The sequence below is a fragment of the Ectobacillus funiculus genome (assembly GCF_004138295.1).
In the GTDB taxonomy this organism is placed as follows: Bacteria; Bacillota; Bacilli; order Bacillales; family Bacillaceae_G; genus Ectobacillus; species Ectobacillus funiculus.
This window is the reverse complement of the sequence record NZ_SCFM01000023.1, coordinates 1-57,671: the sequence shown is the minus strand read 5'-3', so window position 1 is coordinate 57,671 and position 57,671 is coordinate 1. Positions and strand designations below refer to the sequence as shown.

45 protein-coding genes, 3 pseudogenes and 1 riboswitch (1 of these 49 running past the window's edge) are annotated in these 57,671 nt (G+C 37.9%); of the genes and pseudogenes, 14 read left to right on the top strand and 34 right to left on the bottom strand.

The features are described from left to right. The 4 genes from EP737_RS15565 to EP737_RS15550 all read right to left on the bottom strand — a co-directional run. Window positions 1-279 carry the 5' portion of an ABC transporter substrate-binding protein gene (locus EP737_RS15565; RefSeq protein ID WP_129728908.1) on the bottom strand. The gene continues 1,356 nt to the left of window position 1, outside the view, so the window shows 279 of its 1,635 coding nt (coding positions 1-279); the start codon lies at window positions 277-279; the stop codon falls past the left edge of the window. 69 nt (window positions 280-348) lie between these two features. Next, window positions 349-1,374, bottom strand: a complete 1,026-nt coding sequence (locus EP737_RS15560) for an LLM class flavin-dependent oxidoreductase (protein ID WP_129728887.1) — start codon at window positions 1,372-1,374, stop codon at window positions 349-351. A gap of 334 nt (window positions 1,375-1,708) precedes the next feature. Continuing rightward, the gene (locus EP737_RS15555; RefSeq protein ID WP_129728886.1) at window positions 1,709-2,611 is read right to left on the bottom strand and encodes a LysR family transcriptional regulator; all 903 of its coding nucleotides are present in this window, start codon (window positions 2,609-2,611) and stop codon (window positions 1,709-1,711) included. Between the two features lie 296 nt (window positions 2,612-2,907). Next, complete coding sequence (locus EP737_RS15550) at window positions 2,908-3,090, bottom strand: YezD family protein (RefSeq protein ID WP_129728885.1); 183 nt, start codon at window positions 3,088-3,090, stop codon at window positions 2,908-2,910. 391 nt (window positions 3,091-3,481) lie between these two features. On the opposite strand from EP737_RS15550, the gene EP737_RS15545 reads away from it, so the two are divergent. The 3 genes from EP737_RS15545 to EP737_RS15535 all read left to right on the top strand — a co-directional run bounded on the left by EP737_RS15545 (window position 3,482) and on the right by EP737_RS15535 (window position 5,698). Further along, the gene (locus EP737_RS15545; RefSeq protein WP_129728884.1) at window positions 3,482-4,255 is read left to right on the top strand and encodes an alpha/beta hydrolase; all 774 of its coding nucleotides are present in this window, start codon (window positions 3,482-3,484) and stop codon (window positions 4,253-4,255) included. Between the two features lie 476 nt (window positions 4,256-4,731). Next, window positions 4,732-4,905, top strand: coding sequence for a Fur-regulated basic protein FbpA (locus EP737_RS15540; protein WP_129728883.1), 174 nt, complete (start codon window positions 4,732-4,734; stop codon window positions 4,903-4,905). 346 nt (window positions 4,906-5,251) lie between these two features. Further along, complete coding sequence (locus tag EP737_RS15535) at window positions 5,252-5,698, top strand: hypothetical protein (protein WP_129728882.1); 447 nt, start codon at window positions 5,252-5,254, stop codon at window positions 5,696-5,698. A 309-nt stretch (window positions 5,699-6,007) separates the two neighbouring features. On the opposite strand, the gene EP737_RS15530 is transcribed toward EP737_RS15535, so the two are convergent. Together EP737_RS15530 and EP737_RS15525 are read right to left on the bottom strand one after the other, a co-directional pair. After that, window positions 6,008-7,408, bottom strand: a complete 1,401-nt coding sequence (locus EP737_RS15530) for a sensor histidine kinase (protein WP_129728881.1) — start codon at window positions 7,406-7,408, stop codon at window positions 6,008-6,010. A 6-nt stretch (window positions 7,409-7,414) separates the two neighbouring features. Continuing rightward, a complete protein-coding gene (locus EP737_RS15525; RefSeq protein WP_129728880.1) occupies window positions 7,415-8,089 on the bottom strand; it encodes a response regulator in 675 nt (224 codons plus the stop codon). Window positions 8,090-8,845: 756 nt separating this feature from the next. Here EP737_RS15525 and EP737_RS15520 point away from each other — a divergent pair. Next, window positions 8,846-9,586, top strand: a complete 741-nt coding sequence (locus EP737_RS15520) for a hypothetical protein (protein ID WP_246040276.1) — start codon at window positions 8,846-8,848, stop codon at window positions 9,584-9,586. Between the two features lie 145 nt (window positions 9,587-9,731). Further along, on the top strand, window positions 9,732-10,268 hold the full coding sequence (locus EP737_RS15515; RefSeq protein WP_205650947.1) for an iron transporter: 537 nt from the start codon (window positions 9,732-9,734) through the stop codon (window positions 10,266-10,268). Window positions 10,269-10,542: 274 nt separating this feature from the next. Here the strand turns inward: EP737_RS15515 and EP737_RS15510 are convergent, their stop codons facing one another. After that, window positions 10,543-11,334 (bottom strand): APH(3') family aminoglycoside O-phosphotransferase, encoded by a 792-nt coding sequence (locus EP737_RS15510; RefSeq protein ID WP_129728879.1) that lies wholly within the window; start codon window positions 11,332-11,334, stop codon window positions 10,543-10,545. Window positions 11,335-11,545: 211 nt separating this feature from the next. After that, window positions 11,546-12,136 (bottom strand): CBO0543 family protein, encoded by a 591-nt coding sequence (locus tag EP737_RS15505; RefSeq protein ID WP_129728878.1) that lies wholly within the window; start codon window positions 12,134-12,136, stop codon window positions 11,546-11,548. Between the two features lie 282 nt (window positions 12,137-12,418). Between EP737_RS15505 and EP737_RS15500 the strand changes: the two genes are divergently transcribed. Continuing rightward, a complete protein-coding gene (locus EP737_RS15500; RefSeq protein ID WP_129728877.1) occupies window positions 12,419-13,570 on the top strand; it encodes a type II asparaginase in 1,152 nt (383 codons plus the stop codon). Between the two features lie 433 nt (window positions 13,571-14,003). Here the strand turns inward: EP737_RS15500 and EP737_RS15495 are convergent, their stop codons facing one another. The 3 genes from EP737_RS15495 to EP737_RS15485 all read right to left on the bottom strand — a co-directional run bounded on the left by EP737_RS15495 (window position 14,004) and on the right by EP737_RS15485 (window position 16,517). Then, on the bottom strand, window positions 14,004-14,213 hold the full coding sequence (locus EP737_RS15495; protein ID WP_129728876.1) for an alpha/beta-type small acid-soluble spore protein: 210 nt from the start codon (window positions 14,211-14,213) through the stop codon (window positions 14,004-14,006). Between the two features lie 217 nt (window positions 14,214-14,430). Continuing rightward, window positions 14,431-15,636: a replication initiation protein gene (locus EP737_RS15490; protein ID WP_246040275.1), complete on the bottom strand. Its 1,206-nt coding sequence runs from the start codon at window positions 15,634-15,636 to the stop codon at window positions 14,431-14,433. Window positions 15,637-16,280: 644 nt separating this feature from the next. Then, a complete protein-coding gene (locus EP737_RS15485; protein WP_129728875.1) occupies window positions 16,281-16,517 on the bottom strand; it encodes a hypothetical protein in 237 nt (78 codons plus the stop codon). A 357-nt stretch (window positions 16,518-16,874) separates the two neighbouring features. On the opposite strand from EP737_RS15485, the gene EP737_RS25670 reads away from it, so the two are divergent. Further along, window positions 16,875-17,042 (top strand): hypothetical protein, encoded by a 168-nt coding sequence (locus EP737_RS25670; RefSeq protein WP_165350819.1) that lies wholly within the window; start codon window positions 16,875-16,877, stop codon window positions 17,040-17,042. Between the two features lie 401 nt (window positions 17,043-17,443). After that, window positions 17,444-17,902, top strand: coding sequence for an N-acetyltransferase (locus tag EP737_RS15480; RefSeq protein WP_129728874.1), 459 nt, complete (start codon window positions 17,444-17,446; stop codon window positions 17,900-17,902). 237 nt (window positions 17,903-18,139) lie between these two features. Here the strand turns inward: EP737_RS15480 and EP737_RS15475 are convergent, their stop codons facing one another. After that, a complete protein-coding gene (locus EP737_RS15475) occupies window positions 18,140-18,517 on the bottom strand; it encodes a peptide-methionine (S)-S-oxide reductase (RefSeq protein ID WP_129728873.1) in 378 nt (125 codons plus the stop codon). A 91-nt stretch (window positions 18,518-18,608) separates the two neighbouring features. Continuing rightward, a riboswitch (SAM riboswitch) is annotated at window positions 18,609-18,722 on the bottom strand. 577 nt (window positions 18,723-19,299) lie between these two features. Here EP737_RS15475 and EP737_RS15470 point away from each other — a divergent pair. Further along, window positions 19,300-19,701, top strand: coding sequence for a hypothetical protein (locus tag EP737_RS15470; protein ID WP_129728872.1), 402 nt, complete (start codon window positions 19,300-19,302; stop codon window positions 19,699-19,701). Window positions 19,702-20,030: 329 nt separating this feature from the next. Here EP737_RS15470 and EP737_RS15465 read toward each other — a convergent pair whose 3' ends face one another. Then, window positions 20,031-20,306, bottom strand: coding sequence for an ArsR/SmtB family transcription factor (locus EP737_RS15465; protein ID WP_129728871.1), 276 nt, complete (start codon window positions 20,304-20,306; stop codon window positions 20,031-20,033). 130 nt (window positions 20,307-20,436) lie between these two features. Then, complete coding sequence (locus EP737_RS26925) at window positions 20,437-20,532, bottom strand: hypothetical protein (RefSeq protein WP_425455916.1); 96 nt, start codon at window positions 20,530-20,532, stop codon at window positions 20,437-20,439. A 356-nt stretch (window positions 20,533-20,888) separates the two neighbouring features. Here EP737_RS26925 and EP737_RS26280 point away from each other — a divergent pair, with 356 nt between their 5' ends. Beyond that, window positions 20,889-21,269 (top strand): hypothetical protein, encoded by a 381-nt coding sequence (locus EP737_RS26280; RefSeq protein WP_246040274.1) that lies wholly within the window; start codon window positions 20,889-20,891, stop codon window positions 21,267-21,269. Between the two features lie 282 nt (window positions 21,270-21,551). Here the strand turns inward: EP737_RS26280 and EP737_RS15450 are convergent. Beyond that, a pseudogene (locus tag EP737_RS15450) lies at window positions 21,552-21,758 on the bottom strand (transposase); the annotation flags it as partial. Window positions 21,759-21,789: 31 nt separating this feature from the next. Here EP737_RS15450 and EP737_RS15445 point away from each other — a divergent pair. Further along, window positions 21,790-22,632, top strand: a complete 843-nt coding sequence (locus EP737_RS15445) for an ABC transporter ATP-binding protein (protein WP_246040273.1) — start codon at window positions 21,790-21,792, stop codon at window positions 22,630-22,632. Between the two features lie 111 nt (window positions 22,633-22,743). Here the strand turns inward: EP737_RS15445 and hprK are convergent, their stop codons facing one another. The 11 genes from hprK to EP737_RS15390 form a co-directional block, all read right to left on the bottom strand. Further along, window positions 22,744-23,667, bottom strand: a complete 924-nt coding sequence (gene hprK, locus EP737_RS15440) for an HPr(Ser) kinase/phosphatase (RefSeq protein ID WP_129728870.1) — start codon at window positions 23,665-23,667, stop codon at window positions 22,744-22,746. Window positions 23,668-24,080: 413 nt separating this feature from the next. Continuing rightward, window positions 24,081-25,355, bottom strand: a complete 1,275-nt coding sequence (locus tag EP737_RS15435) for an RNA-guided endonuclease InsQ/TnpB family protein (RefSeq protein WP_129728869.1) — start codon at window positions 25,353-25,355, stop codon at window positions 24,081-24,083. Between the two features lie 18 nt (window positions 25,356-25,373). Then, a complete protein-coding gene (locus EP737_RS26580) occupies window positions 25,374-25,502 on the bottom strand; it encodes a hypothetical protein (RefSeq protein ID WP_281278901.1) in 129 nt (42 codons plus the stop codon). A gap of 671 nt (window positions 25,503-26,173) precedes the next feature. After that, window positions 26,174-27,319, bottom strand: coding sequence for a multiple monosaccharide ABC transporter permease (mmsB, locus tag EP737_RS15425; RefSeq protein WP_246040277.1), 1,146 nt, complete (start codon window positions 27,317-27,319; stop codon window positions 26,174-26,176). Between the two features lie 85 nt (window positions 27,320-27,404). Continuing rightward, window positions 27,405-28,940, bottom strand: coding sequence for a multiple monosaccharide ABC transporter ATP-binding protein (mmsA, locus tag EP737_RS15420; RefSeq protein WP_129728866.1), 1,536 nt, complete (start codon window positions 28,938-28,940; stop codon window positions 27,405-27,407). A gap of 90 nt (window positions 28,941-29,030) precedes the next feature. Continuing rightward, entirely contained in the window at window positions 29,031-30,110 is a 1,080-nt protein-coding gene (chvE, locus tag EP737_RS15415; protein WP_129728865.1) for a multiple monosaccharide ABC transporter substrate-binding protein, read from the bottom strand. Between the two features lie 352 nt (window positions 30,111-30,462). Beyond that, complete coding sequence (locus tag EP737_RS15410) at window positions 30,463-31,740, bottom strand: response regulator transcription factor (protein WP_129728864.1); 1,278 nt, start codon at window positions 31,738-31,740, stop codon at window positions 30,463-30,465. Between the two features lie 32 nt (window positions 31,741-31,772). After that, window positions 31,773-33,548, bottom strand: coding sequence for a cache domain-containing sensor histidine kinase (locus tag EP737_RS15405; protein WP_129728904.1), 1,776 nt, complete (start codon window positions 33,546-33,548; stop codon window positions 31,773-31,775). 50 nt (window positions 33,549-33,598) lie between these two features. Then, a complete protein-coding gene (locus EP737_RS15400; RefSeq protein WP_129728863.1) occupies window positions 33,599-34,612 on the bottom strand; it encodes a substrate-binding domain-containing protein in 1,014 nt (337 codons plus the stop codon). A 783-nt stretch (window positions 34,613-35,395) separates the two neighbouring features. After that, window positions 35,396-39,112 carry an S-layer protein gene (locus tag EP737_RS15395; RefSeq protein ID WP_246040272.1) on the bottom strand — a complete coding sequence of 1,239 codons (3,717 nt, stop codon included), beginning with the start codon at window positions 39,110-39,112 and terminating at the stop codon, window positions 35,396-35,398. An 833-nt stretch (window positions 39,113-39,945) separates the two neighbouring features. After that, window positions 39,946-41,313: an MATE family efflux transporter gene (locus EP737_RS15390; protein ID WP_129728861.1), complete on the bottom strand. Its 1,368-nt coding sequence runs from the start codon at window positions 41,311-41,313 to the stop codon at window positions 39,946-39,948. 260 nt (window positions 41,314-41,573) lie between these two features. Between EP737_RS15390 and EP737_RS15385 the strand changes: the two genes are divergently transcribed. Next, window positions 41,574-42,338, top strand: a complete 765-nt coding sequence (locus EP737_RS15385; protein WP_342046269.1) for a helix-turn-helix transcriptional regulator — start codon at window positions 41,574-41,576, stop codon at window positions 42,336-42,338. A 229-nt stretch (window positions 42,339-42,567) separates the two neighbouring features. On the opposite strand, the gene EP737_RS15380 is transcribed toward EP737_RS15385, so the two are convergent. Then, a complete protein-coding gene (locus tag EP737_RS15380) occupies window positions 42,568-44,349 on the bottom strand; it encodes an ABC transporter ATP-binding protein (protein ID WP_129728859.1) in 1,782 nt (593 codons plus the stop codon). Further along, window positions 44,336-46,105, bottom strand: a complete 1,770-nt coding sequence (locus tag EP737_RS15375; RefSeq protein WP_129728858.1) for an ABC transporter ATP-binding protein — start codon at window positions 46,103-46,105, stop codon at window positions 44,336-44,338. The genes EP737_RS15380 and EP737_RS15375 overlap by 14 nt, the downstream gene beginning before the upstream one ends. A 151-nt stretch (window positions 46,106-46,256) precedes the next feature. Here EP737_RS15375 and EP737_RS15370 point away from each other — a divergent pair, with 151 nt between their 5' ends. Continuing rightward, a complete protein-coding gene (locus tag EP737_RS15370) occupies window positions 46,257-47,144 on the top strand; it encodes a helix-turn-helix domain-containing protein (protein WP_129728857.1) in 888 nt (295 codons plus the stop codon). Between the two features lie 243 nt (window positions 47,145-47,387). Here the strand turns inward: EP737_RS15370 and EP737_RS15365 are convergent, their stop codons facing one another. The 4 genes and pseudogenes from EP737_RS15365 to EP737_RS15350 form a co-directional block, all read right to left on the bottom strand. Continuing rightward, a complete protein-coding gene (locus tag EP737_RS15365) occupies window positions 47,388-47,594 on the bottom strand; it encodes an aspartyl-phosphate phosphatase Spo0E family protein (protein WP_129728856.1) in 207 nt (68 codons plus the stop codon). 104 nt (window positions 47,595-47,698) lie between these two features. Then, complete coding sequence (locus tag EP737_RS15360) at window positions 47,699-49,510, bottom strand: heparinase II/III domain-containing protein (protein ID WP_129728855.1); 1,812 nt, start codon at window positions 49,508-49,510, stop codon at window positions 47,699-47,701. Window positions 49,511-50,223: 713 nt separating this feature from the next. Further along, window positions 50,224-53,256 (bottom strand): beta-galactosidase, LacZ type, encoded by a 3,033-nt coding sequence (gene lacZ / locus EP737_RS15355; RefSeq protein WP_129728854.1) that lies wholly within the window; start codon window positions 53,254-53,256, stop codon window positions 50,224-50,226. Window positions 53,257-53,537: 281 nt separating this feature from the next. Then, a pseudogene (locus tag EP737_RS15350) lies at window positions 53,538-53,933 on the bottom strand (transposase); the annotation flags it as partial. A 4-nt stretch (window positions 53,934-53,937) separates the two neighbouring features. Between EP737_RS15350 and EP737_RS15345 the strand changes: the two are divergent. Then, window positions 53,938-54,288: pseudogene (locus EP737_RS15345) on the top strand (transposase); the annotation flags it as partial. Window positions 54,289-54,427: 139 nt separating this feature from the next. Here EP737_RS15345 and EP737_RS15340 read toward each other — a convergent pair. Continuing rightward, on the bottom strand, window positions 54,428-55,999 hold the full coding sequence (locus tag EP737_RS15340) for an alpha-amylase family glycosyl hydrolase (RefSeq protein WP_129728853.1): 1,572 nt from the start codon (window positions 55,997-55,999) through the stop codon (window positions 54,428-54,430). A gap of 827 nt (window positions 56,000-56,826) precedes the next feature. Beyond that, window positions 56,827-57,671, bottom strand: an 845-nt coding sequence (locus EP737_RS15335) for a GerAB/ArcD/ProY family transporter (RefSeq protein ID WP_129728852.1), incomplete at its 5' end; no start/stop codon positions are given.

Sequence of the window (57,671 nt, the reverse complement as noted above, 5' to 3'; positions counted from 1 at the left end):
TGTAGCGAGCCACGGCTTTATTGAGTTATCCGGCGCTTGAACTACTAAGCTGTCAAAAATCGTTCTGAACGCACGGACCGCTACTGCTAAACCGCTTCGATGCGGATCAAGCGAATCAGGAGATGTGGCGAGCGCATAGGTTAATTCTCCCCCCTGCTTTGCAGCCTTTCCGTTTGTTTCTTCTGAACTATTTTTTGTACTCGTACTATTTGCGCAACCTGATAACAGCAGCAAAAATGCTATGGAAATGGCTAATAACTTTTTCCAATTTACGAACATCACACCAAGTACCCCCTTATCCGTTTTTCACTATTCTCTTCATATAACGATTTTTTGGAAACGAAAGTCCTAGATTGCCTCGTAATTCATCTTATTTCTCGTATCCCGATTAGAATAAAGTGGGCTTAATAGCTTAAATGACTGAAATCTCTCTGCTTCTGTTTCAATCGGTGTATGTAAAATAAATTCATCCACTTGATAAGTTTTTTGAAGTTGCTCTAAAACTTCTTTTACATACATCGGGGTTCCTGAAATAATATCTGCTTCCTGTTCTGAGACTTCATATGGTTCACCTGCTTGCTTTCCAAACTCCTCTGCTTTCTCAAGTGATGGTAAAGTCACGGATCGCCCGCTTTGGAGGTGTACTTTTATTATTTTTCTATCTCCTACAAGCTGCTCTGCTTCTGCCTGAGTAGGAGCCGCAATAACGGCCAATGAGAGGATAAAGCGTCCACTAGGAAAATTGGTCCGATACACATGTGCCGCTTCTTCTAGCACCCTATCATCGCTGTTAATGAATTTAGCAAACACAAATGATATTCCTAGATTGGCAGCAAGCTGAGCGCTTTTTGCGCTTGCACCAAGTAAAAAAACTTCAGGTTTTTCTTGAGGAATCGGCGTTGCTTGGATACCTGCCAGAGGGTGACTATTATCAACAGAATTTCTGATTAATTCCAACAAAAAAGATAACCGTTCTGAAAAATCTTTTCCATTATTGACGGTACCATACTGTAGTGCCCTTGTTGATAACGGCAGACCGCCTGGGGCTTTCCCAATCCCAAGATCAACTCTCCCAGGAGCGAGAGCTGATAAAACATGAAAGTTTTCAGCTACCTTATAAGGACTGTAATGCTGAAGCATCACACCGCCCGAGCCTACTTGAATTGTGTTAGTTCGTGCCAGTAAATATGAAATTAATACCTCAGGCGAAGATCCTGCCAATTGATCTGTATGATGATGCTCAGATACCCAAAAACGTGAATAGCCCCATTCTTCTGCTTTTTGAGCCAGCAGGACGGTGCTTTGTAACGCCTGAGAAGCAGTGCTTTCAGGGAAAATGGGGCTCTGATCTAAAATACTTAGCTTATAACTCATTGATTTTCTCCTCCACTCTTATTCCTACTTAACATATAATAAAAGTATGTTTTATTTGTTGATTTTTATCCTATCACTGTAAATATTGAACTAGCAATACTTTCACTGATAGGAAAATATATAATATTGATTAAAAAAGCCTATCAATAAGAAAGGCTTTCTAAACCAAATTAACTATTGTTCATATTTTCATTGTAAATTGGATCAATAAAGAAAATTCGCCGATTGACGAGCCCTGCCTTTGAGCGAAGACAGAGGCATAGTTGCACTTATACTTTATTCCTAAAATTTCTTCCTACGTCGAATGATCTCCCAGCCCGAAATTTATACCCTCTTAAAGTGTGGACATAAAACTTTGCTTCTCAAACTCTTTAACCGATAAAAGAATATCATTCCATAGCAAGGGATGTACAAAACCATTATTTAAGTGTGTCGCAAAAATATGCTGGTCTATTTTAATAATATGGGAAACATCTATTTCAATCAGATCTCCTCGGTCAAGCTCCTCCTTAATGCATAGGTATGGTAAAAACCCTATGCCCTGTTTGCTAAGAATAATAGATTTCGCTACTTCAAGATGGTCAACTAAAAATTCTATCCGTGGATCAACATTTGCCACTTCAAATAATTTATGGACCCGATTCCAGGTAAAAGCGCCGCATTCAAAAAACACCATGGGTTCACTGGCTAATTGCTGAACAGATAAATTCTCTTGAAATTGAAATGGATGTCCAGGATAAACAACCAATCGGACAGAATTGTCTAGAAGCTCATGCTGTTGAACTTCAGGATGAGAAACATCTTTCATAAAGGCAATATCCACTTTCTTCTGAAGAAGTTTATCAATCAATACATCGTTTGGCGCTGAAATAAATTTAAATCGCAGTTGAGGGTTTGCTTGCTTCCAAAAAGGAAGGGCAAATGGAATATAATATTGTGATGTAATAGTATTAGCCCCAATGACAATTTCCTCCGGATTATCCCCTTTTTTCAATAGTTTTTTTCCCTGCTGATATGTCCGTATAATTTGCTCTGCGTAAGGGATAAAAGCTTTCCCTTCCTCGGTTAACGTCACACTTCTCGCCTTTCGCAAAAATAATTCGATGCCAAGATCACGTTCTAACGTTTTAATTCTCGCTGTAACGGTTGGCTGAGATAAATATAAAGCTTCAGCTGCTTTATGGATACTTTCCAAATGAACCACATACATGAAAGCCTCAAGATGATCAATATTCATTTTCCCAACCCCTCCTTGATGTACATATAAGATTCTGTTATCCATTTAAAAATCGAAAGGATATCCTTCAATTTCTTTTTGCAAGTTTAAATCAATCTTTCACACCGGACTCTCCATCTTTCCTTTTCAGTTCTTTACAAACAAAAAGGCCCTCAGTTTCAGATGAAATTCACCTTGAAAATTGAGAGCCTCTAGTGATCCAGTTGGCATATTTTTTTCTAAAACATGTATCTCGCATATACTACAATCCCCCTTTAGTATATAACGAAAAATGTCAGTAACCCTCGATGAAGCATTCATCTTGAAGCTTGTACGACCCTTGTACTTGTTGGTTTACTTTTAGGAGCAAAGCGTTTCTTTTCTGTACTATCAACTTGTATAACCTGGCCTTCATGGATAGTTATGACCAACGAACCATATTTAATATCCTGTAACATCCCTACAATATAATCAATCTTTTCTTGGTCTATAGTCGCCATTTATAAATTCCCCCTCCTCAGTACCCAAGAAGTTAAATTCTACTCGAATACTTGGTTTTAAATTTTAAAAAAGATTTTACTACATCAAATTGCTTTGAGACCCTATCCAAATAAACTAGGTTATATTTTCTTACTTTACCTACTTGTTTACTATACATTAAAGCTATTGATTAACAATATATATCTTAATAAAACAGTTGTCAATGATCTTTTGGAAATATTTTGTTAAATTCATCCATTAAAACATACTTGACTCATCGGAATAGTTAGTATATTATTATGTTACTTTATAGCTGATTGGTCTACCAAAGGCGCCTAACTCTTTTGAGAATAGGTGCCTTATTTATTTACTAAAAAGTAGGGAATGAAAAGAACTGAAAGGAGATTTTATATGTTAGAAAGATATCCTATATTATCAGGGGCAGAATCTTTTTTCTTTAAAGGCAATCATATTGGTATCTTGATTTCTCACGGATTTATTGGAACCCCCCAAAGTGTCCAGTTTTTAGGAGAGTATATTGCATCTCAAGGTTACACCGTATATGCAGTAAGATTAAAGGGGCATGGCACGCATTATGAAGATATGGAAAGATGCACCTACCATGATTGGATTCAAAGTCTAGAAGAAGGATATCGTTTTTTACAACAGCATTGCCAAGACATCTTCATCCTCGGTCAATCTATGGGTGGCACATTAACTATGCAGCTTGCTAGTAAATACCCTAAGCTCAAAGGCGTTATGCTAATCAATGCAGCAATGACAACAATTCCTGTAATGGAAGAATTTAAACATAAACAAGAACCCCGGTTTATCGATGAAGGGGCGCCAGATATTAAAGCAGATGATGTATTTGAAATCACATATACAAAAGCACCCATCCGATCTATTCAGCAATTATTAGCTTTAATGGATGATACACGCAGAAAGCTTACAAGCGTTACATGCCCGACACTGGCGTTTCGATCAGAGGATGACCATGTGGTTCCCCCTGAAAACACGGATTATATACTAGCTCATATTCACTCTGGCATTAAAGAAACCATTACACTATATAATTCCTATCATGTTGCTTCGATGGATTATGAAAAGAAATTCATTGCCGAACAATGCTGCTTATTTATTGAAAAATATGCTAGAAAGCAAAGAAGAGCGGAAATATCCTAATCTTGACTCGTTCATAAGGAAAACTCGCCGACTAGCGAGCCCTGCACTTGGGCGAAGACAGAGACGTAGCCCTACTTATACTGTATTCCTAAAATTTCCGACTACGTCGAATCTACTTCTAGCTGGAAATTTATACGTTCTTACAGTGTAAAAATTACTCCCTTTTATATGAGTTTGTTTGAACAACACTGACATTATTAACGTTTAGATAAACACCACTCATACATCAAATGAAGTTATGAATGTGCTTAAAAATAAGTAGCGTAAAATCAATAAGATAATAAAACCTTGTACCTCTAATTCACAGTTAATCCATATGAATAATTTGCATTATGATAGTTAATTAGTTATTGCGGTTAATCATTTACAATCTATCCAATATTACTTTGTATCTCAATATGCCCAATTTGATAGGAGCCGTTTGCTGTTTCTAGGTAACTCCCAAAAATGAATACGGAGATTGGAGGTGCTATAGAATGGGAAATTTACTTCGACATGCTGTTGAGAAGAAAAAACAATACTTAATTGATCAGTTGATCTCACTAGGTTTTTATCAAAAAGATAGCCAATATCTTTTTGAGTGGACATTAAGTGATCTTGAAAAGGAATATAGGCTTTTAAAAATTAAGATAAAGCATCCTTCCTCCTAAAATTACAACTATACGACTATAACAATCCGAGTTTTAGAGACAAAAAGACTGCAAAGCGATTCTTCAAGAAGGCTTTGCAGTCTTTTTGTCTCTTGTTTTGTTTAGATAAAAATCAATGTGGTATTCCCTTCAGAATCCACTGCACAATACAGCTACATCTATTGAGCTGTTACTTTGATTAGAGTAGTAATATGGGTTTGTCCAAGTTTAAGAGATTTTTTGTACCAAAATCTAATTGAGTGTTATTAAAGGTAAGAGCCTATTCAATAGATTTACACGACTATCTATGGCAGGATTGCTTATATACCATATACTATAATGAATTCATTAAAAAGGAGTGAAAATAATGCTACCTAAAGTAGCTGCAAATGTACATTTAGCCTTGATAAATACAAGGCAGGCCATTCGCTTTGCCAAGAGTGCCTTAAATATCTTTCAACAACTTGACCCATCTAATCCAGTTAAAATAGCACTATATGAAGCGGCTGTTGATAGCCTCACAACTGCTTTTATTACCCTTCAAACCTTCCCGACTGATCCTACTCTTCCTAACGATCCTACCATTCCCCCTAATGCTGTCTTTCCCCCTCTTGAAGAGAACCAACTGATTATTAAATTATCAGAAAGCCAAATCGTACTGGCCATGGAAAAAACAAACGATGCCATCAAATACCTTGAAGTAGCCCTATTGCTACTTCGTGTTAGAGAAAGTGATATTCTCCATCCCCTTTCTTTAGCTAGACACGATTTAGCAGCCACACAAGACGTACTCATTACAGTTCTAGAACCTTAAGAGTCAATACATGTATCAGCTCATTATCTTTATATCTTAGTGAGTATTATAATTAAATAGAAGTTTGTCTTGCGTATCTTTCAACATATTAAGGTGTAAATTATCCTACAGTTATTTATTTCACAAAGAACGTCTCTAGCCATCATATCCCATCTTCCTCACTGTTATCAGGAACAGTTTTGGTATAGTTGATACTTTCTCTCTATGTTAGAAAGGAGGAGAAAGTCCCCCTTTCTAACAGTATTTAAATTGCAGCGTTGTTAATTAACACATCGATTCGACTAAATTCTCTTACTGTTTGTTGAACCATTAACTAGCAAGTAACTTTACAATCATTCTTGTTCCCTTATCAGGCTTGCTACAAACCTCAATCGTTCCGTTGTGAACCTCTACAATCCATTTACATAAAGACAATCCCAATCCAGTTCCTCCCTGACTTCGTGATCGAGAATCGTCTACGCGATAAAAACGCTGAAAAATAAACGGCAGGTGTTCCTCTGGAATGCCAATTCCGTGATCAATTACTTCAATATAAGTAAACCCCTCTTTACCCCACGCTTTAATTCCTACTGTTCCACCCTCTGGGGTGTACTTAATTGCATTTTCCAGTAAGTTAATAAATAATCTTCGCAGGAGGTCTTCATCCCCGTATAAAAGGAATGGATCAGGTATTTGGATATGCAATTCAATCTGTTTGTTCATGACTAATGATAATACATGATTCCTTACATATTGGAATAATAACATTCCGTCTACAGTTTTTCGATCTATCTGATTTGAGGTGGAGGTATTTCTCGATACATATAAGAATTTTTCTACCATATCAGATAAATAGATGACCTCTTCCAAAACGGTATGTAGAACACGTTTATATTCCGCTGCTGACCTGTTTCGATTTAAACCAACTTCCAATTCTCCTCGCATAATCGTTAAGGAAGTACGAAGTTCATGAGACACATCGGAAGTAAACTGCTGGATTTGAGTAAAAGAGTCTTCTAGTCTGTCAATCATGCCATTAAGCGTTTTAGATAAGTTCTGCAATTCATCTTCTGGACCCTCAATTGGAAGCCGTTCATGTAAACTGGTTGCCGTAATAGTATTTGTTGTATTAATGATTCGATGAATCGGCTGCAGTGTTTTTTTCGAAATCAACCACCCCATCATGATTGATATTCCTAGGAATCCAAAATTGCAGATGATAATAATGTTCCGCAGCTGATCAATGGCGAAATGCCGTATCCTGTCATTTGTAGCAACTGTAATTTTGTAAGTGAATTTATTTTGTGATTTCAGCTGCATGGACATCGCACGAAGCGGTACTCCATTTAGCACAGGATCCCAGCTGAAGGTATTCTCGTCCATCCTCTTTAAAGTTGTTTTGGAATCCTTGATGTGTTGACCGTACAAATTATGAGATCCTGCAATGATTTGCCCTCGTTCATTTTCAACTTGCCAATAGATTTCATCTTGGTTTACCCTTTTAAAACTTGGCAATAAGTTGATGCGATGTTCAATCTTAGAATACGAATCTCCTTCCTCCAAAGAATAGGCAATCAAACCAAGCTCTCGAGTTAGTACCGAATCAACCTTTCTGGTTAACATATCAGAAAATGTAATATATAAGAATCCGCTAAATAAGAATAAGATGATTATAGACATAATGGTATGCCAAATTGTAATTCTCCATCCGATGCTTTGTAAAAATTTCATGATCGTTTATTCTTCTCCTTTGATGATATAACCAACACTGTAAACCGTTTGTATGAGTTTTACATCAAAGTTTCTATCAATTTTGTTTCGTAAATGATTAATATAAACATCTACCACATTCGTTCCTACGTTATAAGCATCCATCCACACACGTTCTAGAATTAAAGTTCGAGACAAAACCTTACCGGCATTTCTCATCATAAATTCCAAAATTGCATATTCCTTATTGGAAAGAAATATATGGATTCCTCCTCGGGTCACCTCTCTCGTAGCAGGATTCAACGTCAGATCCGCTACTTGCAAAAGAGGTGATGCCATGCCTTGATTTCGTCTTAACAGACTCCGTATACGTGCTAATAGCTCCGTAAAAGCAAAAGGCTTTGTCATATAATCATCTGCTCCTAAATCAAGTCCCCCTACCTTATCTACCACGGAATCTTTGGCACTGAGGATAAGGATAGGAACATTTTCTCCATTCAACCTTAATTCCTTAATCAATCGAAGCCCGTTTTTCTTCGGAATCATAAGGTCAACAATGATAAGATCATACTCTTCCGCATAAGCGAGCTCAGAAGCCTCTTCACCATCGTTCGCTACATCTACAACATAATGGTGCTCTCTTAACCCTTGCGATATAAAACGAGCCACTCTTATCTCATCTTCAACCAATAACAAGCGCATTCCATTTCCTCCATCAAATTATTTAACAAGGTGAAAATGATTATCATTCTCCTAAAATATATAATCATATCTTAGATTAACCCTCTTATTCTGGTCAATCGGGTAATAGTTTCCATAAAGAAAACTCGCCGATTGGCGAGCCTTGCTCTTAGGTGAAGACAGAGGCATAGTTGCACTTACACTGTATTTCTAGAATTTACGACTACATCGAATTCACTTCTCGCTGAAAATTTATACTTCCCTACAGTGTAAAAAAACTCGCCGATTGGCGAGCCCTGCTCTTGGGCGAAGACAGAGGCATAGTTGCACTTACACTATATTCCTAGAATTTACGACTACGTCAAATTGAATCCTAGCCAGAAGAAATTTATACTTCCTTACAGTGTGGAAAAATACAAGAAACCCCTCTTCTTCAGGCAATATTATTATTCCCTCATTGAAATCTATTACCGATACTAGTAATACCCAACTTAATAGTTCATCTCATCCTATTTTGCTTCTAGAAACTGAATTAACAATACTTATTTTTCTCTTTTTTTTAGTTTTAGCAAGAACATTTAAAAGCTAGATCCAAAAATCCTAATCATCATAAGGAAGACGCTCCATGAACATCACAGTAAAAAATTAATACTTTTTAATTTTTTCTTAAATATTTTTTAATTTTTTTTTTGTAATATAACGGCATTGTCCTAATAATCGATAATGATTATCATTACTAGATTCACGTCATTCTATACTATTTAGGAGGGATTTATCATGCAAAAAGTTGTTAAAGCAGCAGTACATGCTGCAGACAGAAATACACGCGAAAAACATGTATTTCAGTATTTAGTTGTTTTAATGCGTATTCTATTTGGGATAGGTTGGCTGTTAGCGGGAGTAACGAAAATGTTAGGTAAAGGAGGTTCCGCTGGACATTCATGGTTTGCTCAACCAGGAGTATTTCTTCATGATTATCTAATAAAAGCATTAGATAAACCCAATGTACCAGATTTTTATAAACTTTTTATTGAAGAGGTTGCCATTAAGCAAGTTTGGGTTCTAAATTATGCGATTCCCATCACTCAGGTGTTGATTGGTTTGTTTCTTATCCTAGGGTTTATGACACTTCCATCTATTCTGACTTGTCTCTTTATGCATATTAACTTTCTTTTCTCAGGTAATATAAATTTACTAAGTATCGTTCTTTATACAAGCGCATTTGGCTTATTACTAAGTGGAAAACAAACCTATATGTTAAGCTTAGATCAATATTTTAAATTAGATCATCTATTTAACTGGCATATTAATAAAACTAAAGATCCCACTAGTAATACATTAAAAGAAAATTTTTCTCAAAATGATCTTAAGAGACTTCTACAGGACAGCATTAACGAAATTTCCAATTCCGTTGAAAGGGCTCATATATCTCAAAATGAGCGAATTGAACAATTTATCACTTATATTCAAGAAACTCACTATGGTGAAAATAGTCGTTCTGACAAAAAAATCATATAAGGTTATGAATGCATTAAGAATAAGATTACTGTTACAACCCCTTAGACTATTTTTTATAGGGCTATGTGAATAAAACACAGTAATATTCAATGCGAAAATTAACCCACTACTAATTCGTAATAATTACTATCTGGAGGTATACCTTGTGAAAAAGCTCTTCTTATTTTTGACATCATTATTGATTCTAGTACTAGCGGCTGCTTGCACCAATCAGAAGGAACAGGTTTCTGGACACCATGCAGAGGCCGGAGAAGATGTAATGATTGGTCAGGTAGTTAAAAATGGGATGGAAATTCATGCCGTTTACCTGCCTCATGCAGTTAAAGTAGCACCTGTTGAACGTGGAGGAAAAGAAGGAAATATTCATTTAGAAGCTGACATTCATGCAACAAAGGACAATTCCTTTGGATTTCCTGAAGGTGCTTGGATTCCGTATCTAACAATTAATTATAAGATTCGCAATCTTGATACACATGAAGATGTAGCAGAAGGACAATTGTATCAAATGGTAGCAGGTGACCCGCATTATGCTTCTAATGTGTTATTACCTGAAGCGGGAAATTATGAATTAACGTTCCAAATCAGTCAACCTGATTTAGCTCGTCACGCTGAAGATGTGAAGGAATTCTATGAACCCATGACGTTAAAATGGAAATTTAAGTATGATGGAGCTAAAAAATAAACAAAAAGTTTTAAAGAAAACTCGCCGATTGGCGAGCTCTGCTCTTGTGCGAAGACAGAGGCGTAGTTGCACTTACTTTCCAGCTACGTCGGATTCGCTTCTAGCTGAAGATTTCTACTTTCTTACATTATAAAAAATTACAGAGGGGACATTCCCCTCTTGCTTTAAAGAATTAAAGGTATTTAACAGGTTTTACGAACATTCAGCTCCACCTATTCATTGGGCTGTGCCTATCTCATTCCTTGAGACAGGAGACTTCTTTTCAGAAAATCTGTTAAAAAAACTCATCCATGAGTTGATAATAAAAGATTTTTAATTCGTCTAGCTCCGTAACACCGTATGTCTTAAGAAAAAGGGGAATCTGATTCTCACCAAAATTATATGCAATACTTCGAATTACTAATGCCAAATCTTGATACCTATCAGAAATTCCTGCTCTCCCCCAATCTATAAAACCACTCACCTTACCTTCTTTAATAATAATATTTGGTAAGCAATAGTCACCATGAGTAAAGACCAAATCTTCATTTGTAGGTCTCTTTGAAATGAGTTCATCAAAGAGAGCCTTTGCTTTTATGCCTATTCTCACGCTATCAAAATCGCCTTCATCAACAAGCCCATTTTCGACCCTTTTTCTTGCTTCTTCAATTTTAACATCCAAATTTTCAATAAAAGGGCAACTTTCAATGCTCAAACTATGTATTTTTTTAAGACCTGTTGCCAATTGCTCTATTAAAAGAGGTAAATTTGTTTCATATGCTTTATCGGAAGCGTTAATCCCTGTTATTTCTGTTGTTAATAAGTATTCGTTTGCTTCATCTTTGTTGTAATATAGAACCTTTGGCACAGACAATCTTCCTTGTAACCACTCTAATCGTTCTTTTTCCTCATATAAGTTTTCAATAAAATGATTGGGTTGTATTTTAAGGTACTGATTGCAAATAGGTCCCTTTAACAAAAATGTCATAGCGTCTGATCGACCAATTGTAATTCTCTCCCAAGAATAACCATCTATCAATTCTGCTAAGTCGTGCGGAACTTCTTTCATCCATTTCACCACTTTCATAAGCTTGCTCTTTTATAATACATTGTTTCTTCGAATCATTTTGCAAGTCCTTCTTTAACCAAACAGCCGCTTTAGCTGAATAAGTATTATACAAATTATTCTTTTTTTTGTTCTTGGGTATCCTTTACTTCTTAAATTGGTGGACATGGGTTCTGGCGGCAAAACTAGGAAACGAAAAAAGCCCCGATTTGGGACTTTTGGTCGATATACGTTAAGTTATCGGCGAAGATGGGTCACTATTCGATTGATCTCCATTAGTATGAGCTTGTATTAGCACTACTCGGTCTATGACTATTTTAGCGATTACAGCCATTACAACCAAACTGATACATGACCAATGTGCATTCCAAGATTTTTCTAAATAAATGCCCACTATTTTGAGAAAAAATAATGCAACATAGGATGTAAAAACCGAAAAAAGTCCTAATGCTATCAGAAAAGGTTTCCATTTTGAATATCGCTGATAAATGATACTTAATGCCATTGGAATAATGAAAAGATTAGCTACTAGCATTGAAGGAATTATACCAGGTTGAACTTGAATTCTGTAATCATACCAATCCAGAGCAGTTGCAATTTCATCAATGTACTTATTTAGTATGAATATGATTCCAAAGTAAGCGATGGTTTGCACGAGCTTTTCTTTCTTGATTAATATAATAAATAGGATCGATGCTACGATGCACAGCCCAAGGAGCATCCACCATTGCCATGTAAACAAAGAATGCTTTGTCCATATTTCCCACCTTAGATCGGTCAGCTGATTGGATATCTTATCAATTTTCTTCCCTAACTCATTCATCCTGAATACCTCCACCCACTTCAATTGAATAGTATTACTTTTCCCAAATTTAAACAACATTATTATCAAGATAAGTATTGGTACCTATACAAGCCGAACCGACAGATCGTCTATCCATAGAATTTGAATCAGAGCATTATTTTCGAAAATTTTAATTTTTAAGTTTTTGTAGATTTTTGTTTTTTTATGTAGTTTCTATTATAAATTAAGGATACGATTTTTATTAAAAGATGAAAGCGCTTAATTGAACAAATGGGTTGTCAATGAATAGGAGGAATTTTAATGAAAAAACTAACAACAAAGAAAAAAGTTGCCCTTACCACACTAGCATTAATGTCTTCTGGAATTATAGCTATCTCAGCAAATAGTACCTATGCATCAAATCCTGTTGAAGCTAAGTCGGCTACAACATCTAATGCAAAAGATTCTAGTAAGAAAGAGACCCCTGAAATTAAAATTTTAGCAACAGGTGGCACCATCGCCGGAACTGGCTCTACTTCGACTCAAACCACCGGCTATCGAGCTGGGGTCTTAACTCCAGATCAACTGTTGGAAGCGGTTCCGTCACTAAAGGATATTGCTAACATCTCCACTGAGCAGATAGCAAGCATCGATTCTGGTACAGCTAATACCAACGCTGTGATGGTCAAACTGGCAAAGGAGGTCCAAAAAACATTGGATGATCCAAAATGTGACGGTGTTGTCATTACTCACGGTACGGACACCATGGAGGAGACTGCTTACTTCCTCAACCTTACTGTTCATTCTGACAAACCAATTGTCATGGTCGGTTCAATGCGTCCTTCTACAGCACTCTCTGCTGACGGTCCGTTAAACCTGTATAACGCTGTAGCACTTGCTGGTTCTAAAGAAGCTCATGACAAGGGTGTCTTGATCTCTATGAATGGCAAAATTGGAAATGCTCGCGACATCTTTAAAACGAGTACAACCGACGTTGATGCTTTTAATAATCCAGAACTCGGTATCCTAGGGTATATGCAAGATGGTAAACCATACTTCTACAACCTGCCGATTAAAAAGCATACCGCAGAATCCGATTTTGACATTCGCAATATTACTGAAGATAGTCTGCCGCGTGTTGATATTGTTTATTCACATGCCAATGATGATCGAGTCCTGGTTGATGCTGTGGTTGCAGCAGGGGCAAAGGGAATTATTCACGCTGGTACGGGTAATGGTTCCGTCCACGAAAAAACACTTCCGGGTCTACAAGATGCTGTGAAGAAGGATGTTGTTGTTGTTCGTGACACTCGTGTGCCGGAGGGTATGGTTACTCATGAACAAATAGACACAGATAATGAGTTCGTCAATTCTAACAACATTAATCCTCAAAAAGCTCGTATCTTGTTGATGTTAGCACTCACTCAAACTAAAGATCCAAATAAAATTCAAGAGTATTTCAATGAATACTAAGGATCGGTCCGGCTATCGGCAGTAGTTCTGGTGCAAACACTTCAGAAGAGAGATTAAAGAGGTAAAACATTCCCTATTGGAATCTATTTGATGTCGGAAGACCAAATAGTTGCTGAATAAGGTTCATTTGATTTCGGACAGACTTCTCCCTTGGAGAGTTTGTCCTTTTTGCATCATACTTGATGGCATGAATATAGACCAAACTCGTATAGAGCGGGGCACTCTCCGTTTTGCCAAACCAAATACGCGAATATACTCATGCATACTTCACCAAGAGCTTTTTATCTTAGTACTTAACCCGTTGACATACTATCATAAAATAGATGAGAATAAGAGTTGATTCACTTACTAGAGGGAAAGATTATAGCCCCTACTCGTTGTAGACCGAAAGTCAAATAGTCACAGCAGGGGCTAGTAGGATTGAAGAATAATCTTAGGAATATCTGTTTACTCCACCGAGCTGTTGCTCAGCCAATGCTACCAAACGCTTTGTAATTTCTCCACCCACAGACCCGTTCGCACGTGAAGTTGTCTCAGCACCGAGTGTGATACCAAATTCCTGTGCAATTTCGTATTTCATTTGGTCAAGAGCTGCTTCTGCATTTGCTACTAGTACTTCATTGTTATTGCTTCTGCGTGCCATAATATATCACCTCCATTTGTAATTGTAGCATTCACAAACATTTCAATATTTATGTATTATTTAAAATAAAATTTGTTTTATAACTTATATATTTTTCAAACTGGAAATAACACAGCAAATGAAATTACAAAAATAAATACTGGCCCTCCCCTCTAGAAAGCCAGTATTTTTGCATTCTGTTTGACGTATTTATAACTCTCTTTGCTTTATGACAGTTTCACCATTTTCTCCGAGAGTGTTTACTCTTATTATGTTGAATCTGAACGTGTAATTCCTGCATAAAGTGTTCCTGTTCTTGTTCCCAAATCGTAATTGCTTCCTCTTCTGATAGGTGCTGCATAAGTTTTCTAACTACTGCATCCCTGATAAACCAATCTGGGAGCAACTCACTACTGCGGGCATATTCTGCCTGTATATGTTTTAAAGCCTGATACACTTCTAGGTTTTGAGGAGAAGGATTGGGCGGACTCTGCTGAGAGACATCCTCAGCTACTTTATTTTGCAGAATACGCGTAATATAACCTATTGGATTTTCAATTCCTGTTTGAAAACGGAACTCCTCTAATACCTGCAAAACAGTATCTTCCCCATACTTGCTCCACTGTCTCAAAGTCTGATCCTGCAGAATAAACCCTTGCTGCATCGCCACACGTTTTGCCCGTTCAGAGAATGTGTTTGCCGCTTGAAATTCAGATAAACGTTCCTCAAATATACGAGTAGGTTTCTCTCCAGATGTACGACCACGAATAATAAACTTAACTCGATCTACCTTTCTTCCTGTTTTGTATTCTGCAATATCAAACTGAATATCTGTTTTATCCTTCAATTCATTTTGTGCCGGTACTAAAATGCGTTGCTTGAAATTTCCATAGGCCGGATAGATATCATCCGCCCCCAATATGTTCCGCAAATCATCCAGTGTAAACATCCGCTCCCGAATTTTCTCATATTGCTTGAGCAGCTCATATAAACGAATCGCATAGGAGCTTTTTAATTTCACGACATTTTCGAGCCGGTAACTTGTGAAGTTCTTTTTTAATTCTAACAAAAATGGTCGAAGAAATGGGTCAAACCGAACGTCTATCGTCCCTTCTTGTTCGTTATAACTGACATATGAAAGCCAGGCTACCTGCACAACCTTGTTATTGACACGTACTTCAAAAACCTTACGCATTAATTCTTTAGTAATTTTCCGTAATTCTGTGTATTTGGGTGATCCTTTTAATCCAATCAGTTTATGGAATTCTTTAACGGGAAACGTATAGGTCTTAAAGTCCGAATCATTGGGTTGAATGTTACTCGCCACACAAAGAATGATCTTTTGTTCAACTAGTCCGAGTCGATAATTCGCCTCAATTAATAAATTGGATTTCGTTACAAGATTCTTCACGTCCATAACAGTAGAGATTGTTGCAGCATCCATGGGCACCATCCTTTCTTACCCCGCTGTGATACTACCACAAGTATAACTACTTCAAAGACATGTTATACTTACACATCCAAAAATAACCAGAATTAAGACTAGAAATGCAATGCACCATTTTTGTTATAGATACATACGAAACGAGGACGGAAAAAGAAGGAAAAATGGGATAGCGATAGAGGTCAAACCAAAAATGTTATAATTCGCAGTAGCACCTCCCCCATCAGCACCATTTTTGTTAGAATTCAAACCATTTTTGTTATACTTAACTGAAAACTGGAGGCTTTTGCACCATTTTTGTTAGACCTTCACCATTTTTGTTATACATACACCAGTTATGTTATAGATACATCAAAAATGTTACAGTTTAAACCATTCTTGTTATAGACGCCGAACCAAGTCTGTTAGAGAAAGCACCAACTTTGTTATAGCTGACACCAATTTTGTTATCCTTCACACCATTTTTGTTATAGAATGTGCGAAAAAGCCTTGCCAGTATTGAACACTTGGCAACCGAAAACAAAAAAACAAGTGAAAACAATTAAAACAAAAATAAAGAAGAAAACAGTTAAACATAAAAGGTGGAAATGATACACAAAAAAGCCCCATTAACTCCTCTTACAGAATTAATAGGGCTCTATGTACTACTCTTCTTTTTCCAATAACCTTTTATATCGATTTACTATCATCGTTTTTATCAATATGGAGGAACCGTATAACATAATCAGTACAACAGGTACTCTAATATTAGCTGGTGAGGAGGAGAATAAAAAAGCACTGATACTTAAAGCAAGCACAATAAATCCGCTAATAGTTTGTTTCTTCTTTGTTCTTTCTCCTTCTAGATTATATAAACAGGATTCGATAAACTTTTGTTTCATACCTTCACTCCTTTCCTATTTCCTGCATACATCACAATGAGATCCACAATTTTGGGGCCACTAACGTTATAACCAAAATAAACATAGATCTATACTTTAAGCTTGTTCCTCACTTTGCATATTTTGGATGATCAGACTTCTTATGCAGTATACATAAAAAAGATAGTATGTACTACTCTTAGATTTCATCTAGAAAACAATTCCCTAAAGAGCATCGTGCATTCTCTATGTTGTATATACAAATGAATTTTTAGATTGGTTTTATAATCGAGCGAAATAATGAATTGTATTCAACTTCCTCTTTCGCATAATTCCTTCTTAAATATAGAAAAATAAGAGAAAGAAAAGGGGTGCATTATGAAGGAAAAAAAAGAACCGCAATTCAGAAGTGGTGAGCTAGCAAAAAACGAGCTGAAAGGACATTACGGAATGGACCCCGAAGTCAGCCTCCAGTCTGTTAATTTTGCTACGACAGAAAACCCATACTTAAATGAGCATTACCAAGAAGATTCCAAAGAAAATTAAAGAAAACTCGCCGAGTGGCGAGCCGTTAGGCGAAGACAGAGGCGTAGTTGCACTTATACTGTATTCCTAAAATTTCCGACTACGTCGAATTTGCTTCTAGCTGGAAATTTATACTTTCTTGCAGTGGAATAAAGAGCGGGAACACCCGCTCTTTTTACCCTTTATTCGTTAGCTTAGTTAAATATCTTTGTTAACTTTAGCCAAAGAAATTAGACCTCAATCGAGCAAATTTGTCCCCTTCCCTTTCAGAAGAAAAAATGATCTAAAAAAGAAAAATCATGGATTATAAGGATTGTATAATAATTCTTCATGATGTATATTTATTACAGATTAACTAAAGTTATATAGTTTTAATTTAACATAACAAGTAATATATTAATAACACTTCAGGGGGATTTCCTATGCTAATTCGAAAAGCAGTTATGAGCGATACAGAAAGTATCTATAAATTAATATCAGAGTATGCCAAAGAAGGAAAACTTTTAGCGAGAACTTATGCCTCCATCTATGAAGATCTGCAAAGTTTCGTTGTGGCTGTTTTAAATAACGAAGTGGTTGGGATTTCCAGCTTGACAATCCTTGACCGGAATTTAGCAGAGGTAAGATCATTAGCTGTCAACCCTGCTTATGTCGGAAAAGGGATCGGAAAAGCACTGGTAAAGCAAATCATTAAAGAAACAGGAAACTTGGAAATTACTAAGCTAATTTCCTTAACGTATCAAATTGAATTTTTTTCAAAATTAGGGTTTAATCAGGTGGATAAAAATGAATTACCTCAAAAAATGTGGAAAGATTGCATAACCTGCCCTAAACTGCATTCTTGTGATGAAACCGCGATGTTAATGAATGTTTTACCTTAGGGTATCCCTAAATGCTTCTGTTTTGAGGTGCATTTTTAAAGAAAACTCGCCGATTGGCGAAGGTAGAGGCATAGTTGCACTTACACCGTATTCCTAAAATTTCCTACAGTGCAAGATAGAGTGAATCTTGTATATGCCTAAAACATAAATGCGGTGCTTCCCCTGCTAAAGGAAAGCACCAGGTTGTTGAAGAAAAAATGTACTCATGACACATTGTAGTGCTACTGTAAAGTTTTATTAAGATATTAACTTTATCTCTTCTAGGCTATTTGTATATTCCCATACCGGGGTAATTTCTGTAATAACTTCATCTTTAAATAGGTGTTTTAACTCATTTTTCTTTTGTTTAGCTACTGTTAATTGCTGAATATCAGAAAAGAAAATAAGTGATTGATTTTTAATTTGCTTATCTCCTCTGGATGTCGGGTTATGCAAATCAAAAAACAATTCTAGTAATTCATTATAAGATACTTTCCAAGGATTAAACCATATTTCTACTATGTCTACATTTTTCCCTTTTAGATGTCCTGTTTGAATATATTCAATACCACGAAAACTTGTAATAAAAGCTTGTTGACTAAAAAATTCACTTGCACCAAATACTGCTCTCTCCATTTTGTTTCGCTCCTTTGAGCGATAAGCCTTCTTTCTCCATTAAAAAACCTCTCTTTAATCTAAAGAGAGGTTAGTATGATTACATACATTCCTCTCATCTTTCAAAGGTTAAACCTTTGCAGGAATTAGCACCGTTCAAGTAATATTTTAACTTGATGGTTGCCGGGTTTCATAGGGCCTGTCCCTCTACCACTCTGGATAAGAAGTTTATCGCTATTTATTTTTTAACTATTTGTTGCTATTAACGATATCATCTATTTATCTAAAATTCAAGTAATATTTTAAGAAAACTCGTCGAATTGGCTTCCAGCTAGAAATTTATACCTTCTTACAGTGTAAAAAGTAAAACCCTGGATCTAGTGACTCTATTTCAAAGTCACACTTAATAGCACTATTACTATTTTCACTTCTATGTTACCTACGTAAAATAAATAGTCCCTTATAGAAAAATTGGTTACATAATCATCTCATTTCCATAACATTCCTTATATTACACTTTTTCTTTGTTATTCTATAACTCAGCAACACCCCCTTATCCAAAAAAGAGAAGGAGCGTGTTAATCCTATGAGAAAACTTAATAGCAAAATTAGGACAAGCTGCCCAAAAGCACAGATACTTATTACGCCATCACTAAATCTGATGCAAAAATAATTTAGTAGAAACATAAAATAATAATGCCTATGAGCTTTGCGATTATGTATGATTCATTTTCTAATTTCCAGAGTATATCAGAATAAGTAAACAGACCTTCGATTAAAAACGATTTAAGGAGATGAAAAAAATGAAAGCTCCCGTTTTTGAAAAGAGACCATTTGCTAGGATACACTCAATTTTGACAAGTCAAGGATTTACGAAGATTGGCTGGAATCAATCGATAAAGTATAGAGTGAAATTACGGGATTGTTCCACTGAATCCATTTATTGGTTAGAGATTCCTGTTGATCAATACCCACAGGAGCCGAATCAGGCCAAACTTGGAAAACCATCCTTGCTTGGAGAAGAAAGGATTCCACAATCCATTAGGGAAGCCACGGCAAGTAAGCTATATGAAATTGCTGATTATTTGAAAAGTCCAATGGAGGAAAAAGAGAGCCATAGCTTGAACCAAACGGACCATAATGGTTCAATGGCTCAGAATGAGGAAGAGATCAAACGGCTTGGCAAGGAAATGGAGTCAATGTAAACGCATACAGAATTGTACGAAAATGGATGGATTCCTAATCCTATCCAGTATGAAGACAAAAAATGAACATTCTACAATACCAGTCATGGATTGTAGACAAAAACCGGCAAGCCTATTCAGGCCTTGCCGGTTTTGAACAGTCTGCTCTCATTATCTTTTGAATCTATGTCATCTACAAATATCGCATTATCTACTAACCACTGGCCATTATTAGTATCGCATACCATATAAAGCATAACAAAATCCTCTCCTTCTGCTAAATGCTTTGCAGAATAAAAAGCGAACCGCCGTAGCGATCCGCTTTCGAATAATTTATTTGAAAATAGTACTTAAGCACTGACTATCGCATCAAGGATGATTTCTACTCGCTTGTCTTTTACCTCATAGTAAATCTCCAAGCCTTTGCGTGTTCCTGATACAACATTAACAGCCTTCAATTTCGATAAATGCTGGCTAATTGTACTTTGTGGCATTCCAAATTCTTCATAAAGAGAAGTTACATTTAACGGACCTTTTTTGATCATGGACTTTACAAGTGCAAGTCTTACAGGATGGGCAACTACTTTTAACATTTCAGCACTATCCTTAAATTGCTCAATATTCATTTCATTATCCCCTTTCCTTCTATTTATTTTTTTATTACTATAAAATAATATTAAGAAAATATTAATAACTCAAATATTTCCAAACAACTTTTTTCGATTTAATTCAGTTAGATACTACTTGATTTCTTCCTTAATTTTTATCTTTATATAATGAATCGTCAGCTTTACACAATAATTCTGTTGCATCATCTGTACTATCAGGATATGTTGCCACTCCTATAGAAATCGTGATATGTATTTTTCATCCATTCAGTAATTCTTTGATGCATCCGAATTAATTAATGTTTGATCGTATTATTGATATGCTTTTGCAATGAATAAAATCATAAATATTAGTAAAAATGAGTTGGTTATCAGCAAAGTTACAACAAAAATCATAAAATAGCCGTTTTGGTCAACTTATGCTCCTTAATGTGCATACGACAAAAAAGATGGCTCAATAGGCCATATCTTTAGTAGGTTACATAATCGCATATTATTGGTAGTTAGTCTACCTAATTTTAAAGGAAGATAAGCTCCTTTATTTTCTTTAAGCATATTATGTAAAGTACTATGAAAGATTTATAAAGAGTAGGTGAAAACATGGCATTAAATTCTAAACGTATTATTGGCTTCCCTGGCATGGGCATGGGCATGGGCGGCTTCCCTGGCATGGGCATGGGCGGCTTCCCTGGCATGGGCATGGGCGGTTTCCCTGGCATGGGCATGGGCGGTTTCCCTGGCATGGGCATGGGCGGTTTCCCTGGCATGGGTATGGGCGGTTTCCCTGGCATGGGCATGGGTGGTTTCCCTGGCATGGGCATGGGTGGTTTCCCTGGCATGGGTATGGGCGGTTTCCCTGGCATGGGTATGGGCGGTTTCCCTGGCATGGGTATGGGCGGTTTCCCTAGCATGGGTATGGGTGGTTTCCCTGGCATGGGTATGGGTGGTTTCCCTGGCATGGGCATACCAGGTATGATATAACTTTCATTTGTAATACTTTATATCGATATACAGATAATAATACGTATAATTTCTCTAAACTTTCTTAATAAAAATGAGTTGGCTATCAACAAAGTTGTAACAAAAGGCTAAAATAGCCGTTCTGGTCAACTTATGTTCTAATATGCATACAAGTCAAAACCACCCGTGAGAACGGGTGGTTTGCTCTACGGCTGAAAGCCTTTGTTACTGACCAACCCCTAAAGGGGCACTGAATGGTTCGCTAATTGTACTACTTTTACTGGCCAGACCTAAAGGCCTCCATTATTTCTTTCGTTGATTTCTCCTTACCTCCTCACCAGTGAATGGATCAATGTATTCCATAAAACTGAGTTGTTCTGCCACTATATCATCTTGTATTTGATGTCGTATGTATTCCTCTATCACCTTTTTATTTCTTCCTACTGTATCTACATAATATCCAGTACACCAAAATTTTCGGTTCCCGTATCTATATTTCAAATGTGCGTGATTTACTACAGTAGTAAATTCAGTTTCTAATATGATAACATTGATTCCTACGATTGCTAAAGGACTGGAATCTGTAAACTCCATTGGCGAGATTTTAACTGCTGGAGAGGTAGAAACTCACGAAAACAAGCCAAAGCTTAATCAAGTATATGGGAATTTTTCTTTACAACACATCAGTTACCGCTATCCACATACCAATCAAAATATCCTCCATAATTTAAACTTAGAGGTTAGACAAGGAGAAACTGTTGCTTTTGTCGGGGAATCCGGTTCAGGTAAGTCAACAATACTAAATTTACTCATTGGATTTATTCAACCTACTGAAGGAAACATTCTTTTAGATGGAAACGATATGACCTCGATTGATTTAAGGTCTTTTCGAAATCACTTAGCAGTGGTTCCCCAGACAACGATTCTATTTTCTGGAACCATTCGTCAGAATATTACCTATGGCATGCCCTCTGTTACAGAAGAAGAACTAAAAAGAGTTTTAATAGCCGCAAATTTATGGGATGTCATTAAGAAACTCCCTGATGGCTTGGACACGAAAATTGGGGAACACGGGGATAAACTTTCCGGTGGTCAGCGACAAAGGATATCCATCGCAAGAGCATTGATACGGAACCCAAAGGTGATTATTTTAGATGAAGCCACTTCTGCATTAGACAGTCATTCTGAGAGAAAAATCCAGGAAGCTTTAGACATTTTATGTCAAGGCCGGACTACTTTTATTGTGGCGCACCGTCTTTCAACGATCCGTAATGCTGACAAAATCGCTGTCATCGAAAATGGGCATTGTGTAGAGTTCGGTACGTATGATGAATTAATGACTAAAAAAGGGAAATTTTACGAGTTAAAACAACTTCAAATGTAAATTTACCTAATAGGTTATAAATTTCTGTTTTTTTAAGAGAAAACAAATCCCTTCCATGTAGACGGTATGTTTTTTCATACTGTCTACATAGAAGGGATCATGCACTGGATCCTACCAGTTAGAATCAGATTCCAGCCGCCTCATGAACTCTTCTGCAGCACTGTATCCTTGCTGCTTCAGCAGCCAGTTATTTGCCGCAGCTTCAATTAACCCTGCCACATCACGACCAGGTTGGAGCTGAATCTCAATATGGGGAATTTGAACGCCCATATACTCTGTAAATGTAGGTTCCTGCTCCAATTCATTATTCAGGGAATTTTTCTCCCATTTTGTTAATTCAATATCGAGCGCGATCCTCGTTTCATCCTGAAACGCTTTTCTTCCATATAAGCGGACCACATTCAACAGCCCGACACTGCGCAGGGCAAGAAACTCCTTCGTTTTCCCATCATGAGTACCGAGAATCGTTCGTGGACTGAGCTTTTTCAACACGACAAGATCATCAGCCACTAGCCTATGACCTCTACCAATCAATGTGTGTGCCGTTTCGCTTTTGCCAGCACCTGATTTTCCTCGAAGTAAAATGCCGATTCCATACACATTGACACAAACTCCGTGGATTGCGATTTCTGGAGCTAGCGTTTTTATCATATAAGCATCAAGTCTCGTAATAAATTCAGAAGTCGTTTGCGGTTCATTTGTACATAACAACGGAATTCCCTCTTCTATACAATACTGAGTCAAATACGTTAGCCCTTCTTGCCCAGCGGTAACGATAAAGCAAGGTGGGTGGTATTTGACAATATTACCTATTCGCAACTGACGCTCCTCTCTGCTTAACTTATGCAAATACGTAATTTCCTTTCTTCCAAGTATTTGAACACGTTCAGTTGGAAAAAAATCAAAATGACCAACGAATTCCAAACCCGGACGATGAGACTGTGGTTGTGTAATCGTTTGTTGTAGTCGATTTTCCCCGGCTAATACTTTCAATGCAAACTTTCGAACTAAATTTTCAACAGTTAATACTTTCATGTCTATGACACTCTCCGTCTTTAATCATTCTCTGAATCTTGATTATACTTAAAAAAAGAAAAAATTTCCTTAGTATTTATCACCAAACAGCTTAGCTGCATCGCTATTATCACCTAATACAGCCTTAGTTGTTCCTTCTATACATTTTTTATGAGAATAGCTATTCCTAAAATAATAACCGCTCTAGAAATTCTACTCAAACCTACTTAATTCCGCAAAATTGAATAGGTTTATCGCACCGTAGCATTTTCTTTCTCCCCACTCAAAACCTGAAGCAGTGCGTGGTTTTGGTGGCAGTCTGTGTAAAAGACAAATGAGCCTTTTCATACGCCCAAATGGGGACGCTTGTTCCAGAATCAGTATAGTTAGTCTAAACGCATCTTTGATGCTCCTAACTAGCCTAAGCGAGGCAATTATAAGTGATTTGACATCCAAGAAATTTTTCTTCCAAATACAGCGTAACTCGTAAAAGAAAAATGATTGAGTTTATGTTTGTATGCGTTGATATCAAGGAAATAACCAGCCTTTTTTCCGATATTTACAGCTGAATTCGTATCCCTGTTTAATATTGTTTCACACTTTTCACATGTAAAGTTTCTGACACCGGGGTCTTTTTTCTTCATATGACCACAAATACAGCACTCTTTCGTAGTGTTTCGTTCGTTGACCATGATATAGTGTTTTTGTAATTTAGCAGCTACCCATTCCAAGATTTTTCGGAACTCACCTATTTTTTCTTGGTTCAACATACTTCGTTTCATGTTGTCAAAACGAGTTGTTCCATTCGTGGGAGTGTAGTCACCAATGATAACAAGGTCATATCTTCGATATAATTCATGTGCAATGGAATACAATGCCGTCTTTATTTGTTCTCGACGTTTATGATACGCAATGTTTAATGCTTTGTTTACTCGATTCCACCTAGTGCTATGTACAGTATAAGAACTTCCATGCTTTGTTTTTCTTTTTTTATAATTTTTTTCGCAAACATCACGAAGAGATTTTAACTTATCAATGGTTGTATCCCAATACTTTATCATTTGCAACTTTGTAAATTCAATAGAGTTCCCTTCATGATCAACTCCTACAAAGAAATTCTTATGGTTGGGGTCCAAAGCAATCCAAGAAATATCTTTTGGAATCTCCATTTGTTTTTCTTCCAACTTGGGTTTTTCAGATTTCTTTCTTTTTTCTTTTTTCGCTAGATTACATTCTTTTCGATAGGCAGACATCACCCCTTTACATGCCAATTCTTCTTGAGAACAACGTTCCACTGTAAAAATAGCGTAAAACTTATTTCCTTGTTGCTTACAAATCCGAAGTGTTTTAAACACTTCGCCTTCTTTTAAAACAACCGTTTCGCCTAATGTACCAATAATAGAAGGATTCCTTTTCCTTTTTTCTTTTGGTAATCCAGGTATGTCTCCTAACGAAATGGAAAGTTTCGTACCATCACGCTGAAGTTCCCATCCCTTATTAGGCTCGTCATAGATTAAACTATACCACTTTTTCTTCCAGCTTCTAAAATGAGGATAACCTGTATTTCCTTTAAAAAATGATGTAAATGCTTTTAAAAGTCGTTCCGCAGGGTCTTTTAAAACAGATGAAAATACAGTGTTTAAAAAAAGATGTTTCCCCTTTAATGAAACACCATAATTGCGCAGATTTCGACCTTCTAATAATTTCAACTCATTATTATTTTCCTTCTAATCTTTCTGACAAGCAGTCAATAACTGATTGTAAAGCCAGTTACATATTTTACTTTGCCCATCCAACATATATTCTTCTTCTCTTGTAAAACATACAGGGACTTTTTTATTATACGTTAGACTCATAGTTTCACCTCCTTTCGATTTAGAACACGTGTTCTTAATTCCATTTTATTGTATTTTTACCAAAATTTCAACAATAAAAAATCTACTCAAAGAAAAGTTAGAAACGAGTAGATTTGATTCATTTTAATTAAACTGTTTTTATGCCCCGCTAAACTATTTCTGTCAATCTAAAACTGACTAAAACACTACATTTCTCCATAAACTAACAAAAATGATTCGAGGTGAGTAAATGGGATTCTTTAGCGTATTCTATAACTGGCAGGTCCAAAGATATGAAAAACATAAGTCTGAAATGCAATCACTAGGCAAATGTCCTGATTGCAGAGGGAAAGGGATGATTTCCGTTGCTCCTGCATTCAACGATGTTTATATCTCTCCCTATGAATGCTCTAACTGCAATGGGAGTGGCTTATATTCTGAATGGATTGGACGTCCTTAACGTGTAATACATCACCATCCCGATGGTAACAATCCGTTTGGAACACCTTTTAAAAAAATAAGGGTCCTGCTATTTTTGCAGGACCCTTCAGTCAATTTTGAGTATTCGGTGCAGCTTCTATGATCTTTTTAATAGCTTCCCTTTCCTATGTTAGCTAGCTTTCGTCTACTGAAATGCTCCACTAACTCTACAACTAGAAAGTTTCCAATAAATGCAATCTTTGCACCAGTACCTAAGAAGCTTTGTTTTTATTATAAATATCAAACGCAACCGCTGCCAATAGGACTAAGCCCTTGATTCCTTGCTGCCAGTCAATTCCTAAGCCAAGCAATGACATACCATTATTCATAATCCCCATTACTAGTCCGCCAATAATAGCGCCTGCAACTGTACCAATTCCTCCATAAGCCGATGCTCCGCCAATGAAGCAAGCAGCAATAGCATCTAACTCAAATAAGTTTCCAGCTTTCGGTGTTGCAGCGTTTAAACGGGCTGCAAAGATAAGTCCAGACAGGGCAGCTAGCACTCCCATATTTACAAATACCCAGAATGTGACACGCTTTGTTTTGACCCCTGATAATTGTGCTGCTTTTTCATTTCCGCCAATCGCATACACATGACGGCCTGCCTTTGTTTTATTCGTGACAAATCGATATGCTACAATTAACACAGCTAGGATTATTAAGATATTTGGAATCCCTTCGTACGTAGCAAGAACGTACGCAAACACATTTATAATAGCGACAATGGCAACAAGTTTAAGTGCAAATAATCCTGTTGGCTGCACAGCAAAATTGTACTTTCTTTGTGTTCGTCTGCTCTTTATTTCATTGAGTACTAGAATTACAGATAATATAACACCTAAGACAAGCGTAAATACATGAATTGTACCTCCACCGAACAAATCAGGAATAAAACCGGAGCTTATTTTTTGAAATGACTCCGGAAATGGAGCAATCGACTTTCCCTCGAGAACAATCATTGTTAATCCTCGAAATAAAAGCATCCCAGCAAGTGTTACGATAAAGGATGGAATTTTGACATAAGCTACCCAAAATCCTTGCCATGCTCCGATGAGAGCACCTACTAGCAACGAAATAATGATAGCCAGAACCGGAGAAACTTGGTGGTCGACCATTAAAATAGCAGAGATGGCTCCTACAAATGCAGCGATTGAACCGACTGATAAATCGATATGACCCGTAATAATCACGAGTACCATTCCAATAGCCAATACTAAAATATAACTATTTTGCAAGATTAAATTCGTAATGTTTAGTGGTCTTAATAAAATCCCGTCGGTTAAAATTTGGAAGAGAAACATAATAAAAACAAGTGACATAATCATACTATACTGTCTCATGTTGTTCGCAAGCATTTTGGTTAACGGTTTTGTATTTGTTCCCCCACCCGTACCCGTGTTATTCTTAAATACCTTTTCAATGAATGTTTGCATATGTGTCCTACCCCCTAATCTTGCTCTTTGTCATATACTTCATAATACGTTCCTGAGTCGCTTCCTCACCATTCACCTCACCGGTGATTCGTCCCTCACTCATAACATAAATTCGATCACATATTCCTAGAATTTCAGGGAGCTCAGAGGAAATGACTAAAACTCCTTTTCCTTCCATTGCTAATTGATTAATGATGGTGTATATTTCATATTTTGCACCTACATCGATACCGCGGGTCGGCTCATCCAAAATCAAAATATCCGGTTCGGAGAAAATCCACTTGCTTAATACAACCTTCTGTTGATTCCCACCGCTTAAATTTCCTGTTTTTTGATAAATACTTGGTGTTTTTATTTTCATTTTCTCCCGGAAGCGCTCAGCTTCCATAACTTCTTGATTTTCATTTAGGATAAATTTATTTACTATCTTATCTAAGCTTGCTAATGATATATTCTTCTTAATATCATCCATTAAAATGAGACCATTGCCTTTTCTGTCTTCTGTAACGTAAGCTATACCTTGCTTGATCGCCTTATTCACATCGTCCAAATGTACTTCTTTACCGTTTTTAAATATTTGCCCGCTTATTTTCTTGCCGTATGTTTTACCGAAGATGCTCATTGCGAGTTCTGTTCGTCCTGCCCCCATTAAACCGGCAATTCCTACAATCTCACCCTTGCGGATATGAAAGTTTATATTATCAAGCACTTTTTGATCCGTATGCAAAGGATGATGTACATTCCAATTTTTAACCTCAAATATCGGCTCTCCAATTTTCGGTTCCCGCTTCGGATAACGGTTCGTTAAATCTCTTCCTACCATGCCCTTTATGATTCGATCCTCTGTAATGTTATCTCTTTTCATATCCAAAGTTTCAATCGTTTGCCCATCACGCAAAATTGTAATAGAATCCGCAACCTTTGATATTTCATTTAACTTATGAGAAATAATAATAGCTGACATCCCTTGCTTTTTAAATTCTAATAATAAATTTAATAGATTTTCACTATCATCTTCATTTAGGGCAGCAGTCGGTTCATCTAAAATTAACAGCTTCACTTCTTTCGATAACGCCTTCGCAATTTCCACCAATTGCTGCTTCCCAACACCAATATTCGTAATTAACATGTTGGGCGCTTCATCTAGTCCTACCTTTTGCAGCAATTCACGTGTCTGTACTGTTGTTTCATTCCAATTAATAACGCCGTTCTTTGCTTGTTCATTCCCTAAAAAAATATTCTCAGCTATTGATAAATAAGGGATCAATGCTAATTCTTGGTGAATAATCACAATCCCTAATTCTTCACTTTGCTTAATATCTTTAAATTTGCAGACATTGCCTTGAAAGAAGATATCGCCTGTATAGCTTCCATGGGGATATACACCACTTAGCACCTTCATTAAAGTGGATTTCCCTGCACCATTTTCACCGCATAATGCGTGAATTTCACCTTCTTTTACCTTTAGGTTTACATTTTGAAGTGCTTTAACTCCTGGAAACTCCTTCGTGATATTCCGCATTTCTAATATAATTCCTGACATCTTATCACCACACCCTCAAAATTTGATGAAATGATTTAGCGACCATCACCCGATAGCTACTAAATCATTTCATTCCAGACGATTTACGCTTTATTTTCCGAGCTCTTTTTCTGTGTAGTAGCCACTGTCTACTAATACAGATTTATAGTTTGCAGCATCAACAGACACTGGTTCTAGCAGATAAGCAGGCACTACCTTTTTGCCATTGTCATATGTTTTTGTGTCGTTTACCTCTGCTTCTTTTCCTTTTAATATTGCATCTACCATCGCAACCGCTTTCTTAGCCAGTTCTCTTGTATCCTTAAATACCGTTTGTGTTTGTTCACCAGCTATAATAGATTTCACGGAAGCCAGCTCAGCATCTTGACCAGTGATTACAGGCATTGGCTTATCCGCTTTTCCGTATCCAACACCCTTTAGAGAGGAAATAATACCGATACTAATACCGTCATAAGGAGACAACACAGCATCTATTTTTTCAGTTGTATAGTGGGCACTTAATAAATTGTCCATTCTCGCCTGTGCAACTGCACCGTCCCAGCGTAATGTTGCGCCTTGCTCAAATTTAGTTTGACCACTCTTTACGACCAATTTTCCAGATTCAATATACGGCTTTAATACTGACATTGCCCCATCAAAGAAGAAGTAAGCATTATTGTCATCAGGTGATCCTGCAAATAACTCGATATTAAATGGGCCTTTTCCGTCTTTTAAGCCTAATTTCTTCTCAATATATGAACCTTCCAGAACTCCTACTTTAAAGTTATCAAATGTTGCATAGTAGCTAACATACTTACTATTTTTGATCAAACGATCATAAGCAATTACTTGAATATCCTGTTTGTTTGCTTTTTCTAAAACATCTGTTAATGCTTCACCATCAATTGGAGCAACAACTAAAACGCTTACACCCTTGGTAATCATATTTTCGATTTGGGATACTTGGTTCTCTACTACATCCTCTGCATACTGCAAGTCTGTTTTGTATCCCAATGCTTTAAATTCCTTTACCATGTTTTCTCCATCATTTACCCATCGCTCTGATGATTTTGTGGGCATTGAAATCCCTACAAAACCACTATCTCCTCCACTGGTTCCTTTACTTCCTCCGCATGCTGCCAATGAAAATACTATGACTGCTAACAGCAATACTGACAACAACTTCCTCATCTGTTTATCCCCCTTTATCTCTATCATTTGCCCATCGGAAGTAGCTTCCCTGATGTAACTTGAATATACCATCCCGTCATTTTTTGGTCTTTTTAATAAAATAACTCTTTTTATAAAAATTTAACTTAAATTAAAACGCTTTCAAAAATAAAGCTTAACGAATCCTTCCCAGCCCTCTCCCCTTCTTCAAGCAGCGTTAGCTGGTAAGTTAGGGTAGGCCATGACAAGGCTTAAAATAAAAAACAGACCGAATTTCCGATTCGGTCCGTCTTCTAATCATCGTCTAAATTATGGGTACTGTTTCATCCATCCACGAATCTATATTCACAACATGTATCTTTCATCCAACCATTTACCCCTCGATATTGTGTGCGATTTTCTTATCAATAGTTACCGTAAGTTCTTTTCTAATCGGTTCGTCATATAAAAAGCCTGAGCCTTTTCGATACTGATTAGGTGATACTCCCATGACTTTTTTGAAGGCTGTACTGAAGTAATGCTGTGTATCATAGCCCACCCGTTCAGCAATTTCAAGAATCGATAGATCAGTATCATTCAACAGCTGAATTGCCTTTTTCATTCGCAGCTCGGTAACCAATCCCACAAACGACCTCCCCAATTCTTGCTTAATCGTCCTGCTCAAATAAACAGGAGATGCCTGCAGAGACTGTGCTAACAATTCCAATGTAAGATCAGGATCGGAAAAATGGTCATGAATAAACTTTTTCGCACGACGAACCATTGGAGAAATACGTGACTCCTTATCAACCAACCCTTTGCAACGTTGATAAAGTTCTGTAATTGCTGTCAATCCGTCCTGAATCGGTTCAAAGTACAGATTCACTGTAACTCGCAAATATTCCTTAACTGCTTTTTCAATTTCAAACAGAGTATCTGTAGGCACATGTGCCCAAACACATACGATAATGAGTCCAGAATGATCGCAAAATAGGACTTTCTGAAAGGGCTGAAGCAATTCCGAAACAATATTTTCAATAGAAAATAACAGCATTTTTCTATCATTTTCTTTCACTAGTGGTGTAGTGGTATAAAATTCGGGACAGTGAATGATACCGAATTGCTGCGGACATTCTGCAGGCAGCTGTAAAAACCGAAGTTGCTCCAATATTTCTGCCTCTTTCATATGTCCTTCAATCCATTCCAAACAAAAGCGCTCTTGCAGCAACGGAAAATTTTTTGTAATTTGTGTTTCTGCCATTTTTAAATAATCATCCTGCTGTGCTGTAGCTTCTAATTCTTTGCGTATGTTCTCCAGCAGATTCTTTAATTGTTCAGGATTTGCCGGCTTAAGAATATAATCAGTAACATGTAAGCGTACTGCTTCTTGTGCATACGTAAATTCATCATGTCCTGTAATAATGACAATCTTACATTGCGGACGCTTTTCTCGGAGATTCTTAATTAAAGTGATGCCATTCATAATGGGCATATTTAAATCGGCAAGAAGAATATCAACAGAATGCTCTAATACAAGCTCTAACGCTTCCTCTCCATCTTCAGCCTCTGCTACCACTTCCATTTGAAGTGCTTCCCAGTTTATTGCTTCACGAATCCCCTCTCGAATAATCGGCTCATCATCTGCAATTAACACTTTCCAGGTTTTCTGCAAGAATCTTCACTCCTTTTCCGTTCCCTCGATCCTCACTTCTCTCTAATAATCGGAAGAATTGCTGTAACTGTTGTCCCTTCCCCTTTTTCACTGTCAATGGATAAACCATAGGCATCACCAAACGTCAGCTTAATTCTAGCTTGAACATTCATCATCCCGTATCCTAAATTTTTAATCTCCCGATTCTCCTCATCCATATTAAGAGCAGTCGCTAATCGTTTTCGAAGAGCATATAAAATTTCGTTCGGCATCCCGGATCCGTCATCAGTAACACGAATCATTAGTTGTTCATTATCCTCCTTAGCTTCTATAAGAATGTGACCAGGACCCCTTCGCTCTTTAATTCCGTGATAAATAGCATTTTCTACAATCGGTTGTAATACGAGCTTTAAAACAAATATATCTTGAATATCTGGAGCAATAGCTAAGGTATAATTCAATTTATCTTTGTATCGAGCTTTTTGAATTTTTAAATAACTGCAGATGTGCTCTATTTCCTCCATAAAAGGAATGATATCGTTACCTTTGCTTAGTCCGATGCGAAATAACCTGGATAGCGATTCCACCACTTCAGCAATATCCTCTGCTCCTTTTTTACGTGCCATCCAATTAATCGTATCTAGTGTATTGTAAAGAAAATGTGGCTTAATGTGGGCCTGCAGACTGCGCAGCTCCGCTTCCCGCTTTTGACGCTCTTGCAGTTCCGTTAGTACAATCAGCTTGTTGATTTGGGTTAGCATGTTGTTAAAGCTGCGGCCCAACAGCCCAATTTCATCCTGACGATCCCCTTCATATCGAATCATTAAATTACCTGCTTCTGCTGTCTGCATAAATGACATCAACTGACCGATCGGCCTTGCCATGGAATACGATAAATAATATGACGCACCAATTCCAAACAAACAAACGAAGAAAACAAAACTAATGACATAGAAATGAACTTCTTTTACTTCTAACGCTGATTCGTCCGAGGAAAACACTCCGACTGTCGTCCAGTTAGTAAAAGATGAATTCTGATAAATAAATTGCAGCTCGTTCCCATTTACCTCTTTCGAAAATGTTCCGGATGCAGCCTCTCTTAGCCACTGAATAGGAATTTTGTCAATAAAGGGTTGTGTTGGAGAATAGATGTTTTTTCCATTTTCGTCAATTACCGTCAAATAACCTGATTTTCCTAAGCGAGCGTCCTTTGTCGCTTCTGCGATTACTCTAAGCTTTAAGTCAATTAGTACGACGCCCTGCACTTGCTGCGTGTCAGGATCCAAAATAGCCCGTACAACTGATACCACCTCGTTATCCTTATAGTTAGCATGGCTGGTTACATTTCTATTAACCGGATGCCCTATGAATTTAGAAATTCCGGCATTTCTTATCGCCTCTTGATACCATGATTCTTCCGTAAGACTTTTCGAAGAGCGAGCATACATTTCATTACTAATATAGGCGCCATTTTTATTAACTACGAGAATACCTGCTATCTCTGGATATAAGGTTGTAAACCCCTGTAAAAATTGCAGTGTACTATACTTATTATTTATTTCCGGTCCTTGCCTCTCGTCATTCTCTTCTAGAAAGCGCTTTATTTCTGGATTGAATGAAATTAAATAACTAATATTTTGCATATTGCTGGCGTAAAACTCCAAGGTTTTATTCACTTGACCAATTAATTGAAAAGTATTTTGCGTTACTTGCCTCTCAATAATGCGCTCTACCGTCCATCCAGTTAGAAATCCCAGTCCCATGGACGGGAGAATACTGATAACTAACAATAGACTAATAAGCTTATATCTTATAGGGAGATTATTCATTTTAAATGACTTTATTCTTTTCAACTATTATCCCTCGTTTTCTCGATGCCTCACTTAGCATAATAATCTTCTACATTCTCTTTCGTAACTATAGAAATTCCAGTATCGACATAGACTGGCAATGCCAGTGCGTCTGAAACGCTCTCCTGTTGCGGTGAAGCAAGATTATGATTAAGCTGAAATAAAAACTGTAGGGACCAGTATCCCATCTTCCAGGTACCTTGAGCCAACGTCGCAGATATTGTCCCGTTCTGTACCATATCAAGAGTATTCTTGTCCGTATCGAAGCTAATAATCTTCACCTGTTTATCAGATTTTACAGATTGCACAGCCTCTCCAACCCCAACCCCGCCATTAGCCTCAGTAGTAAAAATTCCTGCCAGGTCTGGGTATTGCTTTATGACTTCCTCTGCGACTTGTTTTGAAACAAGCTGGTCTCCCCGCCCATCCTTTACGGCAACTACTTCTATTTGTGGATATTCTTTATAAATTGTCTCTAGAAATCCTTTCGTTCTTTCCTGATGGTTTAATTGATTCAATAATGTCACAACAGATACTTTTCCTCTACCATTTAACAATTCCCCCATTTTACGAGCCGCGGTTACTCCAGCATTATAATTGTTTGTGCCTAAAAACGTATGCACGTTACTGGAAGAAGCATCCGAATCAAATAATACGACAGGAATTCCTGCATCTATCGCTTTGTTAATTGTAGCTGTTAACACAGTGGGATTAATGGCTGATATAGCAATTCCTGCGGGTTTCTTTGCAATGATTTGTTCTAATACTGCAATTTGCTCATGCACATCGTACTGCGTGGCCCCGCGATACTCCACCGAAACATTCAACACACGAGCCGCATCTTCAAAGCCCTTCAGAGCAGTTTTCCAATAATCAATCCCTGCTAGGAATGTAACCATGACATATTTTTCGCTAACCTTACCCCGAAAGTCATCCTGAGGCTGATTGGAGGAACTAGAAGCAAATTCTTTTAAATGATAGTTATATAAATAAGTAAGAAAGCCAGCAAACAAAAAAACATAGATGAATAATAGCTTTTTCACTAAACGAAACCCCTTTCAAAAAATTCATCTACTAATATTCGTTTCTAATAGCAACCTATTTTACCGATTCACTTCGTTTGATTTACATTAACTAAGAACCTGCTTAGAACATTTCGTCAACATTCAATACCCTTTCAAAAATCCTGTCAATCAAGACATTCCCCTTGATTAATACGTATTAATTTCTCTGAATTAACTGTTCCTTCAAGGATTATCCTACGTCTATAAAAACTTGTACGTACAAAATATTATAATCAAAAAAATCAGAAAAAGAAACAACTTCCCCATTTTACTAGTTTATTCTCTTCCCCAAATGAACACTTTTAACCTAATCAAGTGACTTCTGGTTTATCGCTTTTTGATTTATAAGCTTAATGCTACTTTCCCTTTTCCATAACATTCTTCTCTAATAGCAACCTATTTTACCGATCCGCTTCGTTTTATTTTACATTAACAAAGAACCTGCTTAGAACATTTCCTCGACATTGAATACCCTTTCAAAAATCCTGTCGATCAAGATATTCCCCTTGACTCATGCGTATTAATTCCTCTGAATTAACTGTTCCTTCAAGGACTATCCTACGAATATAAGAACTTGTACGTATAAAATGTTGTAATCAAAAAAATCAGAAAACAGCAAAAACCTGGGATAAGCATGTTTTTCCTCCTACTTATGTCCCAGGTTCAATAATTGACAAACCAGCGCCTTAGCAATATTTTAGTTGTTAAGATACAGAGTATAAATGATTTAGGGTTAAGACGAGTTACAAGATGTAGTTAATACTACTCGCTTGTTTTTTCAATTAATCTTTCTACTGCTGCTTGTAAGGATGTTTTTGCAGCAGCCACTTTCTCTAGTGTAACTTGTGGATTTTGTAATACTGTTTTTGCTGTTTGTAGTGCTGAATGAAAGACGTTCCAACTTTCCTTGGTGTAGTTTTTTTGTTCTCTTCCTTGATTTGCATCATACAATTGCTGCAGCTTTTCTTTATTTACTTCAACCTCATTTGTACCTGTAATTACATCGATACCATCCAAAACAAAAGTACCGCCTTTCACAACAACCTTAGCAGTATGTTTGGTATTTTTGAGTCCCCGAACGTTATAAGATGTTTGTCTGTCCCCTTTAGCATAAATTCTAAAATTTTCATCAATTAATTGATCATCGATATACACATCAATTAATGCATCCGAAGTCGCTCCAAATAAATTGAAACCTGATCCGTCAAAATTGAAGATCATACTATTAGTACTATCTGCTTTAGGTGTACTGTAGATATTGATCCCACGGTAATCCATATAGGTATCTTTTCTTTCATTATCCTTCAGTGAAACTTTCAACGTGTGCGGCTTTTCTTCCAGGCCTCTTACAGAATATCTCACGCCAGTAACAGGATCTACGCCAAAGTTGCCCATATCCACACCATCAAGTTCGAAATTATATAACGATTTTTCTCCAGTCCCAGCCAGATAGTCAATACCTGAACCTGTGAAGTTAATTAAAATGTATGGATCATCATTAAAATTCGCCCATGCATTCGTCGTATTTGAGCCCCAAGCGGTAGTCTTTCTAAATGCATAAACTGTATTTTCTTCATTCCCTATTTGAGATTCATCTGATATTTTAACAATGTTACTAGGTCCTAAGCTTTTGGCTGCTAACACAGGGTCAGTCGTTTCTATTTCTGCCTTGGTGAAGCTAATCGGTTTGTCTTTGGCTACTACTTTAAGTGTATGCTCTTGATCTTCAAGATCCTCTGCAGACCAGACCATCTGATGAATTTCACTGTTATTCAGATAATTCGCTTCACCGACTAATTTTCCATCTAAATACACATCCGCAGTTCCATTTGACGGATTCGTTATACCAAATAATCTGATATCAGTTCCCTTAAATTTCATTTCAAAGGAAGCCCCATTCGATCCCCAGGCATTTGCACTGTTTGATGACCAGCTTCCGGAATAGAATACTTTGTTCAAAGTCCCTTGTACCTTTGTTGAGTCCCCAAATCCTACAGCTACTCCGTTCCAAACCGGAACATCTGTTTTTACAGTCATTTGCGTACGGTTAAAGTGCGCATATCCTGCTTGTGTATAGTCCCATTTCCCAACATATCCGATTGGATTCCATTTGTCGGTATTGTTCAAAGCTGCTGCTTCTGTCTCATACTTCTTACCTTGTGCACTGTCATATTTATCTGATTCATAGGTGTATCCTTTAATTGGATCTACACGTAAATTATCAATAAGAGTTTCATAATAACCGGACCCTAGCGTAACTCTTCCAGCCATTACAGTTGAATCAACGTCAGTATAAGCAGCGATTTCTTTTCCATCCAAATAAAGTGTAAATACATTTTCTTTCGCTTCAAACGCTAAATTATGCCAAACCTTGTTATTGAAGCCTTCAATCGTTCCACTGTTTACAACTTTCCCAAGCTTAAGAATTTCGTATCTTCCATCTGAATATACACGTGCATTATATGGTGCAGGGGAATCTGATCCACCCGCTTTCACTTGTCGCACCCCAATTAAGGCATAATTACTTCTTCCTGCTACTTCAGGTGTATGCGTATCTAACAAAAAGTCATACGAAACTTTATAATTCACCCAACGATGATCACCGAGAGTGGTGGTTGGGTTACTGTTAGATGCTGATCCATCTGTTCCGCCCCAAACCGCCCAATCTGCTCCAATTATGTCATGAGTGATTTTCTGCTGCAGCATATTTCCATGAGCCTTTGCATTCGGAATTTCTAGATCAGTACGTGCTGCACTTTCACTAGATAGCGGTTTAGTTGCTTTTTTCACAACTTCAAAAGCAGCAGTCTGGTCAGTAGTATAGCGTGGTGTGCCTCCGCGACGATCCACATAATCTCTACCTTTTTCATCGACAGGATATTTCTTGTATTCAAAGTCATCCGTATATGGTAGTGGCAGTATTTTGTCTTGGGATACATCAACTGGTTGTGATTGATATTCAAAGTCTTTAATTTCAGATTTTTTATCTAATGTTGATATAGTCACAATTGAGTAAGGCTTCACTTCAACTTCATATACACCGTCTTTTGGTGTGATTTTGCTGACATTTTTAAACCAATTCGCATCATAATCTTGTCCTGCATCCGCCCCGCGTGTTTCCCAAACATAGACTGGTGCATTCTCTTTTCCATTTAGATTTTTAGTATGAATTTGATATTTACGCGTCTCCTTTGTATTATTTGCAAAGACCGTTGTATAGTCATCCGTTTCTGGAGCCTTTAATGTCATATAATTATGAGTACTCGTATCGACGTCTACACCACCATCGAAGAAAGCTCCATCACTAAATGTTGCATCCTTAACATATATCCAGCGCTCATTTTCGGGTGTGGTGTGATCATCATATCCGACAAAGTTCATAACATGACGAACTCCTTGTAACCCACCATCTGCTTCATAAAAGCCAGACCATGGATCATACGCACTAATGAGATGCTTCGGATTATAGGCAGAACCTTCATAAAAGGCTGCAACTGAAGGTTGAAAATCAAATGAAACTGCATGAAGCGGATTGCTGCCTGCTCCTGTCCATGAATATGCTGATATAATACGCGAGGTTACATCGACAATCCCTGCTTTTCCTCCAAGCCCATTATAATTTGGCTCCATATTTTCACGGTAACGGGCATTTATCATTGGAGCAATTCCTTCAGATATCCAAACTTCTTTTGGCTGTTTGCCTTCAGCAATCAATTTATTTTGCAACTGAGTGAGTTCATTCGAACCAGTCAGACCATAATGGGAACTGATCACGTCAATTTCATCAATCAAATCTGGATTTTGAAGTAGTGTTTTACTAATTGTTGCTGTATCACGATAACCATCTGCAGCAACAAGTTTAATATGTTTGTAGTCTGCATCATAGTTTGGCTCTGTTTTGATTTTTGAAGTAAAGTATTTTAGCCATTCAAGTTCATTTTTACCATTATTTTGTGCTCTTTCATTTTGAGAAATCCCAACATAATCTAGTTTAAAGCCATACTCCTTATAAACTGCATCGATTGTCTGTTTATACCATTGATATCGATTCTCGTATTGATTACTTGCAGCACCACTCCATGAAAAACGCGGTTCACCCCAACGCAAAATTTCGACCGTGATATCTGGGTTGATAGATTTGGCATCAGCGGCAAATTGGAACCCTGCTCCTCTAAGCACATTTGCTGGTTCATCTGCATAACGCATTGTTGCGGGTTCAGTTCCAGAGGATGAATTCACATCAGCGCCCAACTCTACTTTAACGTGCGTGAGTCCAGCCCCTGTTTCTTTATTAAACAGCTTATTCATAATTTCCCAATACTTTTTCGGATTTTCTTCCTTGTAATCTAACAACAAACGTGATGTATTATTACCTGTTACCGTTCCAAAGCCTTTAAATCGGTTATATTTATCTACATTGTTGCCATCAATTGTAATTGTTTTTGTGGTAACTTCAGCTTTAGCTTCATTTGGTCCCATAACAAAAACTGACCCAAATAGCGTGGAAGCAACACATAAATATCCGATACTCTTTTTAAACTTTTTTCTTTTACTTACCATTTTTATAACCTATCCTTTCCCCCTCGCTCAATATATAAAACGAAATAAGTCGTTTCGATTACAGCGATTCTAGTCTATTAGTTTATTTCTTTTTAAGAAAACTAGATTTTCCCTCTTACTCATCAAATACATGAATACCAATAAAAGACTCATTACAATTAATTGGGCCCTGTCGTGATTTTGGGGCTTTGTATTTACTTTTCTGATGTTGTTCTAAGGAGATGGAATAAGGTAAGTTTGTAAAGGTATTACATTTTTCATAAATCCCTCCCTATATATTTTAAAAGGTGTGTATGTTAGCTGAGTGGGGACGTCCCTCATCAGTTCTAACCCTTTTTCATTCCCTAATAAAACAATGCTTTTCTTAAAGGTTTTCCCTATGTACTACCTGATTTTTTAGAGAAATAGTGTTAGCGCTTTCATTATGTCATATTCTCTTTCGTTTTTTATGCCATTATATCGACTTCATTTAATGTTTTTTTTACATCTTTAGGCTGTTAATAACATGAACTTATAATAAGAAGGGGCTTATTTCTGCTGCCCACAACCTGTTACAAAACTACGAAGAAACCAGGGAATGAGAAAATTGCTTTGTTATAGAGTATTTCTACCTAGCTTTTTATGTTATGGTCATAGAAAAACAATACACCCCAATCAACCTTCGTTAATTGGGGTGTATATTTCTTAAAAACTATAGCTAAAAATGCAAGCAATCTATAAAAATTATTATAGTATAGCAGGTAATAAGCATTCTAAAAAACCATCGTTGCGTTTTTCAGTTCCTCCTTAGCATCAGACTTCACTATAAACTTTTTGGCTCTCCAACGGAATAGAACTAACACCCCTCGCAGTAATTCATCTAAAATCATTGCTGCATAGATACCATACAAGCCCCAACTCATCCAAATTCCTAGGCAGTAAGATAAACCTACGGCAATCACCCACATGGAAACTAATCCAACTATCATGTTAAAGCGGGTTTCGCCTACAGCGTTTAAAGCATTGCCTAAAGCCATATTGAGCATTTTGGCCGGCTGCAGCAGCAGATTAACAGCTAGCAGCGAAACGCCGAGAGATACAATCTCCGAGTCAGACGTAAATAATTTAAGGGCCTTATTTCCAAACCCATACAGTAGGAGCGTATTGACCAAGACTAAGGAAAGCCCGATCCACATCACCCGATAGGCACTCCAGTAAGCCACTTGGTCTTGACCGGAACCATGGAGATGGGCGATGCGAATTTGCCCTGCCATAGCAATAGAGAAGCCAACTAAGAAGCAAAATGACTCTAATGTGTTCATATAAGTTCTTGCAGTTAACTCCTTGGAGCCAAGAATGGCAATAAAAGTAAAGATCACTAACTGAGTAAAACACCAAGATGACATTCCCACCCCTAGCGGCCAACTCAATTTCATAGTTTCTCGAAACAACGGTCGATCAAATATCCGTATATCAGTCCAGCTAAAACGCTTCTGGAAGGATTTCCTAAAGATAACAACCAGAATGATGGTACCTATTATGCGGCTAATGGTTGTAGATAAAGCTACGCCTGTCAGACCCCATGCTGGAAATCCTACAGCACCGTGAATGAAAGCATAGTTCATGAGAACATGAATAACATTGATTCCAATGGCAGCATACATAGGACTGCGTGTATCTCCAGTATTGCGGATCACTGTACTAAGTACAACCATGGCTGCCATAAACACCATGCCTCCGCCAACAATGGAAATATACGTTTTCCCAAGAGGCTGTAGATTCTCAGAAAGCTGCAGCAGATTGGCGATAGGCTCCGCTCCGAAAGCAAGGAGAACACTAAGAGCTGCTCCGATCCCAATACAGATCTTTAAGCCCATCATACTAACGGTACGGGCTTCCTCCTCCTTCTTCGCCCCAAGCTTCTGGGCCACAAGTATCCCGGCACCGCTGGCCACTGCCGCAAACAGAATATTTACCGCATTAAACAACTGCGTAGAAATTCCAATCACTGCAACAGCATCATCAGATACATGACTGACCATCAAGGTATCTGTAGCTCCCAGCAAAAACTGCAAAAGCATCTCAAGAAAAATAGGCCACGCAAGCATCCAAAGCGACATATTTTTTTCTTTACGTATCATCTAACCCCCTCCTACTCCCTCGTTGATATGAAAATCTGTCTTTTTCCCAACGACCTAGTCATTTCACATTATAAAAGTTATACTCTAGGTGATGTGGCAGTTTTTAAACCAAAACTTTCACTTTTCAAACCTGACGAGATTGGAGGTATGGGGACATGTCTATACTTCAGTTTATCGCTCCACCCTTGCCGCACTATATCGCTAGCGGTTTTGGGGTGTTCCAGCCTAATCAAAAACACTTCAATCGCAGGGACCTTGGGTTGTTCGATTTACTGGTCGTTACCCATGGCACTCTTTATATCGGAGAAGAAGATCGACATTATGAGGTATCCGCCGGACATGCGCTCATTTTACGACCTGATCAGCACCATTATCCGACGAAGGGCTGCCGTGAGAAAACGGGATATTTTTGGATTCATTTCAATACAGCAGGGAACTGGAGAGATACGGAAAATTACCCTATAGTACCACAAACGGAACCAATGGGATTTGATGCTTTTACGGTTCAAAGCTTTTCTATGAATATCCCGCAATTTGTCCGGTTATTACAGCCTACAACGGTTTATGAGAAAGTACAGCAATTAAATGATTTGGAGCAGCAATCACATAACAATTGGGCACGTTGGAAGCGACAATTAATCTTTCAGCAAATCCTTGAGCTACTGAATGCCTCTCTTGACCTGAACACGGTGACGCCCGGGGAACAAGTTGCCGATCAGGCTGCTTCTTATCTGCGCAAGCATTACAAGGAGGACATTACAGCTGAAAAACTTGGAGAGGTTTTAAACTTCCACCCGGTTTACATAGCACGCTGCATGCAAAAGCAATTCAGCTGCTCCCCTATCGAATATCTTATAAGGTATCGATTAGAGCAAGCCAAGCTGCTCCTCTTGCGAACGGATCTGCCAGTCGCCCGCATCGCTGAAGAAGTAGGATTTCATCAACCCTCTTATTTCAGTTACAGCTTCGCTAAATACGAAGGCCTTTCGCCACGGACTTATCGAAATCGCTTTTCGAATTACTAGGGTATAGAGTCTTTCAGTAGTTTTTCGCGGGGAAATGGAAGAGGAAAAATTGTAGTCGATAAAATCGGTACTGGATAACCTTGTAGAAATGATGAAAGCCCATTGAAGCCCATAAACGATGTAATATCCCTAAGAAAACCAAGCCTCTTCATTATTCAGAGGCTTGGTTATACATTGTTAGTATCAAATCACAGAATCTAACGCTCCCATAGCGTGGAAATGACCGTTTTTATCCCACTTCCAGGGATTGATGTTGTGAATGATGCAGTTTCCAATAGTAACTCTCTCGACTCATTAATTCGCTATGGGATCCTTCCTCTATAATTCTTCCTTTATCGATTACGAGAATACGAGTCGCATTTTGAATGGTGGAAAGACGATGGGCAATAATAAAGGAGGTTCTATCAGCCAGCAACGTTTCAAGTCCCTTTTGCAAGGCCAGCTCTGTTTCCGTATCAATCGATGATGTAGCCTCATCCAAGATTAATATTTTTGGATCTGCTAAAAGCGCACGGGCAAAAGAGATTAATTGCCTTTGTCCAGTCGAAAGCCTTGTGCCTCTTTCGTTAACCTCCGTTTGATACCCATCTGACAGCCCCATAATAAACTGATGAGCCTGAACCGCTTTGGCTGCTGCAATCACTTCTTCATCCGTAGCATCCAGCCGTCCATAACGAATATTATCCATAATCGTACCAGAAAAAATAAACGGATCCTGAAGCATGACACCCATTTGTTTTCGTAAGGATGGGATGGTGACTGTGTTAATATCGACACCATCGATTTCAATTCGTCCGCTGCTTACTTCATAAAAACGGCTAATCAAACTGATGATCGTAGTCTTACCCGATCCGGTTGCACCAACAAGAGCAATGGTTTCACCAGGATTCGCACAGAAATTAATGGATTCAAGGATTCTTTCACTATCTTCATATCCAAACATAACATCTTTAAATTCAACTTTTCCTTTGATAGGAGGAAGCTCCATAGCATTTGGACGATCTTTTACTGTCGGTTGTTCATCGATCATTTCGAATATTCTCTCCAAGTAGGCCGTCGCATTAATGATCGCATTGTAGAAATTCCCAATATTAGCGATTGGTGCCCAAAACATTCCAATATAGCCAACAAAAGCAACCAATGCCCCCACTGTTACTCCATTGCCAATCAGGGATATACCGACAACATAAATGAAAGAGGTGGTAATAATAGAAATATTTTCAATTGAAGGCCAAAGCAGAAATTGAATTCGTACTGCCCTCATCCATGAGCTTCGATAACTTTCAGATACCTCATTAAATATCCGTTTATTTTCTGCTTCCCTTGTAAAGGCTTGCGTTACTTTGATTCCATTGATGCTTTCATGAATATAAGCATTCATATTCGATTGCTTGTTACTTAACAATTGCCATGCCTTCCGTTGGGCATTTTTTATCAGCAGGATGACGCCGGCAAGGATGGGAAGCCCAAGCATTGCCATAAGCGTTAACTTTACATCAAGCGCCAACATAAACCCTATAATGACGAAAAGGCTAAATAGATCGGTAATCAAATTAATTAAACCATTTGATAATAAATCACTTAAGGAGTTTACATAGTTTACTACCCTTACTAAAATCTTCCCGTGCGGCCTGCTGTCATAAAATGAGAATGATAGCTTTTGCAAATGGGTAAACAAGTCTTTTCTAATATGGAGAACAACACTATGCCCAATTTGAGACATCATTCTAATTCTATATTTCATGCAAATCCCAGTCATAATGAGGGCGATTAAGTAAATGCCTGCAAGAGCTAACAAACCGGCAACATCCTTCTTCGGAATACTTTCGTCAATGGCTTTTTTAATCAAATATGGTCCAATTAAATTTGCACCGCTGGCGATCAGCATGAGTGAAACGGTTACAAATATCTTTTTTCTGTACGGTTTCAAATAAGCAAACATTCGTTTTAAATGAATAAAACTAAATGGTGATTCCAACTCTTCATCGACATCAAATTTATTTCGCGCCATTGAGATATTTCACATCCTCACCATTATATTGATGATCAAAATTCCCATTTTGGTTGCTAAACACTCTATAGTAATACCCTTTTTTAGCCAAAAGCTCTTTATGCTTCCCTCTTTCAATGATCGTACCATTGTCCATGACCAGAATTAAATCTGCTTCTCTTACAGAAGAAATCCGATGGGCAATAATAAAACAGGTTTTCTCCATAAGAATAGACTGTAATGTTTGTTGAATCCGGAGCTCTGTTTCCATATCTACAGCTGAAGTGGTATCATCCAGAATTAAAATGGATGGATTTTTTAAAATGGCTCGTGCTAAGGCAATCCTTTGTCTCTGACCTCCTGATAGACCTACCCCTCGTTCCCCAATAATAGTATCGTAACCATTCGGCAGCTTTAAAATAAAATCATGGGCCTCTGCCATTTTGGCAGCAGATTGGACTTTTTCGAATGAGGCATCCGGGTCACCGTACGCAATATTGCCTTCAATTGTATCCGAAAAAAGAAATATATCCTGCATTACCGTTGCCATACTACCCCTCAATTTAGCTAAATCCCATTCCTTTACACTCAGCCCATCTACCCTTACGTCCCCGCTCGTCACATCATAAAATCTGCTTAGCAGATTGACTAATGTTGATTTTCCGGCACCCGTTGGTCCAATGATCCCCACTGTTTGACCCGGCATCACTTTAAAGCTGACGTCTTTTAAAACCGGTTCGTCTCCATAACTAAAAGATACATTATTGAAATCTACTATCCCCTTAAGGTGTTTGATCTTGAATCTTTTTGCCTCATTAGTAATTTCAGGTTTTTTATTTAACAGATCTTCTACTTTTTCAGCTGAAGCGATAAACCTTTGAACATCATTTATTAACCAGCCGGCCATCCGCATCGGATTATTTAACGCCCAAATCAAAGAATTAAATGTTACTAACTCCCCCAAAGTAAGAGAATCATTAATGACCATCATTCCTCCAACTAAGAGCATTACAACAGTTAGCACTCCTGCCAATGAATCGAGAATAGGCAAATACTTTTCCCAAATCCTTGCGGAGACGAGATTTTTTTCCTTAAAGGCCTCATTTTCCACTGAAAACTTCTCAATCTCATAATCTTCCTTTGCGAAGGCCTTCACGACACGATTTCCGCTAATGTTTTCCTGCACCACTGAATTTACCCTTGCAAACTGTCCTCTGATCTCAGAAAAAGTAGGTCTGACAGTAAAGGACAAACGGGTGGCAAAGAAACCAATAATTGGTGTCACCGCGAGCATTGCCATCGCTAACAGCGGATTGATATAGAACATAAACCCAATGGCGAATACTAAAATGGTTAGATTTTCGAAGATCATATAAATTGTCCATGCGGTAAAATGTCTTACAGTCTCCAAATCACCGGTCATTCGCGCCATGATATCTCCAGTTTTGGTCCGATCGAAAAAACTAAAATCTAATTGCTGCAGACGATCGTACAACCGTTCTCTTATCGTGAATATGACACTTTGGGAAACCCGCTCGAACATTAATTGATAATTATATCGAATGACTGTCTTGATAACGGTTATTCCTATCATCGTCCCCAAAAAGGGCCATAACAAACTATTCTGATGGCCATAAATAACCTTATCAACAATTGTTCCTGCCAAATATGGATTCAGCATATTTAGCATGGAAACAGCTAATGCCAGAAAAAGTCCGCTGAATAATCTAATGCGAAAGTTCCGAATATACCCCCACACCCAACGTATACTTTTCACGATCTCACTTCCCCTCCCCCGCCTTTGATTATTAAACATAGATACACTAAAATAAAAACATTTATGAACCTATTATAGTGTTATAATCAAGGAATAAAATGTAAAATCCTAACAAAAAATTGCACAATCCTAACATTAGAGGAGAAATAAAATGTTACAATTGTTTGCTCCGCCTTTACCGACGCTTCTTGCAGCTGGTAAAAATACGTTTAATATCGGTCAATCACACACAAACCGGAACAAAATTGGTGTTTTTGATTTATTAGTTGTAACAAAAGGACGATTATTCATGGGCGAAGACAGTCATAACTTTAACGTTAGTGAGGGATGTGCGCTCATCCTCTACCCTGATCGACACCATTACTCCACTTCACCTTGTGATGAGGTAACCGATTTTTTTTGGCTCCATTTCATTGCCGTGAAAGGATGGCAGGATCTTGCCGTCTCTAAACCTTGTTATTACGAGGACAAAGCAGCTGTGGACAGTGAAAACTTTTTATCTGAGAGCCCGTTTGGGATAACGCTGCCTAAGTATTGTAAATTATCAAATCCTGAGACTGTTGAACTCCTATGCTCAAAAATTAATTCATCAGAAAACGATTCCATCCACTCTGGGGAATGGCAGCGGCAAATGCTCTTTCAACAATTACTCCAAGAACTTTCAAATCATATGCATCTGGCCACATCTCTTCCTGTATTCGCAGTAGCAGAAAAAGCAGCCATTTACTTAAGGAAAAACTATGCAAAAAAAGTAACCTACGAGGAACTTGGTTATGCTCTAAGCTTCCATCCTAATCATATTGCAAGATGCATGATCCAGGCCTTTGGCTGTACACCGATAGAATATTTAAATAAAATTCGCATTGATCAAGCAAAGATTTTACTTATTTCAACAGATTGGAGTATTGATAGAATTTCAGAAAGCAGCGGGTTTGCACAATCCGCATATTTCAGTAGAATCTTTAAAAAACTAGAAAAGTTAACACCCAATCAATTTCGAAAACAATATGTAGGAAAAATCCCCGTGAAGAACGATTGATGTACTCCTCATCACTGCCATCTATTCCTCTATTAGGTACTTACGAATGAAAAACACCTTCATCTGAGTCGCTTCATTGCGAGTTGAGAAGGTGTTTTTTATATAATACATTCTATTCAATATAATGTCTCTTTACTTATTTATTAGTTTTAGAGTGAATTGCAAGCATTTCCTGTTTATTTTTATTAAACAACTTGCTGCTCTTTCACTCTTACGTCCGTCCCGAAAATCTATGTAAGGTTGCTAATGGACTTGATAATGAGACATTTTTGTATTTTTAGAGCAAATTGCAAGCATCATCTCTTGTAGCAGCGTAATTTTCTTATCTAATTGCTGACTCATATTGAGTACCTCCGGGTTGGAAAAACCTTTATTTTTTGCCAATTCATACATGTCCAAGCGATCATTCTCTATCCCTTTACTTAGCTCTAATGCATTCCTCAAAATCATTACTCATCCTTCCCTTCTCTCCTTTTTAATTTTTATTGATTCATACACTTCATACTAGTTCGACTCAGACATTCTCTCATTTTGGTCAAAAATCTATTTAATTCTTATCTATTTGCAGGAAAACAATAGAAAGAAAAGCTGCCTTCAATTTCTTTATTAACTACTTCCGATTGTAAGACAAGGCGATACACCGTTTGTTTCTGTTCGTAATGATCTAGTATTTCATGGACTTCCAAAGAAGGTGTAAAACACTCTTTATTCCACTGCAGCTTTACTTCTGCATGTTGACTTTTCCAAACAATATAATGATCTGTTATCTCTGGTTTGAGATAACTAATAAAAGCTTCTTGAACTGCTTCTGGTCTATCGACATACCTAAAATAATCATGCATATGTAATACACACTTACTCTCTTCTGTCTTCCAGGTAAAGCTTCTATAAAATTGTTTTAAATTTGCTAATCCGTATGCTCTTGTGACATCTAAGGTATACGAAATTTCATTTTCATTTATAGACTGAGAAAGAATCTTACACTCATATTGAGCTCCTGACCGTTGCTCTTGTCCTCCAATCACTGGTACAGAGTGTCCTTTAGAGCGGTTATTCAATATTTCATAACGCTTTTCTCCAAAATAATCTTTTGTATATAATCCAGCTCCAAGATCTACTAAGATATCTTCCCCATTTACATGCAAAATAAAATTCCCTAAATCATTGTGATTATGAGGCTCATTATTATGTCCTCCCTTTATTGAAAAAGCAAATTGATCCATTCCCCTTTGTTCACGATGAATCACCCAGCCTGTGTTAGGCAAATAAAAATGTTCCTGTGTGTCTTCTTGTTCCTTATTCAATCCGTCATCCTCTGTCCATATCACATTCCTAAATATATGCGCCCAGCGATAACAATGATCGAAATGATATCCTGTAATCTCCCCTGTACTAGGAACTTCAACCCCTAACATATTACGAAGACGACTTAATAATCCTGTTGGTAGTGTTTGAGCAGCTTGTCCATCTGAATAACTAACAAAATGATTTCGGGAAAGCTGCGTGCGATAGGGAAAGCAGGCAATCTCTTTTACCCTTGCTGCTGACAATAAATCCAATTTTCCTTCTGTATAGTGATATAGCATATCGGCAAAATAGATATAATAACCAAATCCATATCCCCAATATCCAACCCCTTCAGCACACCCTCCATCTTCTGAAAATCCTTCCATAAAGGATTCCAAGGCACCCAATAATCGAGCAAGCATACCCGCGACTTTGTTTTTATCTTCGACCATTAATAATACAGTCATCCCGATTGCTCCGGCACAAACTGCACTCCAATTGTGTGCAGCAGATTCCCATTTAAATGGTACAGGATTGTAAAATAAAGGCTGCAGAACCCTCCGGTGGATTTCCACTTCTATTCGCTGACCGACCAACGGGTGTAAGCGTTCCCCTATTAGAACATAAATTTCTGCTAACATATGTGCTGTTTCTGCTGCAAATAAATCTACAGTTTCCCAAGGGGCATTTCGTTCATTGGAAAATATACAATCGGCTGTTGGAATATGTGCAGGCAAAGCCCAAGTGAATTCATTACAAACCTGCCAAAGTTCGTTTTCCATGTACGAAACATCTTGAGTATCATCGAGAAAAACTTGGAGAGCTAATGCACATAACCTTCTCCTCCGTTCAAAGTACTGATTTTCAAATGTTTTTCGATCGCCTTGCTCGACATAATTTCGATATCCGTCAAAGCTAATAGATGGAAGGGACGTTACTTGAGCCTTTTTTGCTTCCTCAATGATTTGCTCTCCCAATACTCCTAGGGATTCTATCCGCCATTCTAAGTCACCGAATAGAGTTTTCTTATCTTTTCTTTCATCACTAATTGCTTCAAGAATTTTTTTAAAACTAGTCATGTTCTACCTCTTTCCTATCTTTTCGATATGAACATCTTAATAATTGTATAAAAAGAAAAAAAATAAACAGGCAATTAAAGCATTTCATATACCTCATTAAGTTTTATTGCAGATTCAACCAATCTAGCATTCTTTTCAGCTCCATGCCTATCCTTCCTAACTCATGGAAAAATTAAAAGCTTTACTCTACAAGTCTTTTTTATGTTATTCTTATCATAATTTTAATAAGGCGTTTTCAATAGCTACATTTTAGGACTTTTTATGAAAAAATTTTACCTTTTCTATAGATACCCAAATATTCCTTCGCCAACTAGCTTTCCCTCGTTAAAGAAGAAAAGGAGCTACCCTAGCAGCCCCTTTACCCCTCATTATTTGAAAAATAAATGCTTTAACATATACTTGCTCAGCTACCTAAAGCAATATGATAGTTTCTTTATTTGCTGAAACATTCGATACGTTAGAATTTCGCATCCAGACATCATCGAACCTATTTTCTTCCTCTGCCAATTAGCAAATGTTATGAATGTAAAAAAATTACCATATTTACATAAAATCAGCACAGCCTTTTATTTTCTACTAAAGTCTTTAACAAAGCCTTTTTTACTGTGTATCCTTATAAATAACTATTATGATTATTCTAAACTAGCGAAGAGCCTGTATGTTCCAGACTCCCCACTAGTAAAAATTATTTTACAAGGGTTTCCATATCATCATTAGACCCTTTGAATCATAAATTCGAATGCCATGTCTTCAGCAGCTTGGATGAGGTGTTCGTCATGTACCGGCGCCCCCCAGCTATCATCTCCACCGACGCCCATCTGCCTGCCGGCTACTGTCACAACCGTATAGTGGACATTTGGCAGTTCATAATGATGCTGGGCATGCTCAAGCTCAAATGCTGTATAAGGCGAAATCGTACACTCAAGTGGATCGGTTACAGAGGAAACTCTGATTCCCTGCCCTTCATGGTTCGTCACACTTACTCGGCGCACTCCCGTACGGTTCCCGGATTCTTGCGGCATGACATAGCCAGACACATTGTCGGACACAGTGTTTTTAAATATCCCGAGCCTTGCTCCCATCACACGATCCGAATAATTTTCTTCTGGACCCATTGCATACCATTCGAGTTGATCATAATCGGCTGGAATCTTGAAGGCTACCGCAAAGATTGGCATCGGCGGAATATTGTCTGCACCATGATATACCGACTTGACACACACGCTGCCATCCGGATATACCGTGTAACCAACCTTTACCTCAAGCTCATTATTGAGTGGTAACTTGTAAGTAAAGGCGACACTAACAGCATCTGTCTTTTCCTCCACACCAATCGCAACACACTTACGCGACAAGCTGGCCGCGTACCAGAGTCCTGAATGGAAACCTTGTGAATAGCCTCTATCATTATCAGTAGTGGCTCTCCAGAATAACGGTGCAGGAGGAGTTGCTATCATTTCCCTACCAGCATAATTTAATGAAATCAAACTTCCTACTTGCTTCGAGAACATAACCGTGAAATCCCGACCATGAATCCCAATATTCACATCACCATGTACAACTCGTAAGTCTCCTTTTACAGGATACAGATTGTTCTGCCCCGCCTGAAACACAAACTGTCCAAACGCAATCTCATGCCCCGCATCTGCCCAGAGTGTATTTTCCTTCAGATTCAACGAAGTATGAATGCAATACTCCCCGGATTTGCTCATGATATCGACCGGCCACGTAAATTCGGCTCGGCCCTCGCTCTGAGGTGCCACAGCCAGATTCAGCTTGTTTCGATATAATTCCTGGCCCTCAAGGAAAAGGATATATTCCAAATGATAATCAGCTGTATTAGAAAAGAGGCTTTCATTCAAGACGGTTACACCAGTTTGATCAGGCACTAACTTGAAGTCTTGATACAAATATTTTACTTCCTGCATCTTTGGTGAAAGCTCTCGGTTCGCATACACGATTCCATTCGTGCAGAAGCCGTAATCTGTAGGTCGGTCGTCAAAATCGCCGCCATAAGCTAAGAATTCTTTTCCGTAACGATCCTTTTTGATAACGGCTTGATCAATATAATCCCAGATAAAGCTGCCTTGGTACATCGGATACTTTCGCTCTAAATCTGTATATTTGTACATACCTCCAAGCGAATTTCCCATCGCATGCATATACTCGCAGCTAATATAAGGCTTCTCTGGATTTTCTGTTAAATACTTCTCAATGTCCGCTGGCTTTGCATACATGCGGCTTTCCATATCGCTCGTATCGTTATAATCGCGTGCATGGAATACACCCTCGTAATGAACAAGACGACTTGGATCAACTGCCTTGAAATATCGGGAAACGTTCAGAAGGACCTCTCCTCCGTAAGATTCATTCCCACATGACCAAATTAAGATGGAAGGGTGGTTCTTGTCCCGTTCAAACATCGAGATTGCCCGATCCATAACAATATTCTGCCACTCCGGTTTATTTCCTGGGATGTTCCAAGACGGCTCTACAACGCCCATCTTTTGCCACGATCCATGCGTTTCTAGGTTCATTTCATCAATCACGTAAATGCCATATTCGTCACATAACTCATACCAATAGCTCTGGTTTGGATAATGAGACGTACGTACAGCATTGATATTATTACGTTTCAGCGTTTGAATATCCCATACCATGTCTTCCTTAGTAATCGCACGGCCTCTTCGGCAATTGAATTCATGGCGGTTCACACCCTTAAACACAATGCGTTCCCCATTGAGGCGCATGATTTTATCCACAAGTTCAAACCTTCTAAAGCCAACATTCTGCGGGATAACTTCTACTAGATTACCTGAATTACTATAAACCTTAATATAAAGTTTATATAAATAAGGATGTTCTGCACTCCATAGAACTGGTTTGTCCACTGTCATGGAAAGAATCCCTTTCTCATCAACGAACTCACCACTTTTTGTTTTCACCAAGCTGTCTTTGTTATCATATAGCTCAGCTACTATTTTGGAAGAAGCAGAGCCACTTGGCAAAAGCTCCATCTTTAATTGAAGCTGACCTGTCACATAGGTGGAGTCCAATTCAACGTTTACATGCACATCGGAGACGTGAATTTCTGGCACTGTATAGAGGTATACATCTCGAAAGATACCTGAAAAGCGCCAGAAATCCTGATCCTCAAGCCAACTGCCCGTACTCCTCTGGTATACTTCCACTGCCAGCTTATTCTCTCCCTCTATTAAAAATGGGGTAAGCTCAAATTCTGCTGGAGTGAAGGAATCTTCACTATATCCGACAAATTCTCCATTTAACCACAGGTAAAAAGCCGATTCAACTCCTTGGAAGGAAATATACACTGGCTTGTTTATCATATTTTCCGGCACATGAAACAACTTCACATAGCTTCCTACAGGGTTGTGATCCATCGGAATCTCCGGTGGACGGATATCATTATGTCCATCCCACGGATACATCGTATTCACATATTGCATCTTCCCATAGCCCTGGAGCTGAATGTGCCCAGGCACCGAAATATCTCCCCAGCTTGAGCAATTGAAATCCGGCTCGTAAAATTGCTTCGGACGATTGTCTGGATTTATAGAATAGTTGAATTTCCAATTTCCATTCAATTCATAACGCATGGCCATTGGACCAGCACTTCTTGCTTCCTCCATCGTCTCGTAATACAAATGGTCTGAGTGAGCAGGAAGGCGATTCACTGCAAACACATTTAAATCAGTAAGCCAATTTATGGTAGGGATGATTGTCATCTTTGTTATACTTCCTTTCTATAAAATTTCTAAATTATATGCTAATGCTTATATCCTGCAAGAAACGATAGCCCATAGGTAAACCTATTTCATGAAATGAATCTCATCAAATCCAACATGAAATGTTATATCATTCTATTTTTAAACTTCTTGAGATAAATGATACATTCGGAAAAATAACAGGATAATAAATAACTATTACCTTAGGGAATAATTTGGGGAGAATCCAATTACAAAAAATTGTAATCGTTTTCCATTCAAGGAACAACACACTATTTTGATTAAAGATAACAATATTTTGACTTTTCAGAGGACATAATGGGATAAGATAACCAAGGAATACCTGTTGCTTGTGCGTATTTTATAGGGTCATATTTTTGTCCTGTTTTAAGTATCATATAAAGGATTTTGGCAATCTTGCCGCACATATGTCCGATTGCTGTTTTCCCATTCATATTATGTTCTACTAGACGATGATAATAGGAGCTAAATACGGATGGGTGTGAATTCACCGCAATGATTATCATTGCCATTTGATGGAGAACACGACGTGCATCTCGAACACCGCTAAAGGTCATTCTCGTGCCCTTTACGGATGTCCCTGATTGTTTATTTCCAGCCGAAACACCGAGATACTCTTTGTATGTACTAAATCGCTCAACGTCACCAATAGCTCCGAATTCCACACGACAAGGGTATCACGAGTACCGTCCCCCAAAGGGAAGCTGCGAAGGCTGCCCTTATGCTAGGAAAAGGGATCGAGTCCTTCGTATTTCCGTGCATCAAAATGTATATGATCGTCTGCATTCTCAGCGTCTTTCCCCACGGGGGAAAGTTCTGCGTTCTGTTCGACCTTCTACTGTTGAAAGAAGTTTTGCAGAAAGCAAAGAACTTCACAGGTTTCGCTTCGCACGCTACCGTGGAGTTCAGAAAGTTACAATCCAAGTTTTGATGACCGCTATATTACAAAACTTGAAAAAACGGACCAAATTGCGTTTGCTGCGCGAATCTGGCATAGATTTAAGTTACTAAAAAAAGAAAAAAGATAGTCCATAAAAAATCTCGGAAAACCTCGAGATTTTTTTATGGACTACTTCTTTTTTCAACAACGTGTAATCCCTCTACTGAGATAGTAGAGGGATTGCTGCTATTTCCATTGTATTGTACGCCTTTATTTTATTAACACTGTTGTATTTGCAGGGATTACTAATGTTTCTTGCTCTTTCTTCGCCCCCTTTTCACTAGAGAAAATCAATTTTCCTTTATTTGAAACCTTCAATGTAACTGGCTGATTTGAAATATTGTGATACACTTGGATAGAGTTTTGTTTATACGTACGGCTATAGGCAATGACTTGTGGATTGTCCACTTGCAGCGACTGTAAATCTCCTTTGACAAGTTCTTCATGCTGCTGGCGAACACGAATCATTTCCCGATAATGATTTAATAGTGAGTCTTTTTGCTTGTTTTCTGCCTCTACTGATATTCCATTATGGCCTGCGTTGTAAACCGGTGTTTCCCAGCTTGTTTGGCCTATTCCGTTTCCTTCATACCAGCGGAACGGCTCACGAATTAGTTCATCTGGCTTTTGGCCTGTCATACCAAGTTCTTCGCCATAGTAAATAAATGGATTACCAGGGAGAGTTAGCAGGATGGAAGCTGCCGACTTCGCTTTATTTACATCTCCACTTAATTCACTCATCACCCGATTTTGATCATGATTTGTTAAGAATATCCCATCAATTTTATTTGGGTTGTATGATTTAAACATTGCATCCGTGGCAACAGCTGCTGTGGCCACCCCTTGATCAGTGCCACTTTTAACAGAATTAACAATTTTCTCAGCTAAGTCGAAGTTAAATGTAGAATCTAACGATTGATAATATGGAGCGACTACTTCTGGCTTATCCCATACTTCACCAACTAGATATGTATTTGGATTCGTTTCTCTCATCGCGTCGCGGAATTCATTCCACCATTCAATATTTTTCTTTGCTCCCTCAGGGGTTTGGCCTTTGAAGATATGCATGGCCGCATCTAGACGAAAACCATCAGCTCCTTGCTCAAGCCAAAACTTCCCGACGTTAATCATTTCTTCTTGTACTTTAGGGTTATCATAGTTTAAATCCGGCATACCTTCCCAAAATGTTGCGTAGAAATACTCTCCGTTGGATGCTTTGTGCCATACCTGTTGACCCCATGGGCCTTTTTCGTTTAAATCTGTATTTTTATCGGCCCAAATATAATAATCATGGTATTTGCTATTTTTATTTTTTAACGCATCAACAAACCATGGATGTTCATTGCTTGTATGATTGATGACGAGATCCATTATTACCTTCACATTGCGTTTATGTGCTTCTGCCGTTAGCTTACGAAAATCTTGCAAGCTTCCATACTGAGGATCAACATTATAGTAGTCTGTTACATCATATTTGTGATAACTAGGTGAGGGGTTAATGGGCATCATCCAGATCCCATTCACTTGGAGGTCATTCTCCGTTGCTGGATTTCCGTCATTTAAGTAGTCAAGTTTCTTTGTGACGCCTTTTAAATCACCATGGCCATCACCATTCGTATCATAAAACGAATTTACATATAGTTCATAGAAAACACCATTTTTATTTCCCGTTTTTGTTGTTTGTCCCTTATCGCTATGTAACGTTTCTGCATAGGTACCTGTTGATAAGCTAAGAACTAGCGGTAAAGATAGTGCCAAAGTAGTCCATTTTTTCCCTTTCATACTTCCATCCCCCTTGAAATATGAGCAACCGTTTGCATAAATTTTTAAAGATTCTCGAACTGTTAGCAAAACGTAAAAAGCCTGATAATCATGAAAAGTCCTTTATATTCACAAAATAAACTACTGACATACATGTTTTTTACACTTTAAGACTGTGAAATTTCCCATTCAACCTAGCCGAAAACTTTAGGAATAAAGTGTAAGGACAACTACGCTTCTGCCTTCGCCTAACGGCTTACCAATCAGCGAGTTTTCTTTATCCTGAGTGCAAGAAAGTCTCTCTCATGATCATTATCACCTCACTTTAGGAAAGCGTTTGCACAATTTGCTGACAATGGAAATATAACACGAATGGAAAGCGTTTGCAATACCTAAAATGTTAAAAATTAACTCATGTGATACATGTAGAGGGTCATCTAACGGATAAGGTGATCTTTTCTCAGGCTAAATGAAAAAACCTTTAAATTTAGTTGCTTCATAAACGGAATAATATGTAAAATTAATGGAAACATACAGAAAGTCCCAGACTTAGTTGTAAACACGTTGCTTAGCTTAAGTCGTCAAAAACAAGGAGTAAATCATAATGACTTCTTCTTATAGTAAGATTCACTAGCCAATTCATGAAAATAAAAACGTGAGTCGGCTTTTTCATGTAAAAAATGCTTCTATTTACGAGTAAAAAACCAGCCCATGGCTAGGCCGGTTAACATAAGATTCGAAAGCGGAAATCGATGTATTTAGAAATCTATAAAGCCTTTTCAATTTCGTTGTTGCTCCAACACTCAGTAAGAGGAACCAACAGTGAAACCAAAAGAAACCGTACAGTGTTATGACTTTACTTCATGCTTCCTCTTTTTCAATCTTAAGACAAGCAGAAGTAGCAATGGTTGTAACCCAAATAAAAACAACGCAAAATTGCCCATCATGTCTCCTAATTTAAATACTTCATTGATGCTTTTGGGAGTCATGGCGATGATGTAGATAATCGGAAGTAATCCATACATAAATGGATAAATGTTCTTTTGAAAGAGTTGCGCGAGCCCCAAAGAAGCAGCATAGTAGCCAAAACTAAAACAAGTAAACATTTTCATAATCCATATCGCGAGTAACAAGGATTCAAACCGCTCAAATAGCAAACCAGGCATTTCAAAACTTCGTATGAGATCAAGCGTTGGCCATGTTAGCGTTATTAATCCATCCACGGATAGCGTACCAATGACCATCACGACCGTTATCAAGTAAAAGATCAGTGGGATAAAAATTCCAACTAGAACAGCTTTTACTGCTTTGTTTGGCTGTTTCATAAATGCTATTATAATCAACATGCTTTCAAAACCTGTATAGGAGAGAGCAGTTGTTTTGATTCCTTTTAGTACAGGTATGAGCCCTAACCCTAGTACTGGACGCAGGTTATCCACCTCAAATGTTTTGAAGCTCAGAAAAGCAACAACCAAAAAAATGCCGGCGGTAATGGGGATGATTATTTCAAACAGACGGGCAAGCGAATTTATGCCGCCCATGATTAGATAGAGACTCACCCACATAAATGGCATAACGATGGCCCAGGATGGAGTGCCCACCAGCAAATAGGAACTTGTTACTTCTACTAATGAACGGGCATGAAACCCACTCATAATGACAAAATAACATACAAGGAGCAGACTTAGTAACC

What these genes read in the sequence shown, in the direction of transcription:
- EP737_RS15550 (WP_129728885.1), bottom strand. Translation starts at nt 3,090, where the DNA reads ATGGCGACTATAGACCAAGAAAAGATTGATTATATTGTAGGGATGTTA.
- EP737_RS15530 (WP_129728881.1), bottom strand. Translation starts at nt 7,408, where the DNA reads ATGAAATTTTTACAAAGCATCGGATGGAGAATTACAATTTGGCATACC.
- EP737_RS15470 (WP_129728872.1), top strand. Translation starts at nt 19,300, where the DNA reads ATGAAAGCTCCCGTTTTTGAAAAGAGACCATTTGCTAGGATACACTCA.
- EP737_RS15495 (WP_129728876.1), bottom strand. Translation starts at nt 14,213, where the DNA reads ATGGCACGCAGAAGCAATAACAATGAAGTACTAGTAGCAAATGCAGAA.
- EP737_RS15480 (WP_129728874.1), top strand. Translation starts at nt 17,444, where the DNA reads ATGCTAATTCGAAAAGCAGTTATGAGCGATACAGAAAGTATCTATAAA.
- EP737_RS15510 (WP_129728879.1), bottom strand. Translation starts at nt 11,334, where the DNA reads ATGAAAGTGGTGAAATGGATGAAAGAAGTTCCGCACGACTTAGCAGAA.
- EP737_RS15370 (WP_129728857.1), top strand. Translation starts at nt 46,257, where the DNA reads ATGTTACAATTGTTTGCTCCGCCTTTACCGACGCTTCTTGCAGCTGGT.
- EP737_RS26580 (WP_281278901.1), bottom strand. Translation starts at nt 25,502, where the DNA reads ATGAGTCTAACGTATAATAAAAAAGTCCCTGTATGTTTTACAAGAGAA.
- EP737_RS15555 (WP_129728886.1), bottom strand. Translation starts at nt 2,611, where the DNA reads ATGAATATTGATCATCTTGAGGCTTTCATGTATGTGGTTCATTTGGAA.
- EP737_RS15490 (WP_246040275.1), bottom strand. Translation starts at nt 15,636, where the DNA reads ATGGATGCTGCAACAATCTCTACTGTTATGGACGTGAAGAATCTTGTA.
- EP737_RS15395 (WP_246040272.1), bottom strand. Translation starts at nt 39,112, where the DNA reads ATGGGACCAAATGAAGCTAAAGCTGAAGTTACCACAAAAACAATTACA.
- EP737_RS15380 (WP_129728859.1), bottom strand. Translation starts at nt 44,349, where the DNA reads ATGGCGCGAAATAAATTTGATGTCGATGAAGAGTTGGAATCACCATTT.
- EP737_RS15405 (WP_129728904.1), bottom strand. Translation starts at nt 33,548, where the DNA reads ATGAATAATCTCCCTATAAGATATAAGCTTATTAGTCTATTGTTAGTT.
- EP737_RS26280 (WP_246040274.1), top strand. Translation starts at nt 20,889, where the DNA reads ATGGCATTAAATTCTAAACGTATTATTGGCTTCCCTGGCATGGGCATG.
- EP737_RS15485 (WP_129728875.1), bottom strand. Translation starts at nt 16,517, where the DNA reads ATGAAACAAAAGTTTATCGAATCCTGTTTATATAATCTAGAAGGAGAA.
- EP737_RS15525 (WP_129728880.1), bottom strand. Translation starts at nt 8,089, where the DNA reads ATGCGCTTGTTATTGGTTGAAGATGAGATAAGAGTGGCTCGTTTTATA.
- EP737_RS15505 (WP_129728878.1), bottom strand. Translation starts at nt 12,136, where the DNA reads ATGAATGAGTTAGGGAAGAAAATTGATAAGATATCCAATCAGCTGACC.
- lacZ (WP_129728854.1), bottom strand. Translation starts at nt 53,256, where the DNA reads ATGACAATCATCCCTACCATAAATTGGCTTACTGATTTAAATGTGTTT.
- EP737_RS15540 (WP_129728883.1), top strand. Translation starts at nt 4,732, where the DNA reads ATGGGAAATTTACTTCGACATGCTGTTGAGAAGAAAAAACAATACTTA.
- chvE (WP_129728865.1), bottom strand. Translation starts at nt 30,110, where the DNA reads ATGAGGAAGTTGTTGTCAGTATTGCTGTTAGCAGTCATAGTATTTTCA.
- EP737_RS15535 (WP_129728882.1), top strand. Translation starts at nt 5,252, where the DNA reads ATGCTACCTAAAGTAGCTGCAAATGTACATTTAGCCTTGATAAATACA.
- mmsB (WP_246040277.1), bottom strand. Translation starts at nt 27,319, where the DNA reads ATGCTTGCGAACAACATGAGACAGTATAGTATGATTATGTCACTTGTT.
- EP737_RS15365 (WP_129728856.1), bottom strand. Translation starts at nt 47,594, where the DNA reads ATGATTTTGAGGAATGCATTAGAGCTAAGTAAAGGGATAGAGAATGAT.
- EP737_RS15340 (WP_129728853.1), bottom strand. Translation starts at nt 55,999, where the DNA reads ATGAAAGGGAAAAAATGGACTACTTTGGCACTATCTTTACCGCTAGTT.
- mmsA (WP_129728866.1), bottom strand. Translation starts at nt 28,940, where the DNA reads ATGTCAGGAATTATATTAGAAATGCGGAATATCACGAAGGAGTTTCCA.
- EP737_RS15520 (WP_246040276.1), top strand. Translation starts at nt 8,846, where the DNA reads ATGCAAAAAGTTGTTAAAGCAGCAGTACATGCTGCAGACAGAAATACA.
- EP737_RS15360 (WP_129728855.1), bottom strand. Translation starts at nt 49,510, where the DNA reads ATGACTAGTTTTAAAAAAATTCTTGAAGCAATTAGTGATGAAAGAAAA.
- EP737_RS15560 (WP_129728887.1), bottom strand. Translation starts at nt 1,374, where the DNA reads ATGAGTTATAAGCTAAGTATTTTAGATCAGAGCCCCATTTTCCCTGAA.
- EP737_RS15445 (WP_246040273.1), top strand. Translation starts at nt 21,790, where the DNA reads ATGATAACATTGATTCCTACGATTGCTAAAGGACTGGAATCTGTAAAC.
- EP737_RS25670 (WP_165350819.1), top strand. Translation starts at nt 16,875, where the DNA reads ATGAAGGAAAAAAAAGAACCGCAATTCAGAAGTGGTGAGCTAGCAAAA.
- EP737_RS15465 (WP_129728871.1), bottom strand. Translation starts at nt 20,306, where the DNA reads ATGAATATTGAGCAATTTAAGGATAGTGCTGAAATGTTAAAAGTAGTT.
- EP737_RS15390 (WP_129728861.1), bottom strand. Translation starts at nt 41,313, where the DNA reads ATGATACGTAAAGAAAAAAATATGTCGCTTTGGATGCTTGCGTGGCCT.
- EP737_RS15475 (WP_129728873.1), bottom strand. Translation starts at nt 18,517, where the DNA reads ATGGAGAGAGCAGTATTTGGTGCAAGTGAATTTTTTAGTCAACAAGCT.
- EP737_RS15545 (WP_129728884.1), top strand. Translation starts at nt 3,482, where the DNA reads ATGTTAGAAAGATATCCTATATTATCAGGGGCAGAATCTTTTTTCTTT.
- hprK (WP_129728870.1), bottom strand. Translation starts at nt 23,667, where the DNA reads ATGAAAGTATTAACTGTTGAAAATTTAGTTCGAAAGTTTGCATTGAAA.
- EP737_RS15500 (WP_129728877.1), top strand. Translation starts at nt 12,419, where the DNA reads ATGAAAAAACTAACAACAAAGAAAAAAGTTGCCCTTACCACACTAGCA.